Here is a 57,121-nt window from a genome sequence, read left to right as displayed (position 1 = left end):
CCGCGGTGATGTCCCCCGCAGCGAGGGCGGCCACGGTGGCCGGGCCGCCGCCGTCGGAGATCGGGACGAAGTTGGCGGCCGGGATGTCGACGCCGTACTTGTCGCGCAGGCCGGGCAGGCCGACGGGACGCTCGGCGAACTCGGGCGGCCCACCGAACTTGACCTCACCCGCGTACGGCGCGAGATCGGCGATGTTGGTCAGGTTCCAGCGCGTCGCGGTGTCCCGCGTGACGACGACGGCGTCCTTGTCCTCGCCGGGGGCCGGCGTGGATGCCAGGAGATCGTCGCTCAGTGCCGCCGTGAGGGCGGTGTTCACCTCGTCGGGCGCCGTGGCCGTGGCCTCGGGGTCCAAGTACAGCAACAGGTTTCCGGTGTAGTCCGGGATGAGGTCGATGGAGCCGTCGCGCACGGCCGGGATGTAGGCCTCACGGCTGCCGATGGACAGGCGTGTGCTGGCGTCGAAGCCGTTGGCCTTCAACGCGTCGGCGTAGATGTTGGCGATGATCTCGGACTCGGTGAAGTTCGCGGAACCGACGACGATGGTGTTCGGATCGCCTCCGCTACCACCCTCACCGCCGCTGCTCAGTGGATCGGAGTCGCCGCCGCAGGCGGACAGGGTGAGTGCTGCAGCGGCCACCAGAGCGGTGGCGGCGACGCGCACGGAACGTGAGGTGGTGCGACGTGTCGTGTTCACTGTTCGAGTGTAACGATAGGCCCCGACACCGGCCCGCTTTCGGCGCCGGAACGCCGGTACCGGGTTCGAGAGGATGGTCGATGCAGGTCTGCAGGTCGGCCGTCGCGGCGCTCCTCGCGGCCTCGGTGGTGGCCGGGTGTTCGAGTACCGGCGGCCCCGAGGGGACGACGCGCTCGCAGCCGCTGGTGGTCGCCGACACCGGAACTCCGGTGCAGACGGTGCTGGCGCACCTGTACGCCGACGCGCTGTCACGCGGGGGAGCGGCCGCTCGGGTGGACACGGTCGACGGTCTCCCCGGCGCGCTCGCCGGCCTCGACGACGCCTCGGTCGCGCTCGTCCCCGGCTTCACCGGATCGTTTCTGGCGCAACTGGATCCGTCGTCCGCCGCGCGGGCGCCGGAGGACGTCTACGCCGATCTGGCGCGTGCACTGCCGGAGTGGCTGGCGGTCACCGACCAGGGTCTCGCCGAGAACGGGCCGACGGTGTCCGTCACCGCGGCCGCGGGATCGGCTCTCCCCGAAGCCACTCTGTCGGCTCTGTCTCCGCAGTGTTCCCGCCTGTCCGCCGCCGTCGACCCGGCCGTCGATGCGTCCGCGGTGACACGGGCCCTCGCCGAGAGTTACGACTGTGCGTTCGCTCCTGCCGGCCCCACCGAGGTGACGATCGTCCGGGCCACGGACCGGGTCGCCGTGGTCGATGCGACCGACGTGGTGCTCGCCGACGATCGAGACGGCCTCACTGCCGACGTCCTCGTCCCCCTCGTCCGCAAGGGCTCCGTGGACGAGACGCTGGACCGTCCGCTGCAGATCATCGCCGGCGAACTCACCACCGCGGATCTCGCAGAGATGGTCGACCGTGTCCGCGGCGGCGAGGATCCGGGCGCGGTTGCCGCGAGTTGGCTAGGGACGCAGTCGTTCTGAGTGGGCGGTCGCGTCGCGGACGAAGGCGCCGATCTCCCGGACCGCTGTCGCCGCCTCGGCCAGCAGGGTGGCCTGCAGGTGGGCGACGTGCCACAGATCCGTGAGTTCGGTGCACCGCACGGAGACACCGGCCTCGGTCAATGCGTCGACGAAGCGAAGGATCTGGGGCCGCAGGATCTCGTCGGCGGAGTACTGGATCAACGTCGAGGGGAAGCCGGTCAACGTGCCACGCACGGGGGCGTAGCGCGGATCGGTCGGGTCGCCGTCGCCCAGATACTGCCGCGCCGAGTTCCGCAACCAGCGAGCGTCGAGCAGGAAGTCGCGCGGCGCCGGGAAGTCCTGGTCCGCCGGATCGGCCCACGGGGAGATCATCGCGACGCACGACGGTGGTGTGCCACGGTCGACGAGCGCCTGTGTCGTCGCCGCGGCCAGACCGCCGCCGGCCGAATCACCGACCACGGCAATGTGATCGGCCGCGACACCGTCGGCAACCAGCCCGTCGAACACGGCCAGTGCGTCCTCGAGCGCGGCCGGGCAGGGATGCTCCGGAGCCAGACGGTAGTGCGCCGCCACCACGACGGCGCCAGTGTCGCGGGCGAGCGACGACGTGACGACGCGGTGCGTCAGCGGCGACCCCAGCGTGTACGCACCGCCGTGCAGATACAACACGGCGGTGCGGCGGACGGTGGCACCGACGGTGACCCGTTCGACCGGGACACCGCCCACGGTCTCGCTGCGGATCACCGTGCCCTCCGGCAGCGGTAGGGACCGGGCCGCGACCTCGAGCAGTGTGCGCTGCACCGGAACCGGGAGGCGCGGGTTCAGAATCACCCGGAACACGGGCTTCAGAACCCGCGACACCATGGGCAACGGCAGAGTCATCGGTCGCATCGCCCGAACCTACCGTCAGCCTTACCGCTGGGTGGTCGTCCGCGGCAGGACGCGCGAGGACAGCCTGACGATGATGTCCTGGTACCGCGATCCCGTGATGCGGGCGAGGGCGTCGAGCGCGCGGGCGTCGTTGCCGATGAGCACGCGGGCCTTGTTCTTCTCCACTCCGCGCAGGATCACCAGGGCGGCCTGCTCCGGGGTGGTCTTCGCGAGGCGACGGTCGAAGAACTCGGCCACCGACTTCTGGTCCTGGCCCTCGGCGACGGTCGCGTTGCGGGCGATCGCCGTCTTGATGCCGCCCGGGTGGACACACGTGACGTGCACCGGGTGGCGGGCGATCAGCATCTCCTGGCGCAACGCCTCGGTGAAGCCGCGCACGGCGAACTTGGCTGCGTTGTACGCGGACTGGGACGGGATCGAGAGGAGGCCGAACAGGCTGGACACGTTGACCACGTGACCGTCTCCCGACTCGACGAGATGCGGGAGGAATGCCTTCGTACCGTTGACGACGCCCCAGAAGTCGACGTCGATCACGCGCTCGAGATCCTTGAACTCGGTCTTCTCGACGTCGCCGTGGAAGGCGATGCCGGCGTTGTTGTAGACCTGGTTCACCACACCGAAGTGCCGACGCACGGTCTCCGCGTAGTCGAGCACGCTGCCGCGTTCGCTGACGTCGAGGTGGTCGCTGCGGACCTCTCCGCCGCGCTGCTCCACGGCCGCCACGGTGGCGGCCAGGCCGACCGAGTCGACGTCGGACAGCGCGAGTCGTGCTCCGCGCGACGCCAGTTCGAGAGCCAGCGCACGGCCGATCCCCGATCCGGCTCCGGTCACCACGGCCACTCGTCCACGGAACTCGCTCATCGGGAGATCGCCTTCTCGTCGTCGTTGTCGGTCGTCGCAGGGGTGGGGGTGCCGTCGACGGCGCTCACAGGCCTCGTGACGTCGCCGGCCGCGAGGGCGTCGTATGCCTCGAGGTCGAAGTTGCGGGTGATGCGGCGGAACTCGAAGGTGAAGTCCGGCCACAGCGTCGTGTTGTTGCCGTGCTTGTCGAGGTACCAGCTCGCGCACCCGCCGTTGAGCCACACCGTCTTGTTCAGCTTGGTCTGCAGGTCGGCGTTGAACTCGTCCTGCACCTCGCGGCGCACCTCGACGACACCGAGATCGTGCTTGTCGATCGTGTTGAGCGCGTCGATCACGTAGTTCAGCTGCGACTCGATCATGAACACCATCGAGGTGTGCCCCAAGCCCGTGTTGGGTCCGACCAGGAAGAACAGGTTGGGGAAGCCCGCGACCGTGGCGCCCTTGTATCCCTGCTGTCCGCGCTCGTCGAAGACCTCGGCGAGCGAGCGGCCGTCCTTGCCGAAGATGCCCTGGAAGGTGGGGGAGTCGGTCACGTGGAATCCGGTGGCGACCACCAGGGCGTCGATCTCACGCTCGGTTCCGTCGGCCGTCACGATGGAGTGCGCCCGCACCTCACGGATACCGTCGGTCACCAGGTCGACGTTCGGTCGATCCAGTGCCGGGTAGTAGTTGTTGGAGATCAGCATGCGCTTGCAGCCGATGCGGAAGTTCGGCGTCACCTTGCGGCGCAGCTCGGTGTCGCGGATGCCCTTCGCGATCTGTCGGCGCGCGATGAACTCGAACGCCTTCATGAGCTTGGGGACGCGGGTGAGGCCGACGACCTGGGTCTCACGTGCGGCGTAGATGCCGGTGCGTGACAGACGCTGGTAGCCGGGGAGGTACTTGAACGCCAGCTTCTCGATGCGGGTGTACTCGCGGTCGAAGCGCGGGAGGACCCACGGGGCGGTGCGCTGGTAGACGTCGAGATGGGCGACCGTCGGCGCGATGGCCGGGACGATCTGGATCGCGGAGGCGCCGGTACCGATGACGGCGACGCGCTTGCCCTCGAGGCTCGCGTCGTGGTTCCAGCGGGCCGAGTGGAAGATCTCGCCCTGGAAATCGGTGATGCCGGCGATGTCCGGGAGGTTCGGCTCGCACAGGGCGCCGACGGCGGACACGACCTTCTTGGCCGTGAAGTTCCCCCGGGTGGTCACGATGTCCCACTGCGAGGTGGCGGTGTTCCAGCGGGCCGACTCGACGTGGCAGTCGAAGACGTGGCGGTCGTACACGCGGTACTGCCGCGCGACGCTCTCGATGTACTTCTGAATCTCCGGCTGACGGGAGAACGAGCGGGTCCAGTCCGGATTCAGCGCGAACGAGTACGAGTAGAGGTGCGAGGGCACGTCGCAGGCGGCACCGGGGTAGGTGTTGTCGCGCCACGTGCCACCGACGTCGCTGCCGCGCTCGAGGACCAGGAAATCGGTGCTTCCCTGCTGGCTCAGCTTGATCGCGGCGCCCAGTCCTGCGAAACCGCTGCCGATGATGATGGTGTCGACGTAGCGTGCAGCGACAGCGTCGGTATCTGTAACTGGAAGACTCATGAACCCAGACTAGGTCCTTATTGAGCGCAGGTCAACAGTTACTGACGAACGTTCAGTAGTATGGAGCGCATGGACAGCGTGAAGCGAACGCGGCTCAGTCCGGAACAGCGGCGGGCCCAGCTCATCGACCTGGGGGTCGAGATGCTCTCGGAGCGCACGCTGGACGCCATCTCGGTCGAGGACATCGCCGACCAGGCGGGCGTGTCGCGTGGGCTGCTCTTCCACTATTTCTCGTCCAAGCACGACTTCCACGTCGCGATCGTCGAGCACACCAGCCGACAGATGCTCGACGCCACCGAGCCGCCCGTCGGGCTCGACCCGTTGACGACGCTCGCCGTGGCACTCGCGTCCTACGTCGACTACGTCACCGAGCACCGCTCCAGCTACGTCTCGCTGCTGCGCGGCACCGCGAGCGGGGATCCCGACATGCGGGCCGTCTTCGAGCGCACCCGCGACGTCATGGTCGAACGGACGGTGTCGCAGCTCCCGCTGCTCGGTGTCGAGCGCACCCCGCGGATCGCGCTGGCCATCCGCGGCTGGGTGGCGTTCTGCGAGGAGGTCACCATCACCTGGCTGAACCAGGAGGACCTCAGCCGGGACGAGCTGATCGAACTGCTGGTGCACGCGCTGCCTGCCGTGGCGCTGCCGACGGCGGACACGACCGAGTTGTCGTGGGCGAGTGCCGACGCGGGATGACACCTCGAGCGACACCCCCTTCGATCGACGGGTCCGCACCAGTAACGTGAGGGCGTACACCGGCGCACGAGCGGCGGTCGGCAGCACGAGAGGACGGCCTTCGATGGGCGCGCAGATCAGTATCCCGACCGAGACGCGACACTCGGGAATCCTGGGTATCGGGGCCTACCGGCCCGAGCGTGTCGTCACCAACGAGGAGATCTGCAAGACCATCGACTCGAGCGACGAGTGGATCCGTACCCGTACGGGCATCGAGTCCCGCCGCTTCGCCGGGGAGAACGAGAACGTGGTCTCCATGTCGATCGAGGCCGGACGCCGCGCCCTCGAGAACTCCGGCGTGGATGCCGCCGAGATCGGCTGCGTCATCATCGCGACGTCCACTCACCTGCTGCTCACACCGCCCGCCGCGTCGATCATCGCGGACGCACTCGGCACCGGTGGCCCCGGCGCCTTCGACCTCGGCGCGGGCTGCGCGGGCTTCTGCTACGGCCTCGCACTCGCCTCGGACATGGTCCGCGCGGGCACGTCGGACAAGGTGTTGGTCATCGGCACCGAGCACCTGAGCGTCACGACGCGACCCGACGATCGCGGCACGCGCATGATCTTCGGCGACGGTGCCGGCGCCATGGTCGTCGGCCGCACCGAGGAGCCCGGCATCGGACCGGTCGTCTGGGGTTCGGACGGCTCGCAGGCCGACGCCATCAAGCAGGACAAGGACTGGCTGCAGTACTTCGCGGACCTGAAGGAGGATCCGAACGCCGATCGTCCGTGGATCGCGATGACCGGTATCGCGGTCTTCCGCTGGGCGGCGTTCGAGATGGCCAAGGTGGCGCGCGAGGCCCTCGACAAGGCGGGCGTCAAGGCCTCCGAGCTGGACGTCTTCGTGCCGCACCAGGCGAACTCCCGCATCACCGATCTGCTGGCGAAGAGCCTCGAGCTCGCCGAGGACATCCCGGTGGCACACGACATCGCCGAGGCCGGCAACACCTCGGCCGCTTCGATACCGCTCGCGGTGGAGGAGGTGCTGCGCACCGGCAAGGCGAAGAAGGGCGACACCGCCCTGCTGCTCGGTTTCGGTGCCGGCCTGTCGTTCGCCGGCCAGGTCGTCACGTTGCCGGAGGCCCCGACCGCCTAGGCGTGTCAGAGGTGGCGCAGGAACCGGTCGGGGGCGTCGAAGAACGCCGACCAGTCCTGGACGACCTGCGCCTCCTCCCACGTCGTGGACGACAGACCGTCCTCGCCGAGTTCGAGCACGCGTGCACCCGGCATGGCGGCGAGCACCGGCGAGTGCGTCGCCATCACGATCTGTGAGCCCTCCTCGACCAGTTCCTTCATCACCGAGATCAACGCCAGACACGACTGGAACGACAAGGCCGCCTCGGGCTCGTCCATCAACCAGAGTCCGACTGCGACAGGGCGATCCGCGACATAGCGCAGAAACGACTGTCCGTGGGACAGCGCGTTGTAGACGACGTCGGTGTCGCGGACTCGCCGTGCGTCCGCGGACTCGAACAATCCGTGCATCGTCTCGGCGCGCAGGAAACACCCGCCCTGCGGCCGCGGTCGGGCACCGTGGCACGTCAGGTGCTTGTGCAGGTCGGTGTCCTGCGCCCCGCCGCCGGGTGACCACATCGCGTCGGCCGCACCGAGACCGAAGGCCCAGCACGCGGCCAGCGCCTCCATCAGCGTCGACTTCCCGGTTCCGTTCTCCCCGACGATCACGGTCACAGGACTGTCGAAGTCGAGCCCGGTGCGCACGATCTCGGCGACCACGGGTACCTGCAGATACCACGAAGCCGGGTCGAATCCCCTCCGTGGAGTGAACTCGACCCGGCTCAGTGGCAGCGTCACAGGTGAACGATCACCCGTTGAAGGCAGTGTCGATGATCTCGGCCTGCTCGACCGCGTGGACCTTGCTCGAACCCGACGACGGTGCGGACATCGGACGCCGCGAGACGCGCTTGATGCCGGACAGACGCTCGGGAAGCAGCTCCGGGAACGCGAGACCGAACGTCGGCCACGCACCCTGGTTGGCCGGCTCCTCCTGGACCCACCGGTACTCGGTGGCGTTGGGGTAGCCGTCCAGCGCCTCCGCGATGCGGCGGCTGGGGATCGGGTAGAGCTGCTCGACCCGCACGATGGCGACGTCGTCCCGCTTGTTCTTCTGCTTGAAGGCGAGCAGCTCGTAGTACAGCTTGCCGCTGACCATGAGCACCCGCTCGACCTTCTTGCGGTCACCGTCGCCCGAGTCGTAGGTGGGCTCGTCGAAGACGGAGTGGAACTTGCCGTCGGTGAAGTCCTCGATGTTGCTGACCGCAGCCTTGTTGCGCAGCATCGACTTCGGGGTGAACACGACCAGGGGCCGCTGGATGCCGTCACGTGCGTGACGACGCAGCAGGTGGAAGTAGTTCGCCGGCGTGGACGGCACCGCGACCGTCATCGATCCCTCGGCGCACAGCTGCAGGAACCGCTCGATGCGTCCCGAGGTGTGGTCGGGGCCCTGGCCCTCGTGGCCGTGCGGCAGCAGCAGCACGACGTCGGAGAGCTGTCCCCACTTGGCCTCACCGGACGAGATGAACTCGTCGATGATGGACTGGGCACCGTTGACGAAGTCGCCGAACTGCGCTTCCCACAGCACCAGAGCGTCCGGGTTGCCCACGGAGTAGCCGTACTCGAAGCCCACCGCCGCGTACTCGCTCAGCGCGGAGTCGTAGACCAGGAACTTGCCCGGATCGTCGCTGCCGAGGTTGTGCAGTGGCGTGTACTCCTCACCGGTCTTGCGATCGATGATGACCGAGTGCCGCTGCGTGAACGTGCCGCGACGGGTGTCCTGGCCGGACATGCGCACGAGCTTGCCCTCGTCGATCAGCGTGCCGAGTGCGAGCAGCTCGCCGAACGCCCAGTCGACCTTGCCCTCGTAGGCCATCTCGCGACGCTTGTCGAGGACGGGCTGCACGCGCGGGTGCACGGTGAAACCGTCCGGGACGTTGACGAACGCGTCGCCGATGCGGTGCAGAACCGACTTGTCCACCGCGGTGGTGAGCTTGGCGGGCAGCTGCTGGTCGAGCTCGACGGACTCGCTCGGCTCCGGTGTGTACTTCTCGAGTTCGCGCACCTCGTTGAAGACGCGTTCGAGCTGGCCCTGGTAGTCGCGGAGTGCGTCCTCGGCCTCCTTGAGGCTGATGTCGCCACGACCGATGAGCGACTCGGTGTAGCTCTTGCGGACGCTGCGCTTGGTGTCGATCACGTCGTACATCGCCGGCTGCGTCATCGAGGGATCGTCACCCTCGTTGTGGCCGCGACGGCGGTAGCAGATCATGTCGATGACGACGTCCTTGTGGAACTTCTGACGGAAGTCGACCGCCAGTCGAGCCACCCAGGCGCACGCCTCCGGGTCGTCGCCGTTCACGTGGAAGATCGGTGCGCCGATCATCTTCGCGACGTCGGTGCAGTACTCGCTGGAGCGCGAGTGCTCCGGCGCCGTCGTGAAGCCGACCTGGTTGTTGACGACGATGTGCACGGTGCCGCCGGTGCGGTACCCGCGCAGCAGCGCGAGGTTCAGCGTCTCCGCCACCACGCCCTGGCCCGCGAAGGCCGCGTCGCCGTGCAGCATGAGCGGCAGGACGGAGAAGCCGTCGGACGAGTCGCCCTTGTTCAGCATGTCCTGCTTGGCGCGGACCAGGCCCTCGAGGACCGGGTCGACCGCCTCGAGGTGCGAGGGGTTGGCCGTGAGCGACACCTTGATGTCGTTCTCGCCGAACATCTGGATGTAGTTGCCCTCGGCACCGAGGTGGTACTTCACGTCGCCCGACCCGTGTGCGGCGGCCGGGTTCATGTTGCCCTCGAACTCGGTGAAGATCTTCGAGTACGGCTTGCCGACGATGTTGGCGAGCACGTTCAGGCGTCCACGGTGCGGCATGCCGATGACGACCTCGTCGAGGGCGTGCTCGGCGGACTGGTCGATGACCGAGTCCATCATCGGGATGACGGACTCCGCGCCCTCGAGCGAGAAGCGCTTCTGTCCGACGTACTTCGTCTGCAGGAACGTCTCGAACGCCTCGGCCGCGTTGAGCTTGCTCAGGATGTACTTCTGCTGAGCGACCGTCGGCTTGACGTGCTTGGCCTCGACGCGCTCCTGGAGCCACGCCACCTGGTCGGTCTCGAGGATGTGCGTGTACTCGATGGCGGCGTGCCGGCAGTAGGAGTCGCGCAGCACGCTGAGCACGTCGCGCAGCTTCATCTTGTCCTGGCCGTGGAAGCCGCCGACCTGGAACTCGCGGTCGAGGTCCCACAACGTCAGGTCGTGGCTGATCACGTCGAGGTCCGGGTGCATCCGGAACTTGTCCTTGGTGAACATCAACGGATCCGTGTCGGCCATGAGGTGGCCACGGTTCCGGTAGGCCGCGATGAGCTCGAGGACGCGCGTGTTCTTGTCGACGCCGCCGGTGGGCAGGTCGCGACGCCAGCGGATTGGCTCGTACGGGATGGCCAGACCGTGGAAGATCTGGTCGTAGAACTCGTCGCTGATCAGCAGGTTGTGGATCGTGCGAAGGAAGTCGCCCGACTCCGCGCCCTGGATGAGGCGGTGGTCGTACGTCGAGGTGAGCGTCATCAGCTTGCCGACGCCCATCTCGGCGATGCGCTCCTCGCTGGAGCCCTGGAACTCGGCGGGGTACTCCATGGCGCCGGCGCCGATGATGGTGCCCTGGCCGTTCATCAGACGTGGAACCGAGTGCACGGTGCCGATGGTGCCCGGGTTGGTCAGCGAGATCGTGACGCCGCTGAAGTCGGCGGCGGTGAGCTTGCCGTCGCGCGCACGACGGACGATGTCCTCGTAGGCAGTGTGGAACTGGTTGAACGTGAACTCCTCGCACCCCTTGATCGCGGCGACGACGAGTGACCGCGAACCGTCCTTGCCCGGCAGGTCGATGGCGAGGCCGAGGTTGGTGTGCGCGGGGGTGACCGCGTTGGGCTTGCCGTCGATCTCGGCGAAGTGCCGGTTCATGTTGGGGAACGACTTGACCGCCTGCACGATGGCGTAGCCGAGCAGGTGAGTGAACGAGATCTTGCCACCGCGGGTGCGCGCGAGGTGGTTGTTGATCACGAGACGGTTGTCGATCATCAGCTTCGCGGGGATGGCGCGCACGCTGGTGGCCGTCGGGATCTGCAACGAGGCGGCCATGTTCTTGGCGACCGCGGCCGAGGCGCCGCGGAGCACCTTGGTCGTGTCCTCCTTCGGCGCGTCCGACTCCGGCTGTGCGGGCGGCACGGCCGCGGACTTCTTCTCTGCCGGCCCGGCGGCGGCGGTCGACTTCGCGGGGGCAGCTGTGGTCACGGGCTTGGTCTCCGCCTTCGGTGCCGGCTTGTCGGTCTTCGCGGCGGCAGGCTTGTCGGCCTTCGGCGCGGCAGGCTTCTCCGCCTTCGGCGCAGCAGGCTTGTCCGCCTTCGGCGCAGCTGCCTTCGCGGAAGCGGGTGCGGCTGTGGTGGTCTCGGTGTCGGTGGCGGGATCGCCGCTACCGTTCTGCTCGGGCGTGTAGTCGGCGAGGAACTCGTGCCAGCTCTCGTCGACCGACGACGGATCGGTCTTGAAACGCTGGTACATTTCGTCGACCAACCACTGATTCTGTCCGAACTGTGTTGTAGAGCTGCTGCTCACGGCAGGTGTTCGCCTCGTTTCCTTCTTCGTTCTCGCTCAGCGCACGGCACGATCAAGGTTAGACCTTTCGGTCCGCGGCCGTGTGTCCGGATCACCCTTGTGATCGGCTTCACCGGTGTGTGGCGTGGTCGTGCCGTCGTCGGCTGCGTGACCCGCGCCACTCGCAGCCGTGGTACGTCCCTCGGTGGTTTCCCAGAGTTCGGCGTAGAAACCGTCCGAGCGCACCAGGTTCTCGTGGGTTCCGCTCTCCATGATGCGCCCGTCGTCGACCACCACGACGAGATCGGCCCGCGCGGCGGTCGCGAGGCGGTGCGCCACGATCACCGATGTCCGACGGGTGGTCACGGTGCGGCCGGCGTCCAGGACGGCTCGTTCCGTCGCCGGGTCCAGGGTCGCCGTCGCCTCGTCGAGCAACAGGATGTCGGGATCGACCAGCTCGGCGCGCGCCAGCGCCAGTAACTGCCGGGTTCCCGCCGCGAGGCCGCGGCCACGTTCTCCGACGGGCGTCGCCATGCCGAGAGGGAGTGTGGCGATGGCGGGCAGTGCCCCCACGGCGCGGGCCGCGCTCTCGATGTCGGCGCGCGTCGCGTCCGGACGCCCGAAAGCGATGTTGGAAGCGATGGTGCCGCTGAAGAGATGCGCCTCCTGCGGAACGACTCCCAGACGTCGGCGGTAGTCGCCGAGCGGGTACGACCGCACGGGCACGTCGTCCACGACGACGTCCCCGGTGGTCGGGTCGTAGAACCGCGCCATCAACTTCACGATGGTCGACTTGCCGGCGCCGGTGCGACCCACCAGTGCCACCGTCGATCCCGCCGGAACGTGCAGGTCGACCGACGTCAGCGCATCCCGCGGAGCCCCGGCGTAGCGGAAGGTGACGTCCTTCAGCGCGATGTCGCCGCGCAGTCGCGGTGGGACCGAGACCGGCGTCGACGACCCGGCCTGCTCGATCGAGCTGCGGGTGCGCAACAGGTCACCGATGCGAGTGAGACCCACGGACGCCTGCTGATAGCCGTCGAACACCTGGGACAACTGTTGGATGGGGCCGAAGAGCAGACCCAGGTACAGCACGAAGGCGACGAGGGCGCCGGCCGAGGTGCGCCCGTCGGCCACGCGGTACGCACCGACGAGGACCACGGCGGCGAGGGCGAGGTCCGACAGGAACGCGATGAACGGGAAGAACACCGAGATGGCCCGTTGCGACCGCATCCGGCTGCGGCGGTACGACTCGGAGCGGGCGAGGAACGAGCGTGCCGCAGCCGTCTGATGCCGGTACGCCTGCGTGACCCGTAGTCCGGTGACGTTCTCCTGGAACTCCGCGTTGACGGCCGAGATGCGCTCGCGTGACGTCGAGTACGCGCGAGCGGAGATGCGGCGGAACACCAGCGTCGCCACCACCAGGATCGGGACGACCGACAGGGCCACCGCGGCGAGGACGCCGTCGGTGAGGATCAAGGCGGCCGACACGCCGACGATCGTCAGGAGGCTGACGACGGCCGTCGAGAGACCCGTCTGCATGAACGCCGACAACGCGTCCACGTCGGTCGTCATGCGGGTCATGATCCGGCCGGACAGTTCTCGCTCGTAGTAGTCGAGGCCGAGACGCTGCAGGTGTGCGTAGCTGCGGACGCGGAGCCCGAAGAGCACGCGCTCACCGGCCCGCGCGGTCACCACCGTCATGGTGCGGACCACGAGCCAGTCGACGATCACCAGCGCCAGCGCGATGCCCGACACCGCCGCGAGGATTCCGGTGGACCTCTCGGCGACACCGTGGTCGACGGCGAACCGCACGATCGACGGGAAGGCGATGGTGACGGCCGAGTCGAACGCCAGGCAGACCATGACCACCGCGAGCAGTCCGGCGACGGGGGCGAGGGTGCGCCGCAGGGTGAACGTCGACTCGTCCCGCCGAGCCGTCGCGGTGTCGACGCGCGGGTCCTCGTCGGCCGGGGCGAGTCGGGTCAGGATCTCGGTCATGGCCTCGGTGGGCACGGCGCCGCCGAGTGACGACGCCATGTGACCGCCCGGGCCGGGAGGGCCGCCGGCAGCCGCGCCGTCCGCGCTCGCGCGGGAGGCGGGTGAGGACGCGAACTCGGTGGAGTCGCCGTCGTCCGGCCACAGCGAGTCGGCGGACACGTCGTCCTGCGCCGGCTCGGACTTCTCGCCTGCGCCGGACATCAGCGCGCGGAACAGGGGGCAACGCTCGTCGAGTTCGGCCTCGGTGCCGATTTCGACGATGCGCCCCCGGTCCAGGACGGCGACGCGATCGGCCAGCGCGAGCGTCGACCGGCGGTGCGCGAGCACCACCGTCGTCCGGCGTGGACCGGAACGCAGCCGGTCGAAGATCGCTGCCTCCGTGCGGGCATCGACGGCCGAGGTGGCGTCGTCGAGGACCAGGACGCGCGGGGAGGACAGCAGGACCCGCGCGAGCGCGACGCGTTGGCGTTGGCCACCGGACAGCGAGAGCCCGCGCTCACCCACCGTGGTGTCGTAACCGTCGGACAGGTCGCGGACGAAGTCGTCGGCCATGGCGCGCGTGGCCGCGTCGCGGACACTCGCCTCCGACGCGTCGGGGGCACCGAGGGCGATGTTGCGCGCGACGCTGGAGGAGAACAGGAACGGATCGTCGAACGCGACCGACACCGCCGCGCGGAGGTCGTCGGCGGACAGGTCGGCGATGTCGACGTCGCCGTTCTCGGACGTGAGCACGATGCTGCCCGACGACGGTCGGTAGAACCGCGGCAGCAGCATGGACAGGGTCGACTTGCCGCTGCCGGAGGGGCCCACCACCGCCACCGTCTCGCCCGGCGCGACCGTGAGGTCCAGTCCGTCGAGCACGGGGGCGTCGGGGTCGAAGCCGAATCGGACGTCGCGCAGACGCAGCCCCAGCGGTCCGTCCGGGATCGGTACCGGATTCTCGGGTTCCTCGTGCGCCGGCCGGGTGTCGATGACGCCGTACACCCGTTCGACCGCGGCACGGGACAGCTGGGCCATGACCACGACGGACGTGAGTGTCCGGGTCACGGCGGCCATCGTGGCGACGTAACTCGCGAAGGCCAGGAACGTGCCGACGGTGATGGAACCGGACAGAGCCGACCACCCACCCAGGGCCACCACACCCACCAGACCGAGCTGCGGCAGCGCCGCCATGCCGGGGGCGAATCGGGAGTTCACGACGGCGGCGCGCAGGCGCTCGGCGTACAGCCGCCGGCCGATGCGCTCCAGCGTGTCCACGGCACGCGATTCCTGGCCGAAGCCTTTGACCACGCGCACACCGGTGACCGTCTCCTCCACGTGCCCGGCCAGTTCCGCGGCCTGCTGCTGGGCCGACCAGGTGGCCGCGTACAGCGTGGGGCGCATGCGGACGACCAGCACGCTGATGGCCGGTACGACGGCGAGCGCCACCAGGGTGAGCAGCGGCGACAGGTACGCCATCACGCCGAGAGCCAGGACGAACTGCAGCAGGGCGCCCGCCGACAACGGGACCATGGCGAGCAGACCCTGCACCAGCTGCAGGTCGGTGATCGAGCGCGACACCACCTGACCGACCTGCACCTCGTCCTGCCGCTCGCCGTCGAGGCGGTGCAGCGACGCGAGCAGGCGTTGGCGCAGTCCGTGTTGCACGTCGATGGACAGGGCGCCGGCGAGGAGGCGCCGCCCGAACTGGCACGCGAAGCGGACGACGGCCAGTCCCGCGATGGCCGCGGCGATGGTGGCGATGTGGTCGGTGCGGCTGGCCGACGCGCCGTCGACGGCGGCGCGGGTGAGGAGGGGGAACATGATGTCGATGGCAGCGGCCACGAAGGTCACCGCGAGTGCGCCCACCGCGACGCGGCGATGAGCGAAGCAGTCCGACGCCAGCCTGCGGATCCACCCTCGCGAATCGGGAGTGCTCACGTCACGTCTCGGCGAGTGGTGCGCAGCCACCCGGCTCCGGCGATGCCGATGGTCCACAGCAGCAGTCCGATGACGGCAGCGGAGAACGGAAGCAGCATGTCGCCGTCCGTCCCCTTGTCCGCTGCCATGATCGCGACGGTGGTGGCTCCGGGGAGCAGGGCGGCGACCGCCTCCGCGCCGATGCCGCTGAGCACCGCGATCACGACGAGCTCTCCGATCGGTAGCCACGCGACCACGACGATCGCCGCGATGGCAGGGGAGCCGGTGAGCAGCCCGAGCCCGCAGCCGAGGACACACCACAGCGCGGAGACGACGATGCCGAGAAGACAGACCGCGATCACCAGTCCGTCGTCCACCACTGTGTTGCCCCCGAACAGTGCGAGCGACGCCACGCTGACGAGGACGGACACCACGGCGTACGCGGCACCGACGGCGGCCGAGACGAGAATCCTGGCGGCCACCACCTGACCGCGACGCGGCGCGGCGAGGAAGGTCGTGGACGCGGCGCCGTGGCGCAGGTCGGTCGCGGCGTGCACCGCGCCGAACACGGCGGCGAACAGCACCGACACGCCCACGGTGACGTACAACCCGATGAGAGCGGCGACGCGATTGGCGTCGTCGACGCCGGTGAGCGCGTCCGACGACGCGATGGCGGCGTACACGGCGCTGGCGAATCCGCCGATCAGCACGGGCGGTAGACCCAGTGCCCACCACGACCGCAACGATCCGACCCGGCGGATCTCCGCTCGGAGCAGACCGCCTGCCGTGGGGCTCATCGCCGAGCTCCGGTGAGGGCTGGATGCGGACCGACCGGGGTCGTGAGGGACAGGTAGATCTGCTCGAGGTCCACGGCGGACACCACGGTTCCGTGGACGGTCACCCCGGACGCGTGCGCCGTCGACCGGATCACGGCCTCGCCGACACCGGTGACCACGAGTCGGCCGTCGGGACCCAGCACGGCGTCGGTGTGGCCGGACGCGGCGAGGCCCAGTGCCAGGGCGGCGGGGTTCGAACTGTGCACCAGGATTCGGGCGGGACGGGTACCGCGGAGCTCACCGATACTGCCGTGGAAGACGACCGAGCCGCGGTCGAGGATCACGACGTGGTCGACGACCGCCTCGAGCTCGCGAACGACGTGGCCGGACACCAGAACGGAGCCGCCCGCACGAGCGAATCCGCGCAGGAAGTCGCGGAGCCACACGATGCCGCCGGGGTCGAGACCGTCGGTCGGCTCGTCCAGCACGAGGATGCGAGGTGTGCCGAGCAGTGCCGCCGCGAGCGCGAGGCGCTGCCGCATCCCGAGAGAGAACTCGCCGACGCGGCGACCGGCGACGTCGTGCAGACCGACGAGTGCGAGCACCTCCTCCACACGGGAGTCGGCGACACCGAGGACGGGCGCGAGAGTGCGCAGGTGTGCGCGCGCCGTGCGGCGGGGGTGCGCGCCGCCGCCGCCGAGCACGGCACCGACGGCGCGGCCCGGCTCGACGAGTGCCGCGTACGGCAGGCCCTCCACCAGCGCCGCACCCTCGTCGGGCTGTACGAGCCCGAGGAGCATTCGCAGCGTGGTCGACGTGCCGGAACCGACGGGTCCGAACAACCCGGTCACCGATCCGCGCGGTACGACGAACCCGATCCGCGCGGCGGCGAGCGCGGTTCCGTACGTCTTGGTGAGGTCACGCGCCTCGAGCGCGTGTCCGGGGCTCGTCTCGGTGGTGACGTGCACGCGTCAGGCGTCCGGCTCGACGACGCCCGGTGCGTCCTGCCACCGCGCCGGCGGCGGCCCGAAGGCGTCCCGTGCATTGGTGACGACGCCTTTGCCCAAGGCGCGGTTGCCGGCTCCGCCGATGACGGCTCCGATGCCCGCGGGCAGCAGCGTGCCGAGCATGACCGCCCCTCGCTTCGCGGCGTACTTGGCGACGAACTTGCGGACGAGCCGCTTGTTCAGACTGCCGAGGTTCGCGCCGGGGATCCCGGCGGTGAGCACGCGGCCGACGTTGCCGCGGCCCAGTGTCCTGCCGACGATCTCCCGGCCGGACTCACCGAGAGCGACCGCCAGCACCAGCGCACGCCGCTGTTCGTGGTCGTGCACGGCGATGCCGTGGACGGCGGCCACCGACAGGGTGAGCAGTGCGGAGGCCTCGACGAAGAAGGCCGTCTCGGTGCCGACGGCAGCGACCGACGCGACGGTGCCGATGCCGGGCACCGCGGCGGTGGCCCCGGCAGCCCCGCCGCTTCCCGTCACGGCGTTCAGGAACGTCTTCTCCAGGCGACCGATGATCTGCGCCGGCGACTCGGTGGGATGCGCGCGGCGTATTCGCCAGACGTACTTCTCGACGGCGGGGCCCTGCAGTCGGCTCCCGTTGTCGAGGATCGACACCAACGCCTTCTCGACGCGTCCTGGATCCTCGGCCATCGATCGGTCCTCCTCGTCCGCAGCGTGTGCACGAATGCCGTGCGGCCTCGCTCGTACCGTTCTACCGTGTGCCCATGACAGCCGTGTCGGACGGCGCGACCGCGGTGCCGTCGCGGGCCCTCCGCGGCCTCGTGCGTCGCTACGAGGGGTACCGCCTCTCCGGCTTCGCGCCGGGCTCGCACGTCGGCATGCCGTCCGTCGACCTGACGATCATTCTGCCGATCGGGCCACCGCTCACGATCTCCCGCACCGCGATGGCGGATCAGCGGCCGGGGGAGTTCGGTGCCCTCGCGTCGGGTCTGGGGACCGAACCCGTCGTGATCGAGCACGACGGCGAGCAGCACGGTGTCCAGATCACGGTGACGCCGGCGGGGTGCCGCGCGCTGCTCCACGTCCCGCCCGCCGAGTTGCGCCAGTACATCGTGCCGTTGGAGGACCTGCTCGGGCGCGATGCCGCTCGGCTTCTCGACGGCGTGCACGCAGCGACCGGATGGCGTGAGGCATTCGCGCTGCTGGACCGCACGCTGTGCGCGCGACTGGGCCGGGCCCCGCAACCGGATGCCCGGCTGGAGCGGGCGTGGGCGCGGACCACCGGTCCCACCGCGATGTCGGTGGAGCAGGTCGCCGCGGAGGTCGGATGGAGCCGTCGACGCCTCGAGACCGCGTTCGCCTCCGAGTACGCCGTCACGCCGCGGGACGCGGTCCGGCTGGGGCGGTTCGCCCGAGCGCACGCGATGCTGCGGGTGGCCGAACCGCCCCGGCTCGCCGAGGTGGCGTCGGTCTGCGGCTACTTCGACCAGGCACACATGGCACGGGACTGGCGCGCGCTGGCGGGGTCGGCGCCCTCGGTGTGGCGTGCGAACGAGGTGTTCGCATCCGTACAAGACGAGCGCACCTCCGCGGCGACAGGATCGACGGCATGACCGAGACACAGCACACCGAGACCACCCCGACCGTCGTCTGGCCCGCACTCCGCTACGACGACGCGCGTGCCGCGATCGCCTTTATCGTCGACGTCCTCGGCTTCACCGAGGCCGCCGTGTACGGCGAGGGGGAGCGCGTCGACCACGCCGAGCTCGTCCGCCCCGGCGGCGGAGCCGTCATGCTCGGCTCGGCGCGACCGGACAGCACCATCGCGGGCCTGCCGCCCGGAGTCGGCGCCGTCTACGTTGCCGTGGGACAGGACGAACTGACGCGACTGCACGATCGCGCGCGCGAGGCCGGCGCCCGTATCGTGGAACCCCTGCGCGACGAGGACTACGGCGGCCAGGGTTTCACCTGCCTCGATCCCGAGGGAGTGCACTGGTCCTTCGGCACCTATCGGGGCCATTCGGGCTGAGGGTGCTCCGCGCCTGTGGACGGCTGGTTTGGCCTGCTCGCTCCGACCCGGTAACATGGAACGTCGGTGCGTTCACGCGTGCCTGCACGAAGTGTGGTTACGAGACGTCAATCAGGTGTGCAAACCAGGATCGCGGAGGATATGGCAAAGAAGGACGGCGCAATCGAGGTCGAGGGCCGAGTAGTCGAACCCCTGCCCAATGCGATGTTTCGCATCGAGCTGGAGAACGGTCACAAGGTGCTCGCTCACATCAGCGGCAAGATGCGGCAGCACTACATCCGCATCCTCCCCGAGGATCGCGTCGTGGTCGAGCTGTCTCCCTACGACCTGACACGCGGGCGGATCGTCTACCGCTACAAGTAGTCAAGAGTCCCCGGTTCCTCGCGAGCCGGGGATCAACCATGTCCGAGGTTCGACGCGTTCGCGCGTGATCCTCGGACGCGACCAGGAGATCGAAAAGACGTGAAGGTCAAGCCGAGCGTCAAGCCGATCTGCGAGAAGTGCAAAGTGATCCGCCGTAACGGCCGGGTCATGGTGATCTGCGACAACCTGCGCCACAAGCAGCGTCAGGGCTGATCAACCCCCTCTCGAAGATCTACTTGGCTCCACATGCCAGAAGAAGACCTCCCAGCACCAGCTGCCCACACGCGGGTAGTACACCCCCGGCCGCGGAGGCCGGGGCCCCGAGCACCACATGTATGGGGACGGACTGGGAGCAGACCTCCGCACGAATGAAGGAAAACGCCACATGGCACGTCTAGCCGGTGTGGATCTTCCGCGCGAGAAGCGCATGGAGATCGCACTCACCTACATCTACGGCATCGGCCGTACCCGTTCGCAGGAGATTCTCTCCGCCACGGGCGTCAGCCCCGATCTCCGGAGCAAGGACCTCACCGACGAGGACCTGACCAAGCTCCGCGAGTACATCGAGGAGTCGCTCAAGGTCGAGGGCGACCTGCGCCGCGAGGTGCAGGCCGACATCCGTCGCAAGATCGAGATCGGCTGCTACCAGGGCCTTCGCCACCGTCGTGGTCTGCCCGTCCGTGGACAGCGCACGAAGACCAATGCGCGCACCCGTAAGGGACCGAAGCGCACCATTGCCGGCAAGAAGAAGGCGAAGTAATGCCCCCGAAGTCACGCACCTCCGGTCCGAAGAAGACCCAGAAGACGCGCCGCAGGGACAAGAAGAACGTCCCGCACGGCAGCGCTCACATCAAGAGCACGTTCAACAACACGATCGTGTCGATCACCGACCCGTCGGGCAACGTCATCTCGTGGGCGTCCTCGGGCCACGTGGGCTTCAAGGGCTCGCGCAAGTCGACCCCGTTCGCCGCTCAGCTCGCTGCCGAGAGTGCCGCGCGCAAGGCGCAGGAGCACGGCGTCAAGAAGGTCGACGTCTTCGTGAAGGGTCCCGGCTCCGGCCGCGAGACCGCGATCCGTTCGCTCCAGGCGGCAGGCCTCGAGGTCGGCACCATCTCCGATGTCACCCCCCAGCCGCACAACGGCTGCCGTCCGCCCAAGCGCCGTCGCGTCTAGCGGGAAGGAAGTAACAGAACATGGCTCGTTATACCGGACCCATCACCCGCAAGTCGCGTCGACTGCGCGTCGACCTCGTCGGAGGCGACCAGGCCTTCGAGCGTCGCCCGTACCCGCCCGGCCAGCACGGCCGCGCGCGTATCAAGGAGAGCGAGTACCTGCTCCAGCTGCAGGAGAAGCAGAAGGCACGCTTCACCTACGGCGTCATGGAGAAGCAGTTCTCGCTGTACTACAAGGAAGCGAACCGCCTCAAGGGCAAGACGGGTGAGAACCTGCTCCGCATCCTCGAGACGCGTCTCGACAACGTCGTCTACCGTGCGGGCCTCGCTCGCACGCGTCGTCAGGCACGCCAGTTGGTCACGCACGGCCACTTCTTGGTCAACAACAAGAAGGTCGACATCCCCAGCTACCGCGTCTCGCAGTACGACATCATCGACGTCCGCGAGAAGTCGCTGAGCACGCTGCCTTTCCAGATCGCCCGTGAGACCTATGGCGATCGTCCCGTTGCCGGTTGGCTGCAGGTCGTTCCGAACCGTCTCCGCATCCTGGTCCACCAGGAGCCGGAGCGTTCGCAGATCGACATCCCGCTGACCGAGCAGCTCATCGTCGAGTACTACTCGAAGTAGGGCGCTTCGCGCCCCGTGCGCCTTTTGCGTATCTCCGGATACGCAAAAGGCGCACGGGGCCGTAGGCCACATCCCGAGCGTCAAATAGCGGACGCTCTTCCCAGGAGGACATCAATGCTCATTTCTCAGCGACCCACGCTGACCGAAGAGGTCATCGCTGACAACCGCTCGAAGTTCGTCATCGAGCCCCTCGAGCCTGGCTTCGGGTACACCCTCGGCAACTCGCTTCGCCGCACGCTTCTCTCGTCGATCCCCGGCGCTGCTGTCACCAGCATCCGTATCGACGGCGTTCTGCACGAATTCACCACGGTCCCCGGCGTGAAGGAGGATGTCACCGACATCATCCTGAACCTCAAGGGTCTCGTCGTGTCCTCGGAAGAGGACGAGCCGGTCACCATGTACGTCCGCAAGCAGGGCCCCGGCACTGTCACTGCAGGCGACATCGTTCCTCCGGCCGGCGTCACCGTGAACAACCCGGATCTGCACATCGCGACCCTGAACGACAAGGGCAAGCTCGAAATCGAGCTCGTCGTCGAGCGTGGCCGCGGATACGTTCCGGCTGTTCAGAACAAGGCGTCGGGCGCCGAGATCGGCCGTATCCCGGTCGACTCGATCTACTCGCCCGTGCTGAAGGTGACCTACAAGGTGGAGGCCACCCGCGTCGAGCAGCGCACCGACTTCGATCGGCTCGTTCTCGACGTGGAGACAAAGAACTCCATCACCGCGCGGGACGCGCTCGCCTCGGCGGGCAAGACCCTGGTCGAGCTGTTCGGGCTTGCCCGTGAGCTCAACGTCGAAGCAGAAGGCATCGAGATCGGACCCTCGCCCGCCGAGGCCGATCACATCGCATCCTTCGGTCTGCCGATCGAGGATCTGGACCTCACCGTCCGGTCCTACAACTGCCTCAAGCGCGAGGGTGTTCACACCGTCGGCGAGCTGGTCGGCCGTACCGAGTCGGATCTGCTGGACATCCGTAACTTCGGACAGAAGTCCATCGACGAGGTCAAGGTCAAGCTGCACTCGCTCGGCCTCTCGCTCAAGGACAGCCCCGCGACGTTCGATCCGAGCACTGTCGCCGGATACGACGCCGCCACCGGTACCTGGAGCGACACCGACACCGCCGTGAGCGATGCCGACGGCGCCGAGCAGGACTACGCCGAGACCGAACAGCTCTGACGCACTCGCGTCCCGAGCTCTTGATCAGGAGAGATTGACATGCCCAAGCCCACCAAGGGTCGCCGTCTCGGCGGATCGGCGTCGCACCAGAAGGCGATTCTCGCCAACCTGGCCACGGCGTTGTTCGAGCACGGACGGATCACCACCACGGAGTCGAAGGCCAAGCGCCTCCGCCCCTACGCCGAGAAGATCATCACGCACGCGAAGGCCGGCTCGCTGGCTCACCGTCGTGAGGTCATGAAGGACATCCGCAACAAGGACGTCGTTCACACTCTGTTCGCAGAGATCGGCCCGCACTTCGCCGAGCGCGCAGGCGGCTACACCCGCATCATCAAGACCGTCCCCCGCAAGGGTGACAACGCTCCTCAGGCCATCATCGAGCTCGTTCGCGAGCAGACGGTGTCCAACGAGGCGGACCGTGCTCGTCGTGTCCAGGCATCGCAGGCCGCGCCTGCCGCCACGAACGACGAGACCGCCGCTGACGAGGCTGCATCCGATCAGAACGTCGTCGAGGCCGTCGAGGCCGAGGCAACCGACGCTCAGGTCGAGAATGCAGACGCCGTCATCGAGGGTGTCGAGGCAGAGGACGCTCACGCGGCCAACGCCGATGAGGCAGACAAGAAGTAAGAGTGTCCTCGGACTCTCTGGGCGAGCCCGTCACCCCTTCCGGGGGTGGCGGGCTCGCCCGTTTGCGTCTCGATGTCGCCTACGACGGCACTGCCTTCGCCGGCTGGGCTCGACAACGCGACCAACGGACCGTGTGCGGTGTGCTCGAGGAGCGACTGTCCGCCATCTTCGGTACCCCACTCGAGCTCACCGTGGCCGGGCGGACGGATGCCGGCGTGCACGCCGAGGGCCAGGTCGCCCACGTCGACGTGCCGCGAACCGCGTTGGCCCGCATCGATCCTCGCGATCCCGACCGCGCACCCGACCCGTCGTTGCTGGTGCGGCGACTCGCGCGTTTCCTGCCGACGGACGTCCGCGTCCTGCGTGTGACGTTCGTGTCCGACGATTTCGACGCCCGGTTCTCCGCACTGCGGCGGCACTACGAGTATCGATTGTCCACCGCGCCCTACGGAACTCCGCCCCTCCGAGCGGGTTTCGTGGTGCCGTGGACCCGCACACTCGACGTGGCGGCGATGCAGGAGGCATCGTCGACCCTCGTCGGCCTCCACGATTTCGTCGCCTTCTGCAAGCGCCGTGACGGTGCCACCACCGTGCGGGAGCTGCAGCGCTTCGACTGGGTGCGGGACGGCGACGATCTCACCGCGCACGTGAGCGCGGACGCGTTCTGCTGGTCGATGGTGCGTTCCCTGGTCGGGGCGATGCTGGCTGTGGGCGAAGGACGCCGGGACCTCACGTGGGTACGCGGCCTGTTGTCCAGCGATGCCAGGTCCAGCTCGATCACCGTGGCCCCTGCTCACGGACTGTCGCTGGTGCGCGTCGACTACCCGGCCGATACGGAGCTGGCCGATCGCAGTCGCACGACCCGGGCAACGCGGTCGTTGCCCGGTGCCTGCTGCGGCTAGCCTCTTCAGACATGGCTCCTGTTCTCGGCGTGATCATCGGCTCGGTCCGGACGGGGCGTGTCGGCCCCACAGTGGCTCAGTGGTTCGTGCGCCGCGCCTCGGCGGACGGGCGATTCGAGGTCCGGGTACTCGACCTCGCGGATGTCGTTCTGCCGATGGATCTCTCGGGTGGCCCTGGTGTCGACGAGCTGACGCGCTGGGTGGACGGCTGCGATGCCTTCGTGCTCGTCACTCCCGAGTACAACCACGGTTACCCGGCACCGCTGAAGTTGGCACTGGACTCGGTGAAGCTCGAATGGCGTGGCAAGCCGGTGGGTTTCGTCTCCTACGGCGGCACGGCCGGGGGAGTGCGCGCCGTGGAGCAGCTGCGTCAGGTGGTCGCGGAGTTGCACATGGCCCCCGTGCGCGACGCCGTGCTGTTCCCCCGAGTGAAGAAGGCGTTCGACGCGCACGGCGAGACGTCCGACGGTGCCGCGATCGATGGCGCACAGCGGTTGATCGATCAGTTGCTGTGGTGGTCAGAGGGCGCCGGTCAGCCCTACCCGCGCGGCTGAGCCCGGTCGTGGGAGACCCCGCGGTCGACCGATGGCCTCGGTCTCGGCCGCGGTGGTGACGAGCCGCAGGGTGATGCTCCGCGACGCCATCGTCAGGGCCACCTCGTCGGTGACGTCCGGGGACTGGTCGATCACGATGTCGGTCCCGCCGGTCGACGAGGCCGGGTTCACCCGCAGCACCGTTCCCGGTACCGGAGTCGGTCTGTCTCCGGCATGATCGGCGACCACCAGATCCACCGCGGTGCCGGACTCGACATCCGACACGGGAGTCACCACCGAGAGGGTGCCCGAATCCGCGACCGCGACGGCGAGATGGCGCCACGCATGGGGTCGGTCGGTCATCACCAGGACCACCGCACCGACGGCCACGGCGCGGAAGACGATCTGGTGGACCACGTACAGCTCGCCGTGGACGTCGACGGTGTCGACGTCCTTCCCGAACACACGTGCGGTGACCGTGGTTCCGTCGGAGTCGACACCGACGACCTGACCGCATCCCGCGACCGGCAGCACGAGGGTGCTCCACTGCGCTCCCTCGACGGGGTGCGTGGGCGTCGCCGGCCGGGCGGTCGACACGAGGACGTCCTCCAGGCCCTGTCGATGCAGGCCGTCGAGCGTGCTGGATCCCGCGACCCGGATCGATCGGCGCTGCGGCGATTCGGCCGACAGATAGCCGTAGGTGGCCGTCGCCGTCGCTTCGGTGGTGGTCGAGAGAGCCGCCCGGACGGCGAGACTCGTGACGTCCGCGTCGTGATCGCCGATCGAGTCGATCGCCGCCGCGGTCCAGGCGGACGGTGCGAGCCGCCGTGAGCACCAGGTCGATCCGCCGAGCCGGGCGAAGCTCCACTGCGGACGGACGTGACGGAGGGGAACCCCACTCGTCACCAGAAGATCCGCCGCACGGATCTGATCGGAGGTGAGAAGGCTGCCCACGAGACCGTGGGTGCGCAGGACGTGCTGCAGTCGGGCCATGGTCGTGGCGAGCATCTGCACCGACCCCGCAGCAGTTCCGCCCCGACGCGCCGCGGCCGTCTCACCCTCGTGGACATCGGTCGAGAGGGAGAGGAAGGTTTGCCGCCGCGCCACCGACGCGAGCGGTCCGGCCATGGACAGGTAGGAGTCCGCGGCGCGGCGACCCCGTGCCGGACGCGTGCCGACGGAGGTGACACCCAGGTGGGTGGGCGCGTCCGTGCCCTGCGACAGTCGGTCGACGAGGTCGCGGAGCGGCACCACGGCATCGGGTGTCGCACCGCGTGAGCCGACCGTCGACCATCCGGCCGCAGCCGGTTCGACGTGGAGTTCCGCGACGATCGTCAGGTCGGATCCGTTCCACACCACACCGATCGGACCGCCGGGACGATCGAACGACAGCACCGTGCGCGCGGGTACCGGTCGATGCGCGAGAAGCCGTGGCCACGCCGAGAGGTGACCCACGACAGGACGCCCGTCCCGGGGGAGGCAGAGTCCGATCACGACGACCACTGCGGCCGTGATCGCCCATCGTGCAGGCACTCCCGACGTCGTGAGCGCGACGGCCACGCCGAGCGCCACTGCCTGCGACACCACGACGTCGCGTGCGGCCGTCATCCCCGGGCGAGTCTCGGACACCATGGCTCCTTCTCTGCGGTCGATGTACTGTGCCCTCACGCGGGACCCCTCCATCGGGTCCGGCGTGTCCGGCGGGGGGCCGGGCCGAGTCGCCGCGGCACCGAGGGCAGGGGATATCGATGGCAGGAACACCGACCACGCGATGGCAGATCGGTGCGCATCGGTTCTCTGTGAGACGGCTCGATCACGCACTGGTCCTGGGCGACACGTCGATGCGGCACGAACCGCTGCGATCGACGGCGCGGGCCTCCGCGGTCGGCGTCGTCGTGGCGGTCCTGATCCTCGCCGGTTGCGCCGCACTCGCCTTCGTCCGACCGGCCGCACGTATCGGTGATGCCGTGATCGTGCTGGACGACGAGAGTGGCGCTCTGTACGTCGTCGAGGACGACACGCTCCATCCCGCGTCCGATCTGGCGTCCGCCCGGTTGTTCGTCGGTCGGCCGGACGAGCCCACCGCGGTCGGTCCGGACGAGATCGCTCGACGCGCCCGAGGCGCCGCGATCGGTATCGGCGGTGCGCCGCAGGCGCTTCCGGTCACGACTGGTGCGATGGTCTGGTCCGTGTGCGAGGAGTCGGACAGCGGCACGACCGATGTGACCGTCGAACCGGTGGGGACGCAGTCCGTCGCACCGCGTCGCGCACTCGACCCCGACGACGCGCTGGTGTGGCGCCGCGACGGCGTCGACTACCTGGTGCACGGACAGGTGCGCGCACGGGTGGACCTGCAGAACACCGCCGTGACCCGAGCCCTCGGCCTGGAGGACGCGGTACCCACTCCGGTGTCGGCGGGGCTCTTCGACGCGGTGCCCGAAGCGCCGGAGATCGTGACCCCCACGGTGATCGGGTCGGGCGCTGCTGCCCCGTACCCGATCGGGGGTCGGCCCGTCGGATCCGTGGTGACAGTCGATCTCGGGGATCGCAGCGAGCACTACGTCGTTCTGCAGGACGGCGTGCAGGCGATCGGAGCGGCCACCGCGCAGCTGCTGCGCTTCTCCGATTCGGCCGGCCGGGTGGGTGTCGACGCCGTCCCGCCCGATGTGATCGCTCGGGCTCCGAGAACCGCTGCACCTCTGGCGGTCGACACGTTTCCGGAGCGACCACCGATCATCGTGACGGGCGGCGACGCCACCTGCGTGGAGTGGGTCGGGCCGGACGACTCGACGGGGCGCGGGGCGCAGACGAGGATGACGATCGGTGCGACTGCCGACGCGCGCGCCGTGACGCTGGCCGGGGCGGACGGTGCAGGGGATGCGCTGGACACCTTCTTCGTGGCACCGGGGTCCGGGCTGTACGTCGCCACCACCGGGCAGGCCGCCGACGACCCGCGCCGCGATTCCGCCTTCTACGTCGCCGACACGGGAACCCGCTTCGGCGTCCCGTTCACGCAGGACGCGGAGGCACTCGGACTCGGCGATCCGGCACCGGCGCCGTGGCCCGTCGTGGGACTGCTGCCGACCGGTCCGGCGCTGACCGTCGATGCGGCCCGTGTGGGTCACGACGGGTCCTGACGCCGGACCACCGCGCGTACCGCCAGTGCGCCGGACACGAGCAGCAGGATCCCGACGGAGGACGCCAGGGCGAGTAGTGCGTCGCGACGGTCGGTGACCGGAGGTGTCGTGCGCGGGGACAGTCGCACGGACGCGTCCTCACCCCGTGCGACCGCGCTGCCCGTCACCGCCGCCACCGGATCCAGACTGCCGTGGCCGACGGCCGAGTCCCAGTCACCTGCCGGTGAGTGCGCCGTCGTCACGATGCGGTCGATGACATCTGCCGCGGACAGCTCCGGATGACGCGCCCGCACCAGGGCGGCCGTCGCGGAGACGAACGGTGTGGCGAAACTCGTTCCCGTGAAGGCTGTTCGGCGCCCCTCGTCGTCGAGGGTGCCGTCGGCCAGACCGGTACCCGTGGCACCGAGGGACGTGACCTCGGTACCCGGAGCCGCGACGTCGACCCACGGCCCGTTCAAGCTGAACGACGACGGCCGCCCGTCCGGGTCCAGCGACCCCACGGTGAGGACGTACTCGTCGAACCACGCCGGCGACGCGAGAGTCACCGGCAACGCCGTGTCTCGTCCGTCGATGCCGCGGATGAGGTCGTTCTGCGTCCGGCACCGACGGCCGTCCAGATTCCCCGCAGCTGTGACGATCACGGCATCCCTGTCCACCGCGGCGTACCGCACGGCGGCTCCCAGTGCGCCGTCGCCCATCGACGATCCAGCGCTCGCACAGGCGACCTCCGAGATGTTGACGACGTCCGCGCCCGCGTCGACAGCGGTGCGGATCGCCGCGGCCATCGACTCGACGTCGCCGTACCCCGCCGAGGTGGAACCGTTCTCGTCGGCCTCCCGCTCCGAGGACGTCGCGGCGAAGGCTGCACTGGACTGACGAATCGAGAGGATCGTGGCGTCCGGCGCTCCGCCGGCGAAGCCGGATCCCGGGACCGGCCGAGCAGCGATGAGTCCGGCGACGACGGTGCCGTGTGCATCGCAGTCCTCGAGCCCGTCGCCCGTCGAGACGTAGTCGCCGCCGGCGCGCAGAGTCGGGAGGAGCGGATGTGGTGCGACCCCGGTGTCGATGACGGCGATGATCTGACCGGCGCCTCGAGTGAGGCTCCACACGTCCGAGAACCGGAGCGTCCTCTGAGCCGCGGGTACCACCGACGTCACGGGCGCCTCGGAGACGGCCGCGCACCGGGTGCGCTGCTCGGTCGGTTCGGACGGGGCCGCGGCAGCCGGCTCGGGGAGCAGTCCGGGATCGATCAACGGTGTGTCCGCGGCTGCCGTACCCGTCGTGGGCAGGGCCAGAACGACCATTGCTGCGACCAGACATGCGGTCACCCCTGGTCGTCGCTGAGTCGTCACAGGCCGCGCGCTGCCGAGTAGGCCCCGACGACGAGACAGACGAGAGGAACGATCGAGACCACGACGGCGAGTTCGGCCAGATCGGCCGCCCGGCGCGCGACGGGGGAGAATCGCCGACCCGGCGCGACGACACCGATCAGGATCGCGAGGACGCCGACCGCCACCGCAGCCCCGGTCCACCACGGCCACAGGTCGGCGCGTGTGGACGCACCGACTGCGAGGACGACGAGGACGGCCGCGACACCCGCGGTGACAGCGACGGCGCAGCGCAGACGATCGACACCCACGCGGCCCCGGCAGCACAGGACGGAGGCGATCGCGGCAGCGGCAGCGAGTCTGCCGGGATCGACGGTCGCGGCGATGCCGTGCGTGGCCACGACGATCGCCCCCGCCGAGGCGAGCAGGGACAACCCCGTCGTGTAGCCGGTGAGGTACTGCTGAGCTGTGCGAGCTCGTTCCGCGACGACGTCGACGTCGGCGAGAGCGGACTCGTGTGCGGCGACGAGGGCGGCTTCCGACGGCCGCGTCGGCGGTCCCTCGTGTCCCGGGTGGTCGAGACGAGCGCCGGCATCGGCGAGTGGTACCGGGGGAAGGCGTATTCCGGCTCGTGCGGCCGACAGTCGCGGGGCGCGGGTGAGCGCCAGGGTGCATACGCCGGCGGTGACCGCCGCGATCGTCACGGTGGGCACGTCGCTCAGCGCCTCGACAGCAGCGGCGACGGCGCCCACGAGGCTCACGGTCGACACCGCGGTGAACGTGGCGCGTCCCTCGCGGCCGGCGACCATCGAGGTGACGACGGACGCCGCCGCGGTCAGCGCGAATCCGAGCACTGCGTCGGCCGCGGCATCCTGGCCGGGAACGAGCATCGTGCCCGCGGCGAACGCGAGGAGACACCCGGTCGACCTGAGACCGAAGCTCAGGGCCGAGGGGACGCGCGCCGCGGTGCACACACACGCGGCCACGACGGTGAGCAGCGCGAGGACGGCGAGACTCGCTGCCGCAGGGACTCCGCTCGTTCTCGTCGCGGTCCATCCCGCGGTCGCCAGTGCCGCCGTCGACACGACGGTGGCTGCGACGACCGAGTCGGACCGGGTCCACGAGTGGCCGTTGCAGAGAACGGCCACCGCCTCCGTCAGATCGTCGAAGACCGGCGGTGAGGACTCTCGTCCGCGGTGGAGAACCAGCACGTCGCCGTCCCGAACACCGTTGTCCAGCAACGAGAGACGCGCGTCGAGCGGCACTCCCACCATCGTCGAGAGCGACCGTGGGCCCGGCGAACGATCCGAGTCCGCGCGCTCGTCGATCAGCGCCGTCAGAGCGGGCACCGTCGCGGCGACGGCGACTCCGCCGGGAACCGAGACGTCCACCTCGACGTCCCCCGTGATCACGGTGATGCGCAGCACGGCCGGCTCGATCCGGCGTACCGCGGATTCGCGCGTCGTGGACAGCGGCGCAGCGGTCGGCGCGATGGTCATCGAAAGTCCCCCCGAACTCTCTTCCCGCGGTCGCACCGCGGGTCGTGCGAGCACTATAGGTCAGTTCGGTGACATCGCCTCGCGATATGCACAGGCACGAGGGTTCGTCCACAACCCTCGTCGTCTTCCCTCCCGGTCGTCGGCGTCCGGCGCTACGGTCTGACCCGACTCGCCGAACGGGGCGGCGAGCCACTGGGGGGTGGACGTGGTGGTCGGACGTGAGGGCGAGTACGCGACGGCGGTGGACACGCGGGTGGTCCATGGTCGACCGCCGCGCGAGGACGCGCCGCGGGTGCCGGGCGGCACCGTCGAGATGGAGCCGCCACCGGAGATTCCGCGGGTGGTCCCGGGGAACCCGCTCCTGAAGATGCTGCCTCTGGTCATGGTGGTCGCGATGGTCGGCATGGTTGCCCTCCTGATCACGTCGGGCGCGGCCGCCAACCCGATGACGCTGCTGTTCCCGGCCATGATGGTGGTGTCCATGCTGGGGATGTTCGCCGGTGGGGGCCGCGGAGGCGGGCCACGGACGGCCGAACTCGACGAATCGCGCAAGGACTATCTGACGTACCTCGGTGCGATGCGCGAGCGGGTCCGGTCGACGGCGTCGGCGCAGCACGAGGCACTGGCCTTCTCCCATCCTGATCCGTCGACGCTGTCCTCGTTCGCCGGAACCTCACGCATGTGGGAGAGGCGGTCGACAGACGACGACTTCGTCCATCTGCGGGTGGGCGTGGGCGACCAACGACTCGCCACTCGCCTCGTCACACCCGACACGGGTCCGCCCGAGGGTCTCGAGCCGGTGTCGGCCGCCCTCCTGCGCTCGTTCGTCCGGACCCATGCCATCGTGTCGGACCTTCCCACCGCGGTCTCGTTGCGCGCGTTCTCCGTGATCGGTGTCGACGGCCCCGTCGAGGCGGCGAGAGCGCTCGTGCGCTCGATGGTGTTGCAGGCGTGCACTTTCCACAGTCCGGACGACATCAGTGTGGTGGTCGTCGTGGACGACTGCATCGCGGCGACGTGGGACTGGACGAAGTGGTTGCCGCACCACGGGGACGAGACCGCGTCGGACGGTGGCGGGCGACGGCGGCTGACCTTCGGATCGCCGGCGGAGGCAGCGCGGGACCTCGCCGTCCCGGCGGCAGACTCGTCGACCGGTGCGCGGCCCCATCGCATCGTGGTCGTGGATCGCGGTGCCGAGGACGGTGTCGAGGATACCGAGACATGGGAGACCGTGACGAGGGGCGGGGACGTGACGGTCCTGACCGTGTCCGGTGCGGGCCGGGACGGCACCGCGGATCGCACACTCGTCCTGGTCGTCGGCGACGGCGCGGACAGGCCTGCGCTCGGCGCACGGAGCGCGGCCGGAGTCGAGATGTTCGGTACCGCGGACGGTGTGGACGTGGTCACCGCCGCCGTGGTGGCGCGGGGACTCGCTCGATTCCGGACGGGCGACACCGTCGTGCGGGCGGAGGGTGGCCCGCGCGTCCGAGCATGGGAACACCTGCCCGGCATGACGTCTCCCGACAGTCTCGACCCCGGCGTCGCCTGGTCCTCCCGTTCCGGGCGGTCGCGACTGCGCGTCCCGTTCGGACTCGACGACGACGGTCGCGTCGTCGAGCTCGACCTGAAGGAGGCCGCCGAGGGGGGTATGGGACCGCACGGACTCTGTATCGGCGCCACGGGATCGGGAAAGTCGGAACTGTTGCGGACGCTGGTGCTCGGACTCGTCGCGACGCACCCGCCCGACGTCCTGAATCTCGTCCTCGTCGACTTCAAGGGTGGGGCCACGTTTCTCGGACTGGAATCGGCGCCTCACGTCGCGGCCGTCATCACCAATCTGTCCGAGGAAGCGCAGATGGTCGAGCGGATGCGCGACGCGCTCGCGGGCGAGATGACTCGACGGCAGGAACTGCTCAGGGCCGCCGGCAATTACGCGAACGTCTCCGATTACACCCGTGCGCGCGAGGGTGGTGCCGCACTCGCGCCTCTACCGGCGCTCTTCGTCGTCGTCGACGAGTTCTCCGAACTGCTGACCCGGTTCCCGGAGTTCGCCGAGCTCTTCGTCGCGATCGGGCGACTCGGGCGCTCGCTGCACATCCATCTGTTGCTGGCGAGCCAGCGGCTCGACGAGGGTCGGCTGCGCGGACTCGACAGTCATCTCTCCTACCGCATCGGTCTGAAGACGTTCTCGGCCTCCGAATCTCGATCGGTTCTGGGTGTCGCCGACGCGCATCACGTGACCGGGGGTCCGGGAGTGGGGTTCCTCAGAACGGACTCCAGCGAGCTGGTGCGCTTCACCGCGATGTACGTCTCGGGTCCCCGTCTGCGGAGCGACGAGCCCGCAGCGCTCTCGGTCGGCGCAGGCTCGACCGGGCCCCGTCTCTTCACGGCGGCGCCGGTGCCGCTGCTCGACGAGACCGCCCTCGAACCGGCGGGCGAACCGCCGTCTCCGTCCGAGTCGTCGGACGGCGGCACCATCCTCTCCGCCGTCGTCGCGCGAGTGCGCGGTCACGGGCGTCCCGCACACCGGGTGTGGCTACCGCCGTTGGACCGGCCCGTCACACTCGACTCGGTGTCACCGGACACGGCGCTCGGCGGTGACCGGCCCGCCGCGGCGGGGTCACTGCGCGCCGTGGTCGCACTGGTCGACCGGCCGTACGACCAGCGACGCGATGCACTCGAACTCGACCTCACCGGTGCGTCCGGGCACGTGGCGATCGTCGGGGGACCGCAGTCCGGCAAGTCCACCGCGCTCTGCACGCTCGTCCTCGATCTGGCTCTGCGGTACTCCCCGCACCACGTGCAGTTCCACGTCCTGGACTTCGGCGGTGGATCCGTCGGACGGCTGGTAGGCCTTCCTCACGTCGGATCCGTCGCGGTCCGCTCGGAGGCGGACGCCGTGCGACGCATCGTCGCCGACGTGGTCGGAACCGTTCGACGCCGCGAGGAGTTGTTCCGCACCGGCGAGATCCGGTCGATGGCCGACGCGCGGCGCAGGCGAGAGTCGGGTGGAGACAGTGCACCGCCGGTGCCGGACATCGTTCTGGTCGTCGACGGGTGGAGCACGATCCGAGCCGAGTTCGAGGCCCTCGAACCGTCCCTGCACCAGCTGGTGTCGAGCGGACTCTCCTACGGGGTGCACGTCGTCCTCGCCGCGAGTCGGTGGGCCGAGCTCCGTCCCGCGGTGAAGGATGCCGTCACCACGAGAGTCGAACTGCGCATGGGTGATCCGTCGGACTCGGACATCGGCCGAGCACGGGCGATGCACGTCCCGACGCGTCGGCCCGGTCGAGGTATCACCCCGGACGGGTTGCATCTGCTCGTCGCGCTCCCGCGTGTCGACGGCATCGCCGACACGGACGATCTCGGACACGGGACCGACCGCGCGATCGCCGAGTCGGTCCACCGGTGGCGGGGTGACGCACCGACGCCCCCGGTGCGACTGTTGCCGCGTCGACTCGAGCGTGACGACCTTCTGTCGTCCGTGTCGGCGTGGTGGCCACCGTCCGCCTCGGGGACATTCGTCGCCACCGTGCCGGTGGGTGTCGACGAGAACGATCTCGCGCCGGTCGTTCTGGATCTGGCCGAGCATCCGCACCTTCTCGTCCTCGGCGACTCGGGCTGCGGGAAGACCAGTCTGCTGCGATCGATCTGCCGTTCGCTCGCGCAGGCCAACGACGCCACGTCGCTGAGAATCCTCGCCGTCGACTACCGACGAACCCTGCTGGGCGACATCCCGTCCGATCGGCTCGCCGGTCACGCGTCCACGGCCGAGCAGGCCACGACGATGGTCGCCGAACTCGCGACCTACCTGCGTGCCCGCCGTCCGGGACCGGACACCACTCGTCGCGAACTCGCTGCGAGATCCTGGTGGACCGGTCCCGAGATCGTCGTGGTCGTCGACGACTACGACCTCGTTGTCACGCCGCACGGAAACCCGCTGACCGAGTTGCTGGAACTGCTGTCGCAGGCGCGGGACGTCGGTCTGCATCTCGTCGTCGCACGTCGGTGCGGCGGATCCGCTCGGGCACTGTACGAACCGGTCCTCGCGAGGCTCAAGGACCTGGCATCACCGGGACTGGTCATGAGCGGGAGCCGAGAGGAGGGCGTCCTGCTCGGCTCCGTCCGTCCGTCCGAACTCCCACCCGGACGCGGTGTGCTGGTCGGGCGCGGAACGGCGACACTGGTGCAGACCGCGCTGTGCGAGACCGCGCCGGACGAGCGGTGACGTCGCCCGTCGGGCTCGTCACGACCGTGGACGCGGTGTGGTGTTCACGGTTCGGGGTGCTGTCGAGAACTCCCGCAGACGGTTCCGCGTCCGTGGACGTCCTCGGCCACATCGACGACCGCGTCGTCACTCTCGCCGACGGACGCGAGGTCGAGGTGTCGACGATGGTGTCCGAGATGTTCACCGACGCTCTGCGCGATGCGGGGGTGCACGGTGGGGACCACGACCTGGTGCTGGTGCACCCACCGCACTGGGGAGCCGTGCGCTGCAGCGTCCTCACCGCGGCCGCGCGACCCCTCGCGCGTGACGTCCTCCTCGTGTCGTCGGCGCTTGTCGCGCGGGACGCGGCGCAGTCGGCCCGGCCCTGCCCGTGCGGTGGATCACGCTGCCGAACAGTGGTTCTCGACCGCACACCGCACCGCACCACGGTCTCGACCGTGGTGAGTACGGCCCTCAGCAGCGACGTCGTGGACTGTGTTCTGACCGACCCCACGATCGGAGGGGACGACGAGCTGACGGTGTCGCGCACTCGTGCCGCGGTGGACGGAGTTCTCGCTGCCGCGCCGGCCTGCCGACTCGTCGTGCACGGCGCGAGTGACACCTTGCCGCGAGCCGTACTCGACGAGATGAGCGATCTGACGGTGGTGACGGTGGACGACGAGGAGATGGCGGCAGCCGTGGTCCCGAGCGCGGGCGCGAGCCCCCTCCCGGTTCCGCCCGTCACATCGTCCGTACCGGCCGAGCTCACGCCCGGCAGGACGGGCGCGTGGCTGGCCGAACGAGCCGCCGCGGCGGCCGTGGACCGTCGGCGCACGACCCGACGGCCGGTCCTGGTGGCAGCGGTGGCGACCGCGGTGGTGTGCGTCAGCATCGGCGTCGCGGCACTGACCAGCGGACAGTCGCCCGCGCCTGCGACGGAGCGACCACGAGCCGCAGAACCGTCCATGGTCCCGGCCGGGCCCACTCGACCCACCGCGCCCACCACCGAGCCGGCCGCCGCGACGACGACGAGCGCCCCCGCCGGTACCGACTTCTCGATCGCCGGAACACACCTGATCGTGCCGGTGGGGTGGCATGTCGAGCCGGGTACGGAGCGGGTCGAGATCCGTCCCGACGCACCCGCCGGCATGCGACTGGTGCTGGTGGTCCGCGAACTCGGTGTGGGCGTCGGACTACCCGACGTGCAGGCCACCCTGTCGGCCGGGGTCGACGCCGCACCCGATCGACTCGGCGGGCTCGATCGACGGTCGGACGTATCCGATCGTCCCGCGCTCGTCTACACCGAGAAGGCGTCCGACGGCTCGACGGTGGCGTGGACGGTGATCGTGTCACCGGGGGAGCAGACGAGTCTCGGCTGTCAGAGCACCGAGGCCGCGAACCCTGTGATGGCGGAGGTCTGCACCGCGGTCCTCGCGTCCCTCGTCGTCGGGTGACGCGGTGGCGGAGACGGAACCGTTCGCCGAGTCGTCGCGTCGAAAGAGGTGCAGGGGAAGTTCCGGGTACCGGCCCGGACCACACCGAGGGGGATCGAGAGACCATGTCGCAGATGAAGACCACCGTCGAGACGATGCACGTCACCGCAGGGAAGGTGGACCAGCTGACGCTCGAGATCAAGGCGCTGCTGGACCAGCTGCGTGGCGACGTCCAGGCCGTCGGAGGGAGTTGGGAAGGCGCGGCGGCGATCGCGTTCCAGAACGTCATGACCAGCTGGGACGGCAGCGCGAACAAGTTGCAACTCGCGCTGGGTTCGATCGGGGACGCCATCAAGTCGAGCGGGACCGCCTACGGCGCTGCCGACGACGACAACACGCGCACCGTCACCGCCGCGGGCGGTTCGCTCAACCTCTGACCCGCCGATCATCCGATCTGCCCATCACTCACGTCAGGAAGGACGTTCACCATGAGATACGTGTTCGGTGCCATCGACCAGGTCACTGCTCAGATCGACGCGAAGCAGGCCACTCTCAACAGCAAGCTCGACGAACTGCGCCAGATCATCTCGCCGCTGGTGGCGGAATGGGAAGGCACGGCGTCGGAGTCGTACCAGGACAAGCAGCGCCAGTGGGACTCGGCGGCCCTGGAGCTCAATCAGGTTCTCGAGGCGGTCGGCAGTGCCGTCGGTCAGGGCAACGCCGACATGCAGGCACGCGAGGCGGCGAACCGGGGAATGTTCGCCTGATCACGGACGAGGTGGGCAACCGGGGCGTGGGGGGTGTCCGGTTGCCCATCTCCGACGGTCCGTACGACTCCGGTCGGCGCGGGGCGGATACTGGACGTCGTCATGACACAGCCGGATCAGCCCGTCACCGACCCGAGCGACCGCGACCACGCGGCTCGGGCGATCGCCCGCAGCCGGGTCGCGGCGGAACGTGCGCTCACCGAGGCCCGCATCGTGTCGCTCGCACGACAGCACCAGGCCATCGTCGAAGGGTCCCGGTGGACCACGGACGACGACGAGCACGATCCCGAGGGGTCGACCATCGCGTTCGAGCGCGCCGCCATCGCATCGATGTCGAGAGAGGCGCGGGAGGAACTGCGCGAACTCGACGACGCGGAGATGCGGATCGAGCGCGGCACCTACGGACAGTGCGAGGTGTGCGGCGGGGCGATCTCCGACCCCCGCCTCGAGGTGCTGCCGACTGCTCGCCGCTGCATCGAGTGCACCTCTCGTCGGCGATGACGGTCGAGGGGTTTTGACCTGCCAGTACGTGGGCCGGTAAGGTACACCGTTGGCGTTCGGTACATCGAGTCGTCATGCACGACCGATACCGGTCCCTCGGGTCTCCACTGGCCGCCGAGACGATCGACCACGCGCCTGGCCAGCACCATCAGCGATGAGACAAGGAAGTTCTGTGTCCACGTACAGCCAAAAGGCCGGGGATGTCACCCGGACCTGGCACGTGATCGACGCCACCGACGTCGTTCTCGGCCGCCTCGCAGTCCAGGCAGCAACTCTGCTGCGTGGCAAGCACAAGCCCACGTATTCCCCCAACCTCGACGGCGGAGACTTCGTCATCGTCATCAACGCTGAGAAGGTCGCGATCAGCGGCAACAAGCGGACCGACAAGTTCCACTACCACCACTCGGGCTTCCCGGGCGGTCTCCGTGCGCGCAGCATCGGTGAGGTTCTGGACAAGAACCCCGACCGCGTCGTGGAGAAGGCCATCAAGGGCATGATCCCCAAGACCAAGCTCGGCAACCAGATCGCCGGCAAGCTCAAGGTCTACGCAGGTCCCGATCACCCCCACACGGCTCAGCAGCCCGTCCCGTACGAGATCAAGCAGGTGTCCCAGTGACCGCTCCCGAAGAGAACGTCGTGACCGAGACGGCCGAAGAGACCGTCCCCATCGGTGACTCCGTCGAGATCGCCGACGAGTTCGTCTCCGTCGAGGAGCCCGAGGTCGTCGCCGACATCGAGGCCGCCGCTCGTCCCGCCATCTACATCGATCGCCCCGTCACCACGGTCGGTCGTCGTAAGGAAGCCGTCGTGCGCGTGCGCATGACCCCCGGCTCGGGCGACTTCAAGCTCAACGGCCGCACCCTCGAGGACTACTTCCCCAACAAGGTGCACCAGCAGCTCATCAAGTCCCCGTTCGTCACCGTCGAGCGTGCGGACGGCTTCGACATCGTCGCCCTCCTGCACGGTGGTGGCCCGTCCGGCCAGGCAGGCGCCCTGCGTCTCGCCATCGCCCGTGCCCTCATCGAGGTCACCCCGGACGATCGCCCCGCCCTCAAGAAGGCCGGCTTCCTCACGCGTGACCCGCGTGCCGTGGAGCGCAAGAAGTACGGCCTGAAGAAGGCTCGTAAGGCATCGCAGTACTCGAAGCGCTGATCTCAGCACTTCTGGAGAAGCAGGCGCTCCGGCTGGTCCTCGGACCGCCGCGGGCGCCTGCTTCGTGTCACGGCACCTGCATTCGCTCCACCTGCTCGGAAGAGGTAACTGTCATGGCCCGGTTGTTCGGTACCGACGGAGTTCGGGGACTGGCGAACGAGGAGGTGACGGCAGACCTCGCACTACGACTCGGCCGTGCCGCCGCAGCGGTGCTCGGCGAGGTCGCCTCGTCGACCACCCGCCCCCTGGCCGTGGTCGGACGGGACCCGCGCGCGAGCGGCGAGATGCTCGAAGCCGCGATCGTGGCCGGTCTGTCCTCCGCCGGAGTCGACGTCCTCACGGTCGGTGTCGTCCCCACCCCGGCCCTGGCCTACTTGACCGACGACTACGACGCGCAGCTCGGCGTCATGATCTCCGCATCGCACAACGCGATGCCCGACAACGGCATCAAATTCTTCGCGGCCGGCGGCCACAAGTTGGACGACGACCAGGAGGACCGCATCGAAGCGTTGCTCGACGCGCCCGCCACGGGCCCCGTCGGTGCCGCCATCGGCCGCGTGCGACAGGCCCCGGACGCCCTCGCCCGCTACGAGAGCCATCTCGCGACCATCGTCACCCGACGCCTCGACGGCATCACCGTCGTCGTGGACTGCGCTCACGGAGCCGCCTCGACCGCCGCGCCGGACGCCTACCGCGCCGCGGGTGCGACCGTGATCGCCATCAACGCAGACCCGGACGGCCTCAACATCAACGACGGATGCGGGTCCACTCACCTCGACGTGGTGCAGAAGGCCGTCGTCGAGCACGGCGCAGACCTCGGACTCGCCCACGACGGCGACGCGGACCGCTGTCTCGCAGTGGACGCGAGCGGCGCCGTGGTCGACGGGGACGCGATCATGGCGATCCTCGCTATCGCGATGCACCAGCGCGGCGAGCTTCCCGACGACACGCTGGTCGCCACCGTCATGAGCAATCTCGGACTGCACATCGCGATGCGTGACGCCGGAATCACGGTGCGCACCACCGCTGTCGGCGATCGCTACGTTCTCGAAGAACTGCGCGCCGGCAATTACGGACTCGGCGGTGAGCAGTCGGGGCACATCGTCCTGCCCGCCTTCGGCACCACCGGTGACGGTGTGCTGACGGGCCTGCAGATCATGGCCAGGATGGCCGAGACGGGACGCACCCTCGAGGACCTCGCGTCCGTCATGCGCACGCTGCCCCAGGTGCTGATCAACGTGCCCGTGCAGGACAAGTCCGCCGCGACGTCGGCTCCGCTCGTGCAGGACGCGGTGACCCGTGCAGAGGACGAGCTCGGACGAGAGGGGCGAGTGCTGTTGCGTCCCTCGGGAACCGAGCAGCTCGTCCGCGTGATGGTGGAAGCGGACACTGCAGACACCGCCCGCCGGCTCGCCGACCACATCGCGGATGTGGTCGGCGCCGTCGGCTGACGTCTCGGCCCGTCAGCCGATGAGGGCCTTGAGCTGCTCCACCTGACCCACGCGGCCAGCGGTGTCGGCTGCGATGGGGTGGATGTTCAGTGTGGTCACACCCGCGGACTCGAAGGCGGCGAGGCGCTCCTTGACGTAGCTCTCGGTGCCGATCAGCGAGATCGACCGGACCAGCTCGTCGGGAACGGCGGCCGTGGCCTCCTCCTTCTTGCCGGCCAGGTAGAGGTCCTGGATCTTCTCTGCCTCCGCCTCGTACCCGTACCGCACCGCGAGGTCGTTGTAGAAGTTCTTGCCCTTGGCGCCCATGCCACCGATGTAGAGCGCGAGCTGGGGCTTGATCCACGGAAGGAACTGGTCGGCGTCGTCGCCGATGGCCACGGCGGGGCTGGCGTAGACGTCCAGCTCACCCAGAGACGGGTCGCGCTTCGCCTTACCGGCCGCGAGCGACTCGCCCCACACCGACTCGGCCTTCTCCGGATGGAAGAAGATCGGCTCCCAGCCCTGGGCCAGCTCGGCGGTGAGCGCGACGTTCTTGGGTCCGAGTGACGCGATGACGATCGGAATGTCGGCTCGCACAGGATGATTGATGAGCTTGAGCGGCTTGCCCAGACCCGTGCCCTGATCGGCGGGCAGCGGAATCTGGTAGTACTTGCCCTCGAACTGCACCTTCTCGCGGCGCCACACCTGGCGGCAGATCTCGATGATCTCGCGGGTGCGGCCGAGCGGGGCGTCGTACTTGACGCCGTGGAATCCCTCGATCACCTGGGGGCCGGACGCGCCGATACCCATCACGAATCGTCCGCCGGAGACGTAGTCGAGACCGGCGGCAGTCATCGCGAGCAGCGACGGCGTGCGGGTGTAGATCTGGAAGATGCCCGATGCCAGCTGGATCGTCGAGGTCTTCGCCGCGAGGAAGCCGATCTGGCTCACCGCGTCGAACGAGTACGCCTCGGGAATGAACGCGATGTCCATTCCCGCCTTCTCCAGGGCCCCGACCTCCTCGACCGTCTCGCTGAACCCGCCCGAGTAGTTCAATTGCATACCGATGCGCATGGGGCTCCCTGATCGCCGAAGTGTGTGTTACTCACCTGTGAATTCGGAGGTTACCGGTCCTACCGGCCGTGCCCACCGACGGCTGCCGTTTCGCGGGAACGCGGGGGAGCGGCGGTGCGTCTGATCTGTGGGGATCGCGCTCTCGAGCATCACTTCGGAAGGGACGACATGGCCAGTGGAACGTCGCGAGGCGGAACGACGCTGGACGAGGGGGCAGCCCGGGCGGCGATCGCGGCCCTCGAGGAGTCCGCGACAGCCGTACGAGTGTCCGCCGAGCGCGGTGTGGGCGGTCTGTTCGGTGTCGAGTCGGCGGGCCGGAACCACCGGGCGGAGGCGGCCGCCCTGCAGGACAGCCTCGGGCGGCTGTCGGAGGGCCTGAGGTCCTGGTCGGACGCTACCGCTGCGACCTCGGCCGCCCTGCGGGCGTCGATCGACGGCTCGGTGTCGCTCGACGATGTCACCGCCCTGCGCGTCGCGGCGCCGGGTGTGCCGGCACAGCGAGGTGACCGGTGACCGCACCGGTGCCGCCGACGATCGATGGTCTGCTGGATCTCGGGAGTGAGGGCCTGACGTTCTTCGCGACGTTCCTCCCGCTGGTCGGAGCGAGCGGCGCGCCGATGACCACGACCCACGTCGCGCTCTGCGCTCGCTACGACGAGCAACGCGGACTCGACACCGAGGCTCTCCGGGCTGACGCCGACCGGCTCGGCGCCGCGGCGGCCGAGGCGCGCGCGGAGATCGGGCGTCAGTCCGACGCAGCGGAGTCGTTGGGGCAGGCCTGGTCGGGAGATGCCGCCGACGCCGCGCTCGACCTCCTTCGACGGCAGTGCGCGAGGTCGGCCGGCCACGCCGATCAGCTCGAGGCGATCGGTTCAGCGATGGCCTCCGCGTCGGCGGGGTTGCACGCGATCGTCGAGGACAAGTCGATCGCCGCCTCCGCGTTCCGCACCGACCACGTGGGCGGTCGCGATGCAGCCCAGGTCGCGGCCACCATCGCCGGAGCCGGAGGTGCATCCGCACCCGACGCGGTGCGGACGCTGGCCTCGGTGTTCCCGGGCCTCGAGGCGATGCTGCTGTCCGCGTCGGATCCCGGCCGGCGGCAGGCCGAGGTCCTCGAACCGGTCGCAGCCCGATGCCGAGAGTGGTTGGACACCGTGTTCGTGCCCGCGATGACCGAGCGTGTGGCCGCATTCGAGGAACTGTGCACCTCGACGGAGACCGCCGTGTCCGAGATCTACGCGGCACTCTGCGCCGCTGCGGCGGACATCGACGGCTCGCCGTGGCCGAGTGGTCACCGGTCCGTCGAGGACGACGCGTGCGAGTGTGTGCCGGCGGAAGGCACCGCGCCGGCTGCAGCGACCGCGCCGGCGTCGGTGACGGCGCCGGCCGCTGCACCAGAGCCGCCGTCGCTCGCCGTCGCGCCCTCTCCTGTGGTCGCGGAGCCGCCCACGACGCTGCCTGTCGCTCCCGTCGAGGATCGCTCACCGCTCGCCGAACTGATCGGTCGGGCGGTGCGGGACACGGTGACCGAGGTGGTGTCGACTGCGGCGCCGTGCGACCCACCGCCCGCCGAGGCGCAGATCTCACCGGAGGCGGCGCTGACTGCGCCTGCCGAGAACGTCGAGCGCGGTCACCTCGAGGCGGAGCTCGACGGTCGCGGGGTGAGTGTCGCCCTCGGCGCGGACGGGGCCGTGGACATCCGCACCCACGACGCGGCGGGGGAGTCCCACCACTTCGCTCTCGCTGCCGGGCCTCTCGGACTGCCCGTCCTCACCGAGGTGATGGACGAGGCGGCGCCGCAATCTGAACAGCCGTCGGAGCCGTCGTCCGAGACCCCGGACACAGCGGAACGGGACGAGCCGCATCAGGAGGCAGTCGAACAGGAGGCAGCGGATCAAGGGCGCCCGGTCGTCGAGGCCCCGGTCGTCGAGGCCCCGGTCGTCGCACCACCGGTCGTCGCGCCACCGGACTGCGTTCCCGCTGCTGCGGAATCCGGCGGTGTCACGGAACCCGGTGTGCTGCAACCGGACACGGACCCGAGCGGTGAGGCAGCGACGGTCGGCGAGCCGGCGCGACCCGAGATCGCGGAAGCCGGTCCGCTGTGAACTCGCAGAACACCGCGGACATCATCGACGCCGTCGTGCGGGAGCACCGGCGGGCGACGCGACGTGTGCGGACCCGCCTCGCGGCCATCGACGAGGAGGCTCGGAAGCGCTCGGAGGCCGCGCGGGTGGCGCCGCGTCGCGCCGGAGTGATCCTGCGATCGCCCACAGAGGCGGTGGCCGGCGACGAGGCTCCGCCGGCGGCGCCTCAGCGACCGGCGAGGTGGCTCAGCTGACGGATCGCGCTGACCTTCTTGGGGGCGTCCGCGGTCGGCGCGTTCGGGTCGACCACCTCGGTGCCCTTGACGACGGCGTCGGGATCGGAGAAGTCGGAGTACGTGTCGTCGCCCGCGAGGCGGTGCAGGAGGAAGCCGGTGAGCAGTGCCTGCACCGAGCGCCGAGTCTTCGGCTGGGCGTTGCCGACGCCGAGGAAGCTGAGCAGCTTCCGGCCCTCGACCATGCCGTCACCTTCCGACTTGTCGATCACGCGGAGCAGGGTGGGGCCACCGAGCGCATCGGCGAGCGCGACGGGCTCCGCGGTGAGGGAGTTCAGTTCGGAGGGACTGCCGAGAACCAGAGCGGGCGCCGTGACCGCGTCGGCGATGCCGGGCGACAGGGCGCGCGGAGAGGTGGGCGCCGGATAGAGCGCACCGAGAGCGGCGACGTCCGATCGCTGAGCCGCGGCGATCACCGCGGCGCCCGCGCCCATGGAATGGCCCACCAGGCCGAGCTTGGCGGGGTGCACGCTGATGTCGCCGGTGCCGAGACGGATGCCGGTGCACACGTCGAGCGCGACGAGGAGATCCTGCGCCAGGGCACTGTGGGAGGGCACCGGTCCGCGCTGCGTGTTCGGCGCGACGACGACGATGCCCCACGACGCGAGGTGCCGCAGCGTGGAGTCGTAGTGCGAGGCGCCGGTCATCCAGCCGTGCGCGAAGGCGATCGCCGGCAGTCCCGTGCCCTCACTGGGCGTGTAGATCACACCGGGCAGGCCCGCGAGAGCGAGGTCACCGCGCAGCACGCGATGGGGACCCCGCTTGGTCAGGTCGGCGACCAACTTCTGCGTCTTCGGCACAGCACTGACCGTAGTCGACGCGGCAGTTCGCCATGCCGTCGACGTGCGGGCGGCCGGAGCGCCGTCCGCGCCGAAGTAGGCTGTCGTCCCATGTGCGGAATCGTCGGGTACGTCGGACATCGTCGAGCGCTACCGGTGGTGGTGGAGGCGTTGCGCCGGATGGAGTACCGCGGATACGACTCGGCCGGCATCGCCGTCCTGGACGGGTCCGGGGGAATGGCCGTCGAGCGCAAGGCCGGAAAACTGGCGAACCTCGAGGCCGAACTGGACGAACTCGGGCGGGACACCTTCGTCGGCACCAGCGGGATCGGCCACACCCGGTGGGCCACCCACGGACGGCCCACCGATCGCAACGCCCACCCGCACCGCGACCGCGCCGACCGCGTCGCCGTCGTGCACAACGGCATCATCGAGAACTTCGCGCCGCTGCGCGCCGAACTCGAGAACGCAGGCGTCGAGTTCGAGTCGGACACCGACACCGAGGTGGCCGTCCATCTGGTTGCCGCTGCCTACGACGAGGGCCCCACGGCCGGAGACTTCGTCCAGAGCGCCCTCGCGGTGCTGCAGCGCCTCGAAGGCGCCTTCACGCTCGTGTTCACCCACGTCGATCACCCCGACACCATCGTCGCGGCCCGTCGCTCCACCCCGTTGGTCGTCGGCGTCGGCGAGGGCGAGATGTTCGTCGGGTCCGATGTCGCCGCCTTCATCGAGCACACGCGCGACGCGGTCGAGCTCGGGCAGGACCAGGTCGTGGTGATCACCGCCGACGGCTACGACGTCATGAACTTCGACGGGTCCGAGGCCGAGGGGCGTCCGTTCCGCATCGACTGGGACCTCGCCGCCGCCGAGAAGGGCGGTCACGACTACTTCATGTTGAAGGAGATCCAGGAGCAGCCCGCGGCGGTCGCGGACACCCTCCTCGGACACTTCACCGACGGTCGCATCGTCCTCGACGAGCAGCGACTGTCGGATCAGGAGCTGCGCGACGTCGACAAGGTGTTCGTCGTCGCGTGCGGCAGCGCGTACCACTCGGGGCTGCTGGCGAAATACGCGATCGAGCACTGGACGCGCCTCCCCGTGGAGGTGGAGCTGGCCAGCGAGTTCCGTTACCGCGACCCCGTTCTCGACCGCTCGACACTCGTGGTGGCCATCTCCCAGTCGGGCGAGACCGCCGACACGCTGGAGGCGGTCCGGCACGCGAAGGAGCAGAAGGCCCGAGTCCTGGCCGTCTGCAACACCAACGGTTCCCAGATCCCGCGCGAGGCCGACGCGGTGCTCTACACGCGGGCGGGACCGGAGATCGGTGTCGCGTCGACCAAGGCGTTCCTCGCCCAGGTGACGGCCAACTACCTGGTCGGTCTGGCGTTGGCGCAGGCTCGCGGTACCAAGTACCCGGACGAGGTCGCACGGGAGTACGCGGATCTCGAGGCCATGCCGGACCTGGTGAGGAAGGTGCTCGAGACGGTCGAGCCCGTTCGCGCTCTGGCCCGCGAGTTGGCGTCGTCACCGACGGTGCTGTTCCTGGGTCGCCACGTCGGTTACCCGGTCGCCCTCGAAGGTGCGCTCAAGCTCAAGGAGCTCGCGTACATGCACGCCGAGGGCTTCGCCGCCGGCGAGCTCAAGCACGGTCCGATCGCCCTCATCGAGGACGACCTGCCCGTGATCGTCGTGATGCCGTCGCCGAAGGGCCGAGCGGTGCTGCACTCGAAGATGCTCAGCAACATCCGCGAGATCCAGGCGCGCGGCGCCCGGACCGTCGTGATCGCCGAGGAGGGCGACGAGACGGTGCGGCCGTTCGCCGATCACCTCATCGAGATCCCGGCCGCGCCGTCACTGCTGCAGCCGCTGCTGTCGACGGTGCCGCTGCAGGTGTTCGCCGCCGAGGTCGCGCAGGCGCGCGGCTACGACGTGGACAAGCCGCGCAACCTCGCGAAGTCGGTCACCGTCGAGTGATCAGCTCTCTCGGACGATGACGGTGCCCGTCATGTTCGGGTGCACCGAGCAGAAGTACGGGTACGTGCCGGGGTCGTCGAACGTCTGACTGAACTGACCCGACGAGATCATCGGGCTGTGCAGCAGACGGGACGCCGCGTCGATGCCGATCACGTTGTGCGCGACACCGGTGTCGTCGAAGAACCACGTGACGGTGTCGCCGGGCGAGATGGTGACGCTGGCAGGGGAGTAGGCCATCGCGGCGACCGTGACGACGTTCGGCCCGGTCGGACGTTCGGCGGTGGGGGCGTCCTCGGTGCACGATGTGAGCGACAGTGCCAGTGCGGCAGTGACTCCGATCGTCGCCGCGAGTGTTGTCAGGCGAGCCATGATTCCCACGGTAGACCTGCCGTGCATCGTGGCCTGTCGGCGCTACCGTGGGACGCATGCGTCACTTCCACACCGCCGACGAGGTGCGAGCGGCGGAAGCCCCGCTGCTGGCCCGACTGCCCGAGTACGCGGCGATGCGCCGCGCGGCCCACGGACTGGCGACGGTCGTCGCTCGTGAACTCCGGGCCCGCACCGGCGGGGTGGTCGGCAGACGGGTGCTCGTTCTCGCCGGATCCGGGGACAACGGCGGCGACGCGCTGTTCGCCGGCGCCGAACTACGGCGGCGCGGCGTTGCCGTGGAGGCACTGCTGCTCCGCCCCGATCGCGCCCACCCCGCCGCACTGGCGGCGTTCCGGGCCGCCACGGGACGTGTGGTGACGCTGGCCGGCGACCCCGATCTGGTGATCGACGGCATCGTCGGCCTGTCCGCGCGGGGATCGCTCCGACCGGACGCGGCCGCGATCGTCGACGGACTCACCGCCCCCGTCGTGGCTGCGGACCTGCCGTCGGGTGTCGACCCGGACACGGGCGACGTCGACGGTCCCGCCGTCCGTGCCGCCGTGACGGTGGCGTTCGGCGCCTACAAGCCGGTGCACGTGCTCGCGAGCGCGTGGTGCGGCGAGCTGCACCTGATCGACATCGGCCTCGTCCCGGCCGCCGCGACGATCACGTCTCCCGACGACGTCGAGGTGGGCCGCGCGTGGCCGGTACCCGGACCCGCGGACGACAAGTACTCCCAGGGCGTCACCGGCATCATGGCGGGCAGCGAGAAGTATCCCGGCGCGGGCGTGCTGTGCACGGGCGCTGCGGTGGCGGCGACGTCCGGCATGGTCCGCTACGTCGGGCAGGGCGGCGCCGAGGTGGTGCACCACTACCCGGAGGTGGTCACCGCCCGTTCGGTCGACGAGGCGGGACGTGTACAGGCCTGGGTGGTAGGGCCCGGCTTCGGCACCGACGACGATGCGGCCGACCGGCTGCGCTCCGTCCTGGAGTCCGACGTCCCGGTCCTCGTCGACGCCGACGGACTGACCGTGCTGTCGCGGCGACCCGAGCTGGTGCGCGGACGGTCGTCGGCGACCGTGCTGACACCGCACGCGGGAGAGTTCGAGCGACTCACCGGGTCCGCGCCCGGACCCGATCGCGTCCGGTCCGTCCGCGCCCTCGCGGCCGACTGGAACGTGACTGTGCTGCTCAAGGGGCGAGCGACGGTGATCGCGGATCCCGACGGCACCGTCTCCGTCGACGACGCGGGGTCGTCCTGGTCCTCGACGGCCGGGTCCGGCGACGTGCTGTCCGGCATGATCGGAGCGCTCCTCGCGGCGGGCGTACCGGCCCGCACCGCCGCCGTCATGGGCGCTCGTGCGCACTCGCGGGCGGCCGCGCTCGCCGCCACCGATCGAGGTCGGCGAACCGCTGCTCCCATCTCCGCCTCACCGCTGCTCTGCGCCGTTCCGGACGCGGTCGGCGACCTCCGCGCACAGGCCTGACACCCGCCACCGCACGTCGGTGCGGGGTGTCGATGGCAGAATGACGCCGGTGAACAGCGCGCAGGAGGTGCCGACGAGTCCGGTCGCACCGGCTCCGACTTCTCGCCCGCAGGCCGAGGCGCTGATCGATCTGGACGCCGTCGCGCACAACACCCGCATCCTGATCGAGCACGCCGGCGATGCTGCGGTGATGGCCGTCGTCAAGGCGGACGGCTACAACCACGGCGGAGTGGAGGTCGCTCGGGCGGCGCTCGCGGCCGGTGCTCGCGAACTCGGTGTCGCCACGGCTGCGGAGGCGCTCGGACTGCGCACCGCGGGTCTCACGGCGCCGGTGCTGTGCTGGTTGCACGCCCCCGGCACCGACTTCACGGGACTGATCGACTCGGACGTCGAGATCGGCGTGTCCTCGCCCCGTCAGATTGCGGAGGTGGGCGACGCCGCACGCCGTGTCGGCCGTCCCGCCGTGGTGTCCCTCAAGGTCGACACCGGCATGAATCGCAACGGGGTGGGTGCGGACGAGTTCGACGCGGCCGTCGACGCCCTGGTCGCGGAGCAGCGTGGTGGCGCGCTGCGCGTGCGCGGCCTGTTCTCCCACCTGGTCGATGCGGACGTACCCGGCGATCCGATCAACGACCGGCAGAAGGAGCGCTTCGACGCCGCCGCGGACGCGATGGCCCGAGCCGGCGTGGCACCCGAGGTACGGCACATCGCCAATTCCGCCGGTGCCCTGACCCGCCCCGACCTGGCCTACGACATGGTCCGACCGGGCATCGCGCTGTACGGCCTGTCCCCGGCACCCGATCTCGGATGGTTCGGACTGCGCCCCGTGATGACGCTGCGCGCCACGGTGATCCTGCTCAAGCGGGTGGCTGCCGGCGATGGCGTCTCCTACGGCCACGAGTGGATCGCTCCCGTCGACACGACGGTGGCGTTGCTGCCCGTGGGCTACGCCGACGGCATCACGCGTGCGCTGAAGAACCGATACGAGGTGTCGATCCACGGCGTGCGGTATCCGGCGGTGGGCCGGGTGTGCATGGACCAGATCGTCGTCGACCTCGGACCCGGCCGCCCCGACGTCGCCGAGGGGGACACCGCGTACCTCTTCGGACCGGGCGACCACGGGGAGCCCACGGCCCAGGACTGGGCGGAGACGCTCGACACGATCAACTACGAGGTGGTGACCGGTATCCGCGGTCGAGTACGACGGACGTTCGCCGGAGGGGTCTCGTGATCAGCGCCCGTCTCGCCGGAATGGCCGGGGGCGCAGCGAGTATCGCGGCCGTGGCCGCCGTGGCCGGCATCACGGCGGTGCGGCGCCGGGTGGGCCCGCCGGTGCCCGACGCCGGTCGGCGTGAGGACTTCGAGTCGATGGAGTTCGATCGCGGGTGCGTCGTCGCCAGCGGAGACGGAGTGCCGCTGGCGGTGCGCGAGGTCGGTCCACTCGAGGCGCCGCTGACCGTGGTGTTCGTGCACGGATACTGCCTGCGCATGGAGTGCTGGCACTACCAGCGTCGCGAGCTCGCCCGCCGGTGGGGCGACGACGTGCGGATGGTGTTCTACGACCAGCGCGGTCACGGCCGATCCGGCGACGTCTCGCCGGACGAGTGCGACATCGCCCGCCTCGGCATCGATCTCGCCGACGTGATCCGGGCCGTCGCACCGCGTGGGCCGCTGGTGCTGGTGGGCCACTCGATGGGCGGCATGTCGGTGCTCGCGGCCACTCGCCAGTTCCCCGACGCGGTGGCCGAGCGGGTCGTCGGAGTCGCGCTGATGTCCACCACCGCAGCGGGTCTCGCGCGTACCGGTCTCGGACGGAACCTCCAGAATCCGGCCGTCGACGCGTTCCGGCTCGCGGTGCGGACCGCTCCGGGTGCGGTCCAGTTCGGCCGCGGTGTCGTGCGCGGGGTCATCGCCCCGGTGCTGCGCGCGGCGTCGTTCGGCACCGCGGTCAGTCCCGCCCTCGAGGCGTTCGCCGAGCAGATGATCCACGACACCTCGGTGGTGACGATGGTCAACTTTCTCCAGGCGCTCGAGCTGCACGACGAACTGGAGGCGCTGCCCGTCATCGCGGACACGGCGACCCTGGTGCTGTGCGGCGACGACGACTGGGTCATCCCGTTCGACAAGTCGGAGCAGCTGGCCGACGCGCTCCCGCACGCCGAGATGGTCCGGGTCCGCCGCGCCGGTCACCTGGTGCAGCTCGAGTTCCCCGACGAGGTGAACGACGCCCTGGACCGTCTGGTACAGCGTGCACGCGACGGACGGGTCCGCGCCGAACCGACGAGGCGAACCGTTGGCTGACGCGGTGCCGGTCGAGGGGGAGGCCGTCCTCTCGACGGCCGAGGACACCGAGCTCCTGGGCGAGCGCCTCGCCGCGGAGCTCGAAGCGGGCGACGTCGTGGTGCTCGACGGACCCCTCGGCGCAGGTAAGACGACGCTGACGAAGGGTCTCGCCCGCGGACTCGGCGTGCTCGGCCGCGTGAGCTCGCCGACGTTCATGATCGCGCGCACCCACCGCGCCGGCGGGGACACCGGCCCCGGGCTCGTGCACGTCGACGCCTACCGGCTGGGGCTCGGAACCGGTGCCTCGGCGATGGACGAGCTCGACGCCCTCGACCTCGACACCGAGCTGGCGGACTCCGTCGTCGTCGTGGAGTGGGGCGAGGGCATCGCGGAGGCCCTCGCCGACCGGCACCTGCTGATCCGGCTGCGGCGCGAGCCGGAGTCCGACGTCCGCACCGCCACGTGGCAGTGGATCGGGTGAGCACGGGTAATCTGGATCCCCGTGCTGATACTCGCCGTGGACACCTCCACTCCCGCCGTGACGGCCGGGGTGGTGCGGCTCGACGACACCGGCCCGCAGCCGCTCGCGACGCGCGTCACCGTCGACGCCCGTAAGCACGCCGAAGTTCTCACCCCACACATCCTCGAGTGCCTCGCCGACGCCGGCATCACCGCGGACGACCTGTCCGCTGTCGTCGTCGGCACCGGACCGGGGCCGTTCACCGGCCTGCGCGTGGGCATGGCGACGGGAGCCGCCTTCGGTGACGCCCTCGGCATCCCGGTGCACGGTGTCGGCAGTCTCGATGCCATCGCCGCGGCCGTGCCCGGTGATCGCGAGGTCCTCGTCGTCACGGATGCGCGTCGCCGGGAGGTGTACTGGGCACGGTTCCGCGGCGCCGAGCGCGTCGCCGGACCGTTCGTCTCGCCCGCCGCGGACATCGTCGTGGGGGAGTCGACGGTGGTGGCCGGATCGGCACTGCACGTCGATCTGGTGGACCTGCCCGTGGAACCGGTCGAGAGTCCGTCCCCGGAATGCCTCGTCGCCGTGGCCGCGCAGGCGCTGCGCTCCGGCGCGGAGCCGACGGCGCTGGTGCCGCAGTATCTCCGGCGTCCCGACGCGGTCGCGACGGCCGATCGAGCGGCGAAGACCCGCGCATGATCGGCACGGTCGAACCGATGCGCGTCGAGGACGCGAACCGGTGCGCTGAGCTCGAGGCCGTGCTGTTCCCCACCGACGGGCCCTGGCCCGCATCGGCCTTCGTCGAGGAACTGCGCGGCCCGCACGTGCGGTACTTCGTCGTGCGAGAGGACGACGGTCGGGCCGTCGGGTACGCCGGGATCGCGTTGCTGGGCAAGGGCGAGGACACCGAGTCCGAGGTCCACACCATCGGCGTCGATCCCGCCGCGCAGCGTCGCGGTATCGGCAGGGCACTGCTCGACGCGTTGCTGCACGAGGCGGACCTGCACGGCGGTCCGGTGTTCCTCGAGGTGCGCACCGACAACGAGCCGGCCATCGAGTTGTACCGCCGGGCGGGCTTCGACATCGTCGGGACGCGCCGCCGCTACTACCAGCCCAGCGGTGCGGACGCGTACACCATGACCAGGCCCGCCCCGACTACGAGAGGTGGTCACCCGTGATCGTCATGGGGATCGAGAGTTCGTGCGACGAGACCGGTGTCGGCATCGTCCGCTACACCGGAGACGCGTCGGGCACCGGCACGTGCGAGATGCTCGCCGACGAGGTCGCGTCCAGTGTCGACGAGCACGCCCGCTTCGGTGGTGTCGTCCCCGAGATCGCATCGCGTGCACACCTCGAGGCCATCGTGCCCACGATGCGACGAGCGTTGGCGCAGGCGGGTATTCGTCGCCCGGACGCCGTCGCCGTCACCATCGGACCGGGCCTCGCTGGAGCGCTCCTCGTCGGTGTCGCGGCGGCGAAGGCCTACGCGGCCGCGTGGAACGTGCCGTTCTACGCGGTCAACCATCTCGGTGGTCACGTCGCGGTGGACACCCTCGAGCACGGCCCGATGCCGGAGTGCGTCGCGCTGCTGGTCTCGGGCGGACACACGCACCTGCTCGAGGTGTCCTCCCTCGCCGAACCGATCGTCGAACTGGGCAGTACCGTCGACGATGCGGCGGGAGAGGCCTTCGACAAGGTCGCCCGGCTCCTTGGACTCGGGTATCCCGGCGGTCCCGTGCTCGACGCGCTCGCCGCAGAGGGTGATCCGCGCGCCGTCGCGTTTCCTCGCGGCATGACCGGACCACGCGACTCCCGCTACGACTTCTCGTTCTCCGGCCTCAAGACCGCGGTGGCTCGCCACGTCGAGTCGGCGCAGCGCGCCGGCCGTCCGATCGTGGTGGCCGACGTGGCCGCGTCGTTCCAGGAGGCCGTCGCCGATGTCCTGACGATGAAGGCGCTGCGCGCTGTGACCGACCGGGGGATCGGCACCCTCGTCCTGGGCGGCGGTGCCACTGCGAACTCGCGTATCCGATCGCTCGCCGAGGAGCGGTGCGCCGCGGCCGGGGTGACGTTGCGCGTGCCCACTCCGCGTCGATGCACCGACAACGGCGTCATGATCGCCACGCTCGGGGCGCACATCGCTGCATCCGGAGCCGAGCCGTCACCACTGACGGCGGCGACCGATCCGGGCCTGCCCGTCTCGGTCAGCCAGGTCGTCTGACGGCCCGTCAGGCGGGCGGTGCAGTCGACGGTGTGACCGCCGGAGCGGACGTGGTCGGTACGGGAACGAGGCCCTCGGGGAGCACGGACTCCGGCACCACGGCACCGGGCGCGGGCGACACCGGTGTCGATCCGGACTCGGGCGTGCTCTCCGGCGTCGTCACCGGCGGGGTCGGCAGCACACTGGTCAGGTCCGTCCACCACGGCGGGATGCCGGGAACGTCCGGCAGGACGATGACCGGAAGATCGGGAGCCGGGCGGAGTGTCGGGGTGGTGGACGTCGGCGGCGCCACGGTCGTCGTCGCCGTGGCCGACGGTGACGACGAGCGCGTCGGGTAGGGACGCACCTCCGGGGTGTAGGTGTAGTCGGTCGTCGGCCACGGTTCCGCGGCCGTGGGCTCCGGAGCGTCGTCCTCCCAGCCACCGGTCAGAGCCGGCGGCGCCGCCTCGGGTGCCGACGCGCTGGTGGCCGTCTCCTCCGTGGTCGAGTTCGGGAGTTCCGAGGTGGCCACCGTGGTGACGGCCGGCTCGCTCGACGGGGTCAGGGCCTGGACGCCGTACGCGAGCACGACGGCCATGGCCGCGCACGCCGCGGCGAGCAGCCCGACCGTACGCAGGCCCCCGGCGATCGAGGTGGGCGGCCGGGTGGACGCGGGCAGCACCGAGTGGCCGAGGTCGCGGGCCAGCAGGGCTGCGCCCTTGGCCACGGAGGCATCGGGTTCGGGCGTCGGCACCGCGGGCACGTCGGCGGCGTGGGTGATGGTCTCGACCACGGCGGGCACGTGGGCGCCGCCGCCGACCACGGCGGCCGCCTCGGGGCGTGCGGTCGGGCCGGCCTCGTCGAGCACCTCGAGAACCAGCTCGCGCAGCGCAGCCAACGGTGCGGCGATGGCGACGACCATCTCGGCGCGAGTCACGGTGAGCGTCTCGGCTCCGGGCAGATCCACGGTGACGGACTCGTGGAAGGACAGTTGCTCCTTGGCCGTGCGCAGACGTGCCGCGACCACCGGACGATCCGAGGTGGTGACCGCGGGCAGCCTCTCGGCGGTCAGGGCGAGGAGGTGCGCGTCGAGGACGGCTCCGCTGACCTCGTCGGTGCGCCGGACCGCGCGCACGGTGCCGTCGACCTGATCGATCACCGTCGTGGTGGTGCCCGAGGCGCCGACGTCGACGAGCAGGACGTGGCCGTACCGCGCCACCTCGCCGGTGTGCCGGAGCCAGCACAGCAGAGCGTCGGTGTCGGTCACCAGATGGTCGTCCGTCACGTGATGACGACGGGTCGCCGACAGAATGGACCGCGACCCGAGGCCGCCGCGATGCGCCACGGCGATACGTCCGCCCGACGTGGCGGGGCGGGTGTCGTCGTCGACGAGGTGGTGGGACGCGAGATCGAGCGAGGTGGCGACCAGGTCACCGATGTCGGAGCGGGCGCCCTCGGCGGTCACGGTGCGGTAGTCGAAGGTTTCGGTGCCGTCGGGAGCAATGGTGAGGACGGCGCAGCACACCACCTCGGATCCTGCCGAGACCCCGATGGTGGGTTCGGGGACCACACTCTCCTGCTGTGTGTCCGACACGTGCATGCACCTCCTCGGGCGGTCGTTCCTACGCTGCCGTTATACGAATGTTACCGAACTCCGCCGGAAATAGTGCACATCCCGCGCTGGTTCCGGCCGCGGAGGGACACCGAACCCCTTCCTGACCAGTGCAATGACGAGACGTCACGAAAGTGAGAAAGGGGCGCGTCACCGTGTCTGCGAGCGTCGAGATCGGCATCACCACCTTCGCCGAGACCTACCCGGAGGAGGGAGTCCGGGAGGTGCGCGGCCACGGTCGACGACTGCGCGAGGTGGTCGAGGAGGCCCAGCTCGCCGACGAGGTGGGACTGGACGTGTACGGCGTCGGTGAGCATCACCGCGAGGACTTCGCCGCGTCCGCGCCCGCCGTCGTGCTCGCGGCGATCGCGGCGCGGACCGAGCGCATCCGTCTGACGCATCAGCGTCGGCACGCTGCCCCACGAGACGGTGCTGCGCTCCATCGAACTTCTGGGCCGCGAGGTCGCGCCTCTGGTCCGCGAGGCGATGGCGTCCTCGACGCGACACGAGAATGTGCACTCGTGAAGGTTGAGTGCTGGCACTCGCGTGTATAGAGTGCTAGTCGACGCCAGGTTCAGTGACCCGGCACCCGCGACGACGGGCCACCGCAATCGTGCGTCGTGAACCAGAGCAGTACCCAGCAGGACGAACACCAGCACAATCCGTGCCGGGGACCAGCCCCGGACCGACAATCGTGAAAGTGGAGGGCTCATCGTGGCAGGCGTGAACATCAAGCCGCTCGAGGACAAGATCCTCGTCCAGGCCGTCGAGGCCGAGACGACGACCGCCTCCGGCCTGGTCATCCCCGACACCGCCAAGGAGAAGCCCCAGGAGGGCACCGTGGTGGCCGTGGGTGAAGGCCGAGTGACCGACAAGGGAAGTCGCATCCCTGTCGACGTCAAAGAGGGTGACACCGTCATCTACAGCAAGTACGGCGGCACCGAGATCAAGTACGCCGGCGAGGAGTACCTGATCCTGTCCGCACGCGACGTGCTGGCAGTCATCTCCAAGTAAGCCCCACGCCCTCCGCCCCGGTGTCCTTGTCTCGAGGACCCGGGGCGGAATGCGTCACGCCGTACTGATGAGGAGTTGGTAGGCCACATGTCCAAGCAAATCGAATTCAACGAGGTTGCACGACGCAGCCTCGAGAGGGGCGTCGACAAGCTCGCCGACGCCGTCAAGGTCACCCTCGGGCCCCGCGGCCGGCACGTGGTGCTGGCCAAGGCCTTCGGTGGTCCCACCGTCACCAACGACGGCGTGTCCATCGCCCGTGAGATCGACCTCGAGGACCCCTTCGAGAACCTCGGCGCACAGCTCGTCAAGAGCGTCGCCACCAAGACCAACGACGTCGCCGGTGACGGCACGACGACGGCGACGGTGCTGGCGCAGGCCCTGGTCAAGCAGGGTCTCAAGAACGTCGCCGCCGGTGCCAACCCCATCGCGCTCGGCGCCGGCATCACCAAGGCCGTCGAGCACGTGTCCGAGGCACTGCTCGCCGCCGCGGTTCCCGTGCAGGGCGAGAAGTCCATCGCGCAGGTCGCCACCGTGTCGTCCCGCGACGAGGTCATCGGCCAGATGGTCGGCGAGGCGCTCACCCGCGTCGGCGCCGACGGTGTCGTGACGGTCGAGGAGTCGAGCTCGCTCGTCTCCGAACTCGTCATCACCGAGGGCGTGCAGTTCGGCAAGGGCTACCTCTCGCCGTACTTCGTCACCGATCCGGACAGCCAGGAAGCGGTCTTCGAGGACGCGCAGATCCTGCTGTACCGCGAGAAGATCTCGTCCCTTCCCGATTTCCTGCCGCTCCTGGAGAAGATCGCGGAGTCGGGCAAACCGGTTCTCATCATCGCCGAGGACATCGAGGGCGAGGCACTGTCCACGCTCGTCGTGAACTCGATCCGCAAGACGGTCAAGGCCGTCGCGGTGAAGGCGCCGTTCTTCGGAGACCGCCGCAAGGCGTTCCTCGAGGACCTCGCCATCGTCACCGGTGCCACCGTCATCAACTCCGACATCGGCCTCAGCCTCAAGGATGCGGGCCTCGACCTGCTCGGCAGCGCACGCCGCGTCGTCGTCACCAAGGACGAGACCACCATCGTCGAGGGTGCGGGCACCGCGGAGGCCATCGCCGACCGCGTCGGACAGCTCCGTCGCGAGATCGAGGCGACCGAGTCCGACTGGGACCGCGAGAAGCTCGAGGAGCGTCTGGCGAAGCTGGCCGGCGGAGTCGCGGTCATCAAGGTCGGTGCCGCCACCGAGACCGACCTCAAGGAGCGCAAGTTCCGCGTGGAGGACGCCGTCAACGCCGCCAAGGCAGCTGTCGAGGAAGGCATCGTCTCCGGTGGAGGCGCCGCGCTCGTGCACGCCAGCCGCGGCCTGAAGGACCACCTCGGTCTGACGGGCGACGAGGCCATCGGCGTCGAGGCAGTGCGCCTCGCGCTGCGGGCCCCGATGTACTGGATCGCGAGCAACGCCGGTATCGACGGTTCCGTCGTCGTCGGCAAGCTCGTCGACGCGGACGACGGCACCGGCTTCAACGCCGCCACGCTGACGTACGGCGACCTGGTCGCCGACGGCGTCATCGACCCGGTCAAGGTCACTCGCTCGGCCGTGGTGAACGCCGCGTCCGTCGCGAAGATGATCCTCACGACCGAGTCGACCGTCGTCGACAAGCCCGAGGTCGTCGAGGACGAGGGCGGCCACGGTCACGG

General features: G+C 69.7%; 53 protein-coding genes and 1 pseudogene (1 of these 54 cut by a window edge). 37 read left to right on the top strand and 17 right to left on the bottom strand.

Translation table 11 applies throughout. The features are described from left to right. Positions 1-694 carry the 5' portion of an ABC transporter substrate-binding protein gene (locus tag ASG69_RS09590; RefSeq protein ID WP_027503838.1) on the bottom strand. It extends 278 nt beyond the left edge of the window, so 694 of the gene's 972 nt are visible here — the first part of the coding sequence; the start codon lies at positions 692-694; its stop codon lies beyond the left edge, outside the window. Between the two features lie 80 nt (positions 695-774). Between ASG69_RS09590 and ASG69_RS09585 the strand changes: the two genes are divergently transcribed. Then, on the top strand, positions 775-1,614 hold the full coding sequence (locus ASG69_RS09585) for a glycine betaine ABC transporter substrate-binding protein (protein WP_056442569.1): 840 nt from the start codon (positions 775-777) through the stop codon (positions 1,612-1,614). Here the strand turns inward: ASG69_RS09585 and ASG69_RS09580 are convergent. The 3 genes from ASG69_RS09580 to ASG69_RS09570 are packed head-to-tail and all read right to left on the bottom strand — an operon-like array spanning position 1,594 to position 4,946. Then, a complete protein-coding gene (locus ASG69_RS09580) occupies positions 1,594-2,505 on the bottom strand; it encodes an alpha/beta hydrolase (protein WP_056442566.1) in 912 nt (303 codons plus the stop codon). The genes ASG69_RS09585 and ASG69_RS09580 overlap by 21 nt on opposite strands. A gap of 21 nt (positions 2,506-2,526) precedes the next feature. Next, a complete protein-coding gene (locus tag ASG69_RS09575) occupies positions 2,527-3,366 on the bottom strand; it encodes an SDR family NAD(P)-dependent oxidoreductase (protein ID WP_056442564.1) in 840 nt (279 codons plus the stop codon). Beyond that, the gene (locus tag ASG69_RS09570) at positions 3,363-4,946 is read right to left on the bottom strand and encodes a flavin-containing monooxygenase (protein WP_027503834.1); all 1,584 of its coding nucleotides are present in this window, start codon (positions 4,944-4,946) and stop codon (positions 3,363-3,365) included. The genes ASG69_RS09575 and ASG69_RS09570 overlap by 4 nt, the downstream gene beginning before the upstream one ends. Positions 4,947-5,015: 69 nt before the next feature. Between ASG69_RS09570 and ASG69_RS09565 the strand changes: the two genes are divergently transcribed. Beyond that, positions 5,016-5,642 (top strand): TetR/AcrR family transcriptional regulator, encoded by a 627-nt coding sequence (locus ASG69_RS09565; protein ID WP_027503833.1) that lies wholly within the window; start codon positions 5,016-5,018, stop codon positions 5,640-5,642. 103 nt (positions 5,643-5,745) lie between these two features. Further along, positions 5,746-6,777 carry a beta-ketoacyl-ACP synthase III gene (locus ASG69_RS09560; protein ID WP_027503832.1) on the top strand — a complete coding sequence of 344 codons (1,032 nt, stop codon included), beginning with the start codon at positions 5,746-5,748 and terminating at the stop codon, positions 6,775-6,777. Between the two features lie 5 nt (positions 6,778-6,782). Here the strand turns inward: ASG69_RS09560 and ASG69_RS09555 are convergent, their stop codons facing one another. Genes ASG69_RS09555 through ASG69_RS09530 form a run of 6 tightly spaced genes read right to left on the bottom strand, consistent with a single transcriptional unit; the run spans position 6,783 to position 17,608 of the window. Next, the gene (locus ASG69_RS09555; protein ID WP_235578909.1) at positions 6,783-7,493 is read right to left on the bottom strand and encodes an AAA family ATPase; all 711 of its coding nucleotides are present in this window, start codon (positions 7,491-7,493) and stop codon (positions 6,783-6,785) included. Between the two features lie 10 nt (positions 7,494-7,503). Beyond that, positions 7,504-11,298, bottom strand: a complete 3,795-nt coding sequence (locus ASG69_RS09550; RefSeq protein ID WP_082544354.1) for a multifunctional oxoglutarate decarboxylase/oxoglutarate dehydrogenase thiamine pyrophosphate-binding subunit/dihydrolipoyllysine-residue succinyltransferase subunit — start codon at positions 11,296-11,298, stop codon at positions 7,504-7,506. Between the two features lie 36 nt (positions 11,299-11,334). Continuing rightward, entirely contained in the window at positions 11,335-15,195 is a 3,861-nt protein-coding gene (locus tag ASG69_RS09545) for an ABC transporter ATP-binding protein (RefSeq protein ID WP_156380486.1), read from the bottom strand. Then, on the bottom strand, positions 15,192-15,971 hold the full coding sequence (locus tag ASG69_RS09540; RefSeq protein WP_037183839.1) for an ABC transporter permease: 780 nt from the start codon (positions 15,969-15,971) through the stop codon (positions 15,192-15,194). The genes ASG69_RS09545 and ASG69_RS09540 overlap by 4 nt, the downstream gene beginning before the upstream one ends. Further along, on the bottom strand, positions 15,968-16,918 hold the full coding sequence (locus tag ASG69_RS09535; RefSeq protein ID WP_056442561.1) for an ATP-binding cassette domain-containing protein: 951 nt from the start codon (positions 16,916-16,918) through the stop codon (positions 15,968-15,970). Before ASG69_RS09535 ends, ASG69_RS09540 begins: the two co-directional genes overlap by 4 nt. 3 nt (positions 16,919-16,921) lie before the next feature. Continuing rightward, positions 16,922-17,608 carry a hypothetical protein gene (locus ASG69_RS09530; RefSeq protein WP_056442559.1) on the bottom strand — a complete coding sequence of 229 codons (687 nt, stop codon included), beginning with the start codon at positions 17,606-17,608 and terminating at the stop codon, positions 16,922-16,924. A 74-nt stretch (positions 17,609-17,682) separates the two neighbouring features. Between ASG69_RS09530 and ASG69_RS09525 the strand changes: the two genes are divergently transcribed. The 11 genes from ASG69_RS09525 (at position 17,683) to ASG69_RS09475 (ending at position 24,368) form a co-directional block, all read left to right on the top strand. Further along, positions 17,683-18,531, top strand: coding sequence for a helix-turn-helix domain-containing protein (locus ASG69_RS09525; RefSeq protein WP_056442636.1), 849 nt, complete (start codon positions 17,683-17,685; stop codon positions 18,529-18,531). Then, the gene (locus ASG69_RS09520) at positions 18,528-18,947 is read left to right on the top strand and encodes a VOC family protein (RefSeq protein ID WP_056442557.1); all 420 of its coding nucleotides are present in this window, start codon (positions 18,528-18,530) and stop codon (positions 18,945-18,947) included. The genes ASG69_RS09525 and ASG69_RS09520 overlap by 4 nt, the downstream gene beginning before the upstream one ends. Before the next feature lie 141 nt (positions 18,948-19,088). Further along, positions 19,089-19,310: a translation initiation factor IF-1 gene (gene infA / locus ASG69_RS09515; protein ID WP_005140011.1), complete on the top strand. Its 222-nt coding sequence runs from the start codon at positions 19,089-19,091 to the stop codon at positions 19,308-19,310. 99 nt (positions 19,311-19,409) lie between these two features. Then, entirely contained in the window at positions 19,410-19,523 is a 114-nt protein-coding gene (gene rpmJ / locus ASG69_RS09510; RefSeq protein WP_009679193.1) for a 50S ribosomal protein L36, read from the top strand. Positions 19,524-19,695: 172 nt separating this feature from the next. After that, the gene (gene rpsM, locus ASG69_RS09505) at positions 19,696-20,070 is read left to right on the top strand and encodes a 30S ribosomal protein S13 (RefSeq protein ID WP_027503825.1); all 375 of its coding nucleotides are present in this window, start codon (positions 19,696-19,698) and stop codon (positions 20,068-20,070) included. Continuing rightward, the gene (gene rpsK / locus ASG69_RS09500) at positions 20,070-20,483 is read left to right on the top strand and encodes a 30S ribosomal protein S11 (RefSeq protein WP_027503824.1); all 414 of its coding nucleotides are present in this window, start codon (positions 20,070-20,072) and stop codon (positions 20,481-20,483) included. The genes rpsM and rpsK overlap by 1 nt, the downstream gene beginning before the upstream one ends. Positions 20,484-20,503: 20 nt before the next feature. Beyond that, positions 20,504-21,109 (top strand): 30S ribosomal protein S4, encoded by a 606-nt coding sequence (gene rpsD / locus ASG69_RS09495; protein ID WP_027503823.1) that lies wholly within the window; start codon positions 20,504-20,506, stop codon positions 21,107-21,109. Between the two features lie 114 nt (positions 21,110-21,223). Further along, positions 21,224-22,285 (top strand): DNA-directed RNA polymerase subunit alpha, encoded by a 1,062-nt coding sequence (locus tag ASG69_RS09490; RefSeq protein ID WP_027503822.1) that lies wholly within the window; start codon positions 21,224-21,226, stop codon positions 22,283-22,285. Between the two features lie 39 nt (positions 22,286-22,324). Further along, complete coding sequence (gene rplQ, locus ASG69_RS09485) at positions 22,325-22,912, top strand: 50S ribosomal protein L17 (RefSeq protein ID WP_027503821.1); 588 nt, start codon at positions 22,325-22,327, stop codon at positions 22,910-22,912. A gap of 62 nt (positions 22,913-22,974) precedes the next feature. Continuing rightward, positions 22,975-23,814, top strand: a complete 840-nt coding sequence (truA, locus tag ASG69_RS09480) for a tRNA pseudouridine(38-40) synthase TruA (protein ID WP_082544355.1) — start codon at positions 22,975-22,977, stop codon at positions 23,812-23,814. Positions 23,815-23,825: 11 nt separating this feature from the next. Further along, positions 23,826-24,368 (top strand): NADPH-dependent FMN reductase, encoded by a 543-nt coding sequence (locus ASG69_RS09475; RefSeq protein WP_056442552.1) that lies wholly within the window; start codon positions 23,826-23,828, stop codon positions 24,366-24,368. Here the strand turns inward: ASG69_RS09475 and ASG69_RS09470 are convergent. Further along, entirely contained in the window at positions 24,333-25,979 is a 1,647-nt protein-coding gene (locus tag ASG69_RS09470; protein ID WP_056442548.1) for a type VII secretion protein EccE, read from the bottom strand. The two genes, ASG69_RS09475 and ASG69_RS09470, sit on opposite strands and share 36 nt — an antisense overlap. Positions 25,980-26,095: 116 nt before the next feature. Between ASG69_RS09470 and eccB the strand changes: the two genes are divergently transcribed. Next, a complete protein-coding gene (gene eccB, locus ASG69_RS09465) occupies positions 26,096-27,484 on the top strand; it encodes a type VII secretion protein EccB (protein WP_056442545.1) in 1,389 nt (462 codons plus the stop codon). Here the strand turns inward: eccB and mycP are convergent. After that, positions 27,469-28,788, bottom strand: a complete 1,320-nt coding sequence (gene mycP, locus ASG69_RS09460; protein WP_056442542.1) for a type VII secretion-associated serine protease mycosin — start codon at positions 28,786-28,788, stop codon at positions 27,469-27,471. The genes eccB and mycP overlap by 16 nt on opposite strands. A gap of 44 nt (positions 28,789-28,832) precedes the next feature. Continuing rightward, positions 28,833-30,311: a type VII secretion integral membrane protein EccD gene (gene eccD / locus ASG69_RS09455; protein ID WP_056442538.1), complete on the bottom strand. Its 1,479-nt coding sequence runs from the start codon at positions 30,309-30,311 to the stop codon at positions 28,833-28,835. Positions 30,312-30,624: 313 nt separating this feature from the next. Between eccD and eccCa the strand changes: the two genes are divergently transcribed. The 8 genes from eccCa to glmM all read left to right on the top strand — a co-directional run bounded on the left by eccCa (position 30,625) and on the right by glmM (position 39,822). After that, entirely contained in the window at positions 30,625-34,539 is a 3,915-nt protein-coding gene (gene eccCa / locus ASG69_RS09450; protein ID WP_056442633.1) for a type VII secretion protein EccCa, read from the top strand. Further along, positions 34,536-35,972: a type VII secretion-associated protein gene (locus ASG69_RS09445; RefSeq protein ID WP_156380485.1), complete on the top strand. Its 1,437-nt coding sequence runs from the start codon at positions 34,536-34,538 to the stop codon at positions 35,970-35,972. Before eccCa ends, ASG69_RS09445 begins: the two co-directional genes overlap by 4 nt. Before the next feature lie 113 nt (positions 35,973-36,085). After that, positions 36,086-36,388: a WXG100 family type VII secretion target gene (locus ASG69_RS09440; protein WP_162246747.1), complete on the top strand. Its 303-nt coding sequence runs from the start codon at positions 36,086-36,088 to the stop codon at positions 36,386-36,388. A gap of 51 nt (positions 36,389-36,439) precedes the next feature. Continuing rightward, positions 36,440-36,718: a WXG100 family type VII secretion target gene (locus ASG69_RS09435; RefSeq protein ID WP_027503812.1), complete on the top strand. Its 279-nt coding sequence runs from the start codon at positions 36,440-36,442 to the stop codon at positions 36,716-36,718. A gap of 102 nt (positions 36,719-36,820) precedes the next feature. Next, a complete protein-coding gene (locus tag ASG69_RS09430; protein ID WP_082544351.1) occupies positions 36,821-37,219 on the top strand; it encodes a TraR/DksA family transcriptional regulator in 399 nt (132 codons plus the stop codon). Positions 37,220-37,391: 172 nt separating this feature from the next. Next, positions 37,392-37,835 (top strand): 50S ribosomal protein L13, encoded by a 444-nt coding sequence (gene rplM / locus ASG69_RS09425; protein WP_027503810.1) that lies wholly within the window; start codon positions 37,392-37,394, stop codon positions 37,833-37,835. Between the two features lie 50 nt (positions 37,836-37,885). Further along, the gene (gene rpsI / locus ASG69_RS09420; protein WP_371831715.1) at positions 37,886-38,371 is read left to right on the top strand and encodes a 30S ribosomal protein S9; all 486 of its coding nucleotides are present in this window, start codon (positions 37,886-37,888) and stop codon (positions 38,369-38,371) included. 113 nt (positions 38,372-38,484) lie between these two features. After that, positions 38,485-39,822: a phosphoglucosamine mutase gene (gene glmM / locus ASG69_RS09415; protein WP_056442532.1), complete on the top strand. Its 1,338-nt coding sequence runs from the start codon at positions 38,485-38,487 to the stop codon at positions 39,820-39,822. A 12-nt stretch (positions 39,823-39,834) separates the two neighbouring features. Here the strand turns inward: glmM and ASG69_RS09410 are convergent, their stop codons facing one another. Next, positions 39,835-40,875 carry an LLM class F420-dependent oxidoreductase gene (locus tag ASG69_RS09410; protein WP_056442530.1) on the bottom strand — a complete coding sequence of 347 codons (1,041 nt, stop codon included), beginning with the start codon at positions 40,873-40,875 and terminating at the stop codon, positions 39,835-39,837. Positions 40,876-41,043: 168 nt separating this feature from the next. Here ASG69_RS09410 and ASG69_RS09405 point away from each other — a divergent pair, with 168 nt between their 5' ends. From ASG69_RS09405 to ASG69_RS09395, 3 genes are read left to right on the top strand one after another with little or no spacing between them, the layout of a single operon-like run. Further along, positions 41,044-41,388, top strand: a complete 345-nt coding sequence (locus ASG69_RS09405) for a hypothetical protein (RefSeq protein WP_156380484.1) — start codon at positions 41,044-41,046, stop codon at positions 41,386-41,388. Continuing rightward, entirely contained in the window at positions 41,385-42,980 is a 1,596-nt protein-coding gene (locus ASG69_RS09400) for a hypothetical protein (RefSeq protein WP_056442521.1), read from the top strand. The genes ASG69_RS09405 and ASG69_RS09400 overlap by 4 nt, the downstream gene beginning before the upstream one ends. Further along, complete coding sequence (locus ASG69_RS09395) at positions 42,977-43,213, top strand: hypothetical protein (RefSeq protein ID WP_056442520.1); 237 nt, start codon at positions 42,977-42,979, stop codon at positions 43,211-43,213. Before ASG69_RS09400 ends, ASG69_RS09395 begins: the two co-directional genes overlap by 4 nt. On the opposite strand, the gene ASG69_RS09390 is transcribed toward ASG69_RS09395, so the two are convergent. Further along, on the bottom strand, positions 43,186-44,052 hold the full coding sequence (locus tag ASG69_RS09390) for a dienelactone hydrolase family protein (RefSeq protein ID WP_027503804.1): 867 nt from the start codon (positions 44,050-44,052) through the stop codon (positions 43,186-43,188). The genes ASG69_RS09395 and ASG69_RS09390 overlap by 28 nt on opposite strands. A 90-nt stretch (positions 44,053-44,142) precedes the next feature. Here ASG69_RS09390 and glmS point away from each other — a divergent pair, with 90 nt between their 5' ends. Further along, a complete protein-coding gene (gene glmS, locus ASG69_RS09385; RefSeq protein ID WP_056442516.1) occupies positions 44,143-46,005 on the top strand; it encodes a glutamine--fructose-6-phosphate transaminase (isomerizing) in 1,863 nt (620 codons plus the stop codon). Here the strand turns inward: glmS and ASG69_RS09380 are convergent, their stop codons facing one another. Beyond that, the gene (locus ASG69_RS09380) at positions 46,006-46,374 is read right to left on the bottom strand and encodes a plastocyanin/azurin family copper-binding protein (RefSeq protein ID WP_037184149.1); all 369 of its coding nucleotides are present in this window, start codon (positions 46,372-46,374) and stop codon (positions 46,006-46,008) included. 56 nt (positions 46,375-46,430) lie between these two features. Between ASG69_RS09380 and ASG69_RS09375 the strand changes: the two genes are divergently transcribed. The 7 genes from ASG69_RS09375 to tsaD are packed head-to-tail and all read left to right on the top strand — an operon-like array spanning position 46,431 to position 52,825. Beyond that, positions 46,431-47,861, top strand: a complete 1,431-nt coding sequence (locus ASG69_RS09375; RefSeq protein ID WP_056442627.1) for a bifunctional ADP-dependent NAD(P)H-hydrate dehydratase/NAD(P)H-hydrate epimerase — start codon at positions 46,431-46,433, stop codon at positions 47,859-47,861. Between the two features lie 40 nt (positions 47,862-47,901). Further along, complete coding sequence (alr, locus tag ASG69_RS09370) at positions 47,902-49,092, top strand: alanine racemase (RefSeq protein ID WP_056442515.1); 1,191 nt, start codon at positions 47,902-47,904, stop codon at positions 49,090-49,092. Between the two features lie 20 nt (positions 49,093-49,112). Beyond that, positions 49,113-50,162, top strand: a complete 1,050-nt coding sequence (locus ASG69_RS09365) for an alpha/beta fold hydrolase (protein ID WP_027503799.1) — start codon at positions 49,113-49,115, stop codon at positions 50,160-50,162. Then, positions 50,155-50,625: a tRNA (adenosine(37)-N6)-threonylcarbamoyltransferase complex ATPase subunit type 1 TsaE gene (gene tsaE / locus ASG69_RS09360; RefSeq protein ID WP_051613037.1), complete on the top strand. Its 471-nt coding sequence runs from the start codon at positions 50,155-50,157 to the stop codon at positions 50,623-50,625. The genes ASG69_RS09365 and tsaE overlap by 8 nt, the downstream gene beginning before the upstream one ends. Before the next feature lie 21 nt (positions 50,626-50,646). Then, on the top strand, positions 50,647-51,303 hold the full coding sequence (gene tsaB, locus ASG69_RS09355) for a tRNA (adenosine(37)-N6)-threonylcarbamoyltransferase complex dimerization subunit type 1 TsaB (protein WP_056442513.1): 657 nt from the start codon (positions 50,647-50,649) through the stop codon (positions 51,301-51,303). Next, a complete protein-coding gene (gene rimI, locus ASG69_RS09350; protein ID WP_056442509.1) occupies positions 51,300-51,782 on the top strand; it encodes a ribosomal protein S18-alanine N-acetyltransferase in 483 nt (160 codons plus the stop codon). The genes tsaB and rimI overlap by 4 nt, the downstream gene beginning before the upstream one ends. Further along, the gene (gene tsaD, locus ASG69_RS09345; RefSeq protein ID WP_056442507.1) at positions 51,779-52,825 is read left to right on the top strand and encodes a tRNA (adenosine(37)-N6)-threonylcarbamoyltransferase complex transferase subunit TsaD; all 1,047 of its coding nucleotides are present in this window, start codon (positions 51,779-51,781) and stop codon (positions 52,823-52,825) included. The genes rimI and tsaD overlap by 4 nt, the downstream gene beginning before the upstream one ends. Positions 52,826-52,832: 7 nt before the next feature. On the opposite strand, the gene ASG69_RS09340 is transcribed toward tsaD, so the two are convergent. Continuing rightward, positions 52,833-54,398: an Hsp70 family protein gene (locus ASG69_RS09340; protein ID WP_162246746.1), complete on the bottom strand. Its 1,566-nt coding sequence runs from the start codon at positions 54,396-54,398 to the stop codon at positions 52,833-52,835. Positions 54,399-54,640: 242 nt separating this feature from the next. On the opposite strand from ASG69_RS09340, the pseudogene ASG69_RS23030 reads away from it, so the two are divergent. The 3 genes and pseudogenes from ASG69_RS23030 to groL all read left to right on the top strand — a co-directional run. Then, a pseudogene (locus tag ASG69_RS23030) lies at positions 54,641-54,814 on the top strand (LLM class flavin-dependent oxidoreductase); the annotation flags it as partial. Between the two features lie 316 nt (positions 54,815-55,130). Next, complete coding sequence (gene groES / locus ASG69_RS09330; protein ID WP_056442499.1) at positions 55,131-55,430, top strand: co-chaperone GroES; 300 nt, start codon at positions 55,131-55,133, stop codon at positions 55,428-55,430. 87 nt (positions 55,431-55,517) lie between these two features. Next, the coding region (gene groL / locus ASG69_RS09325; RefSeq protein ID WP_056695754.1) for a chaperonin GroEL at positions 55,518-57,121 on the top strand (1,604 nt) is incomplete at its 3' end.

Source organism: Rhodococcus sp. Leaf225 (genome assembly GCF_001426145.1).
Classification (GTDB): Bacteria; Actinomycetota; Actinomycetes; order Mycobacteriales; family Mycobacteriaceae; genus Rhodococcoides.
The sequence above is the reverse complement of the archived record's forward strand: the minus strand, read 5'-3'. Positions and strand labels throughout refer to the sequence as shown.

Coding starts and splice junctions, on each gene's coding strand:
- ASG69_RS09560 (WP_027503832.1), top strand. CDS start 5,746: ATGGGCGCGCAGATCAGTATCCCGACCGAGACGCGACACTCGGGAATC.
- ASG69_RS09520 (WP_056442557.1), top strand. CDS start 18,528: ATGACCGAGACACAGCACACCGAGACCACCCCGACCGTCGTCTGGCCC.
- ASG69_RS09585 (WP_056442569.1), top strand. CDS start 775: ATGCAGGTCTGCAGGTCGGCCGTCGCGGCGCTCCTCGCGGCCTCGGTG.
- eccB (WP_056442545.1), top strand. CDS start 26,096: ATGGCAGGAACACCGACCACGCGATGGCAGATCGGTGCGCATCGGTTC.
- rpsM (WP_027503825.1), top strand. CDS start 19,696: ATGGCACGTCTAGCCGGTGTGGATCTTCCGCGCGAGAAGCGCATGGAG.
- ASG69_RS09475 (WP_056442552.1), top strand. CDS start 23,826: ATGGCTCCTGTTCTCGGCGTGATCATCGGCTCGGTCCGGACGGGGCGT.
- ASG69_RS09380 (WP_037184149.1), bottom strand. CDS start 46,374: ATGGCTCGCCTGACAACACTCGCGGCGACGATCGGAGTCACTGCCGCA.
- mycP (WP_056442542.1), bottom strand. CDS start 28,788: ATGGTCGTTCTGGCCCTGCCCACGACGGGTACGGCAGCCGCGGACACA.
- rpsK (WP_027503824.1), top strand. CDS start 20,070: ATGCCCCCGAAGTCACGCACCTCCGGTCCGAAGAAGACCCAGAAGACG.
- ASG69_RS09470 (WP_056442548.1), bottom strand. CDS start 25,979: ATGGTGTCCGAGACTCGCCCGGGGATGACGGCCGCACGCGACGTCGTG.
- ASG69_RS09570 (WP_027503834.1), bottom strand. CDS start 4,946: ATGAGTCTTCCAGTTACAGATACCGACGCTGTCGCTGCACGCTACGTC.
- ASG69_RS09375 (WP_056442627.1), top strand. CDS start 46,431: ATGCGTCACTTCCACACCGCCGACGAGGTGCGAGCGGCGGAAGCCCCG.
- ASG69_RS09405 (WP_156380484.1), top strand. CDS start 41,044: ATGGCCAGTGGAACGTCGCGAGGCGGAACGACGCTGGACGAGGGGGCA.
- ASG69_RS09440 (WP_162246747.1), top strand. CDS start 36,086: ATGAAGACCACCGTCGAGACGATGCACGTCACCGCAGGGAAGGTGGAC.
- ASG69_RS09580 (WP_056442566.1), bottom strand. CDS start 2,505: ATGCGACCGATGACTCTGCCGTTGCCCATGGTGTCGCGGGTTCTGAAG.
- ASG69_RS09430 (WP_082544351.1), top strand. CDS start 36,821: ATGACACAGCCGGATCAGCCCGTCACCGACCCGAGCGACCGCGACCAC.
- ASG69_RS09365 (WP_027503799.1), top strand. CDS start 49,113: ATGGCCGGGGGCGCAGCGAGTATCGCGGCCGTGGCCGCCGTGGCCGGC.
- eccD (WP_056442538.1), bottom strand. CDS start 30,311: ATGACCATCGCGCCGACCGCTGCGCCGCTGTCCACGACGCGCGAATCC.
- ASG69_RS09575 (WP_056442564.1), bottom strand. CDS start 3,366: ATGAGCGAGTTCCGTGGACGAGTGGCCGTGGTGACCGGAGCCGGATCG.
- infA (WP_005140011.1), top strand. CDS start 19,089: ATGGCAAAGAAGGACGGCGCAATCGAGGTCGAGGGCCGAGTAGTCGAA.
- rpsD (WP_027503823.1), top strand. CDS start 20,504: ATGGCTCGTTATACCGGACCCATCACCCGCAAGTCGCGTCGACTGCGC.
- ASG69_RS09525 (WP_056442636.1), top strand. CDS start 17,683: ATGACAGCCGTGTCGGACGGCGCGACCGCGGTGCCGTCGCGGGCCCTC.
- ASG69_RS09410 (WP_056442530.1), bottom strand. CDS start 40,875: ATGCGCATCGGTATGCAATTGAACTACTCGGGCGGGTTCAGCGAGACG.
- ASG69_RS09435 (WP_027503812.1), top strand. CDS start 36,440: ATGAGATACGTGTTCGGTGCCATCGACCAGGTCACTGCTCAGATCGAC.
- glmS (WP_056442516.1), top strand. CDS start 44,143: ATGTGCGGAATCGTCGGGTACGTCGGACATCGTCGAGCGCTACCGGTG.
- ASG69_RS09530 (WP_056442559.1), bottom strand. CDS start 17,608: ATGGCCGAGGATCCAGGACGCGTCGAGAAGGCGTTGGTGTCGATCCTC.
- ASG69_RS09540 (WP_037183839.1), bottom strand. CDS start 15,971: ATGAGCCCCACGGCAGGCGGTCTGCTCCGAGCGGAGATCCGCCGGGTC.
- ASG69_RS09490 (WP_027503822.1), top strand. CDS start 21,224: ATGCTCATTTCTCAGCGACCCACGCTGACCGAAGAGGTCATCGCTGAC.
- rplQ (WP_027503821.1), top strand. CDS start 22,325: ATGCCCAAGCCCACCAAGGGTCGCCGTCTCGGCGGATCGGCGTCGCAC.
- alr (WP_056442515.1), top strand. CDS start 47,902: ATGACGCCGGTGAACAGCGCGCAGGAGGTGCCGACGAGTCCGGTCGCA.
- eccCa (WP_056442633.1), top strand. CDS start 30,625: ATGGAGCCGCCACCGGAGATTCCGCGGGTGGTCCCGGGGAACCCGCTC.
- ASG69_RS09565 (WP_027503833.1), top strand. CDS start 5,016: ATGGACAGCGTGAAGCGAACGCGGCTCAGTCCGGAACAGCGGCGGGCC.
- rimI (WP_056442509.1), top strand. CDS start 51,300: ATGATCGGCACGGTCGAACCGATGCGCGTCGAGGACGCGAACCGGTGC.
- glmM (WP_056442532.1), top strand. CDS start 38,485: ATGGCCCGGTTGTTCGGTACCGACGGAGTTCGGGGACTGGCGAACGAG.